Consider the following 57,671-nt stretch of genomic DNA (forward strand, 5'->3'; position numbering starts at 1 on the left):
TTCGTCATAAGATTTTCAAAAACGCGTGCGATCAAATCTCCATCACCAAAAATCGGCAAGTGGGGCTCACTATTCATCCGTGCAATCAAATGATTTTTTTCGAATACAGGGTACAATTCTTCCTTTAATTGATTAAGCAGATCTGTTAAATTGATTCTCTTTTTTTCTAGAGGCAGCATTCCATAGTTCATCCTGGTAATCTCGAATAATTCATCAATCAGCCTTTCTAATCGTTGAGATTTAGTAAAGGCAATGGTTAAGAAATGTCTGACTTGTTCTTTTGTCAGGCTTTCATCCTTAAGGATCAAATCCAAATATCCTAAAACGGATGTAAGAGGGGTCCGCAAATCATGAGCTAAATTAACAACCAATTGATCCTTGCTGCTTTCCGAAAAGTCCCCCCGCTTAATTGCTTCCTGCAATTTTTCACTTGCCAAATTAATGTCCAGCGCAATATCCCTGAATTCATCATTTGACTGGATATGCACCTTGTGTTGAAAATCACCCCGAGCAAGATAACGAATGCCGCTGGAAATCTCATTAAAATAAGCAGAATAGGGCTTCGTAAGGAAAAAGAAAAAAAGGAAAGATAGTAAAATGAATAAGATGAAAAAAAGATTAAAATCCCCGAATCTCCCCAAAAAGATGCGGAACTGAGCCATAGGATCCTCATACTGCACCATCGTGTGATAATAGTATTGCAGTCCTTTGAAGATTAGATAAGTTACGAGCCCTGAGAGGAGCATACTCAAACCGAATAACAGCACCATTTTTGAGCGAAAACTGCGCATTATCTTACCCATTGAAGGTATACCCTACTCCCCATACAGTCTTGATCCATTTGTCTTTTCGTTTGTCTTCCTCAAGCTTTTTTCGAAGCGTCCGTATATGGACCATAACGGTATTTCCGCCTTCAAAATAGGCTTCGCCCCACACCTGCTGAAAGATATTTTCCACATTAAACACCTTCTTTGGATGGCTCGCCAGTAAATACAGAATATCAAATTCTTTCGGTGTCAGGTCGATGGTTTTTCCATAAAGAGTGACTGTACGCTGATCAGGAGTAATCACTAATCCGCCATATTCCAGGCTGGTTTTAATATCTGCTTTGGGCTGATTCAGCTTCATAAAACGCCGGAGCTGGGCATTTACACGCGCAACCAATTCTATGGGGGTGAATGGTTTCGTCATATAATCATCTGCTCCAATCACCAGGCCCTGCACTTTATCAAAATCAGATGTTTTCGCACTCAAAAATATGATCGGCATATTATGCTGTTCCCGAATGCGGCGGGTTACTTCATATCCATCCATCTTCGGCATCATAATATCCAAAACCAGCAAATCAATCGACTGAGTCTCAACAATACGTACGGCCTCTTGTCCATCCGATGCTTTAATAACATGGTACCCTTCTTTTTCTAAATGAATGGCAATCAGATCAGCAATCTCCTCCTCATCGTCCGCAATCAATATCGAAATATCTCTCATCATTCCACTCCTAAATAAAGTTAACCAAAAGCAATAGATTAGGTCTTATTCATTTTCTATTATTTCCTATTCTTTTTCAAAAATTTGCTGACGCCTGTTTAGCAGCTCTACAGCATCCAGAAAAAGTCAGTCTTAATAACAATGAATAACAAAAATAAAACAAAGGCCAGGTGGAAAATCGTTACAAGATAAGCCTTGCGATTTTCTGCAAATTTCCACTCCATAAAAGCTCGGGCCGTTTCGGAAAGAACAATAAAAACAATCAGCAGAACCGCTGGCTCCAAATACCATATAAATTCCATCGGGTACCGCTTCATGTTAATAACATATCCGGTCAAGAGGGTAACTAAAAAGCCAATCCGAATGGTCCAATCCACCTTTTTATGTTTATCATTGATATGGTTATAAGAAAAAAATTTCTTCTTCTCCACTTTCAGCCATTTTCTTAAACCCAATTCGAAGAAATACATCAATGCTACAACAATAGCTATTAAAAGAATTAACTTAGGACCGGCCAATGGATCAACTGCATACATCCTTTTCCCCTCCTCCGCCTTTGCAAGAACACTGCATTCACTTACCTATTTCTACGGATACGAAGGGAAAAAGTTTCCTTTGTTAATTGACTGCTTTCTTAAAAATCCTAGTAAATGTGAGCGAATGCCAACATCGGACTCTGGATCTTTGATTTCTCCCTCATGTGTCCGAATGAGCTCCCGCTTCGGACTCGATCACTCTGATTTCTCCCTATCCTGTCCGAATGAGCCACTACTTCGGACTCAGATCTTTGATTTCTCCTTATCCTGTCCGAACGAGCTCCTACTTCAGACTCGAACACTCTGAATTCTCCCTCTCCTTTCTGAATTAATCCGTGTTCGGGCTTAATTTGAAGAATCCATTTAATGCCTCAAGCTATATACTCATTTCCAAGCTGCTAAACACGAAAAATAGCCGAAGAGTCTCTTCAGCCTTGTTTCTCCAATTCAAGCAAATGATGCTTCATTTCTATGCCCCCGCGATAGCCGGTTATCGCACCATTTTTACCAATGACACGATGGCATGGGACCGCGATTAACAGCGGATTGGCACCGATTGCTTTCCCTGCTGCCCGGACTGCCTGCGGCCTGTTTATTTTCTCTGCGATGTCCGAATAGGAGACAGTTTTACCGTAAGGAATCTGAGTTAATGCCTCCCAGACTTCCTCTTGAAACGGAGTGCCTTTCACATCCAGGTCCATTGAAAAAATTTGTCTTTTCCCGAGAAGAAATTCCTGTAATTCCATCATGTATGGCTGCAGTGCTGCTTTATTTTCTACAAGCACTGCAGCTGGAATATATTTTTTCAGTGACCTTTCAAAATCCTTAAACTCCGGGTCAGAGCCTATATAGCAGAGACCTTTTTCTGTTCTAGCGAGATACAGGCTCCACTCACCTTCCTGCATGTTCGCCCATTCAATGTTCATTCTTCCGCTCCTCCCTTGTTTTGTTTCGATATGCTGCAGGTGTTGTGCCCAGCTTCTTTTTAAATAAAGAGATAAAATAAGGGGTGCTGGGGAATCCTGCTGATGCACCGACATCGGCTATCGATTGCTCACCTGCCTCCAGCATATGAACGGCTTTTTCAAGCCGGATATCCTGAATATACTCTGTGGGCGACTTCCCGGTGACCCGTTTGAACACCCTCTGCAGATGATATGGACTACCATGAAACAGGTCCCCCAATTGATGCAATGTAATCGGGGCGCAATAATGCTGATCGATCCACACAATTATTTGCTTAATCCATTCTTCTGCAGGCAGGCTGAGCCCTTCCGGTTTGCAGCGCTTGCACGGTCTGAAATTTTCCGCCAGTGCTTGAGCGGCATTTTGAAAAATAGCGACATTGCCGATATTCGGAACTCTCGACCGGCACGATGGCCTGCAGAATATCCCTGTCGTTTTAACACCATAAAGAAAAAGATCATCAAAGGATTTGTCGCAATCCTTTATCGCGTTCCAATATTCTTCCGGAATCTGTTCATAAGCCACCTGCGCTCACCTCTGCTAAAAAGTATACACAAAAAATGTTCATCATCAGCGATTTCCTAAATATAAACGCAAGATAACGTAATCCTGAGGATTTACAATAAAGAAAAGGAGGAATCCAAATGAGCTCTCATACTGTTAATTGGAAAGAGGATGAAAATGGCCTGGTCCTTTTCACTCCGCATGAATTCAGCTTTTCCGAAAACCTGCGATACTTATCAAGATCGGCAAACGAATGCCTTTATGAGATTTCCGGCGAGACCATTAGACGTGCCCTTTCCTTTGGGAAGGATAAGCTGCTGCTTGAAATAAGTGGTGAGTCAGATCAGTTCCTATCCGTCAGTATTCATAAGCCTGTCACGCATCAATTGAAAGCAGAAATTGCGGCATATGTTCATGATTGGTTCGACCTTGGAGCAAATCTGAACCCATTTTATGAGATGGCACAAACAGATCCCTTGCTGCAAAAGCCCGCGGAGCAATTTTTCGGGCTCAGAGTGATGGGAATTCCCGACTTATTCGAGGCTCTTGCGTGGGGAATCCTGGGGCAGCAGATCAACCTTACATACGCATATACACTAAAACGGCGGCTCGTTGAAAAATATGGGGAGTGCCTGGAATACGGCGGGAGCAGATACTGGCTCTTTCCCGCAGCGAAAACGATTGCCGGGTTAACCATCGAAGATCTGGCCGACTTAAAAATGACCGTTAAAAAATGCGAATATCTCATTGATGTGGCAAGCTTAATTGCAAATGGCAAGCTTTCAAAAGAGGACTTGCTGAAAGAGGGAAATGTAAAAGCTGCAGAAAAAAAGCTAACGAGAATACGCGGGATCGGCCCATGGACCGCCCATTATGTCCTCATGCGGTGCCTGCGCTTCCCGAATGCTTTTCCAATCGATGATGTCGGCCTTCATAACGCAATCAAAGGGATCACAGGCTCTGAAAGAAAACCGGCCAAATCGGAAATCTTGATTTATTCGGCTGCATGGAAGAATTGGGAAGCGTATGCTACTTTTTATTTGTGGAGAGTATTATATTAAATTATTTTCACCATGACATCTTTGAAAAGCTAATGTGGAGCGGAGTGGCCGATATATTGAAATTCTGACTGATATCCTTTTAAAAAGTGGCCGATAAAATGAAAATCCGTCCAATATCCATAACATCTTGGCCGATAGATCTGGTAGAGGACAGGTTCCCCTGTCCTTTCTATGTCAGAAAAAAATATAGTGGTGTCATCACAAGAAATAAAGCCTGAAAAAAGCATCCGCCGGCACAGCCAAGACAGCCCTCATCCGCCAGCTGCTCCCCTGCTTCATACGTATTCTCGCCTACATCCCAGCCATTATCCTCTTCTTCATTATTCTTCTTGCTATTCTCCTTATCTTCTTGCAGCTGAATCATTGTATCCCCGCTTTCCTGTTATTAACCTGGAATAGTAGTAAATTATTTTTTTTCCATTAAAAAGAAAAGGCCTGCACGGCCCTTTCTTTTAGTAATGAATTTTATATTTCTCCGCAAGGATTTTTATATCAACCTTGTAAATAAGATCAATCATCCGCGTCCCAATCATCTGGCAGATCACCGCATAAACAATAACCTTCCAGTCCACGACAACCCCTGTAAGCAAAAGCAGACTGCCATTTATGTAAAATAACGTCCGTCCCGGCGCACTTCCCCTTGCTTTGGAAATGATTAACGCGAGGATATCCATGCCTCCTGACGAAGCGCCCATCCGGAATAAAATGCCGACTCCTGCTCCAAAGACTACCGCTCCAAGCAAAAGATCCAGGAGAACCGAATTCAGCGGTTCCGTTATGTATGGTGTCAGAGAATCAATCGTAACCGAAGTAACCGAAACACAAAACAGCGTCCAAATCACACTGCTTTTCCCGAGCCATTTGGCCGCTGCCAGCAGCAGGCCCGCATTCAAAACCCACAATGTCACCGAATAGGGCGTGTCCAATAGATAATTGAATAAAACCGCCAGACTTGCCGCACCGCCGGACGGGATAAAATGCGGAAACAAGAAAAAGGTCATCGCGATCCCCTGGATGCTGGCGGCCATTCCCAAAATCAAAGATTTATAGAGTACATGCATGACAAAAACTCCTAACGTTTTTCCTTACTCTATCTTATAATATTTTCATAGAAGAGAAAACCGCACGAGGTGAATAGAATGACCATTCCTTTTGAAACGGATCGGCTCCTGCTCCGGACCATGCAGGCCGATGACCTGGATGCAGTTTATGAGATTTGGGGCAGCCCGGAGGTAATGAAATACTGCGGCGGCGCCAGCACAAAAAGCCAAATCCAGCGCTCCATCAAATTTTACCGGCGGCTGCAGAATGAAAAAGGCTACTCTGTTTATACTGTTTTGCTAAAAGAAAACTCCTCCATCATCGGGGTTTGCGGGTTTAATCCGGCAGAAAATGAACACGAAGCCGAGCTCCTCTATCATTTTAATCAGCTTTGCTGGGGAAAGGGATATGCAGCTGAAGCTGCCGCTGCATGCGTGGCCGCTTTAAGGAAAAATGGCCCGAACGTCCGGAAAATAATCGCGGCTGTGGATCCGGCCAACCCTGCATCCGGAAAAGTGCTCAGGAAAATCGGCATGACTGCGGCCGGAATGAAATGGTTTGAAGATACACAGCAGGAAGAACTTTGTTATGAAATGGAACTTGCGTAAACAATTATCCTTCTTATTTTGCTGAGAAAAAAAAACGAGTCTGCTCTTGCTGCAGACCCGCCTCTTCTATTCTATTAAAATCCAACTGCCTTTTTTCCGCCCACAACAGGCAGGCTGATATAACTTTGCCCAAGCTTTACTTCAAACGTGGCCCCTGTTGTTGATGGAATCGTACGTCTTCGATCGCTTCCAGCGATAATGATGCCGATTCGGTGACCTTCCTTAAATACGTAGTCTTCAGGCAATACATCCCATTCAAACTTATAGCTCTTGCCTACTTTTAAAGGGTCATCCTTCTCAATCGTTTTCCAGTTCTGCGGATCAAACCATCCTCTTGTCACGACTTCATATGGTGCTGTGTGAGTGGTTTTTTCTGTTTCTTTGTAACATCCATCATCTGTTGAAATACTTTCTCCCCAACAGCTTTCTGTATTCAGAGTTCGGACTCCCTCTCCCGGGCCTTCATGATGAATGCGGGTATCCTCTCCATAATCGACAATGAGAACTGTCAAATTAGAGTCTTCTTTATTGACCTTTGCCCGAAGTGAAATTTCAGGTATGCCGCTCAAACGGACATCTTCTTCAAGCTGTGGAGATAAAAATGCCAGGCGGTCGCTTTTGACAGCCGTTTCATTGGTTACCATCTGCTGCTCGGTTTGTGTTGGGTTATCTGTAAAGGATTGCTGAAAATTCCCCTTTACAGGCCCTGTGGTCAGCATGCCATTTGTCTGATCATTCTCGCCTGGCGCTAATCGTATTTTAACATTTGCCGCATTTTGATCCGGCCATGAGGACTGGGTTTCCCAATTATCCGCACCTCTTTCAATATCAACGGCAGGCTCGTCCATAATGCCATTCTCGATATCCATCAGCCAGTAGTCGAACCAGCGATGCAGTGTATCAACCCACTCTGCTCTGCGGAAGTCAAATGGATCGACATGGCCAGTTTGGGTGAGCCAAAGTTTTCTCGGAACCTCTTCTTTGGATAGGGCTAACCACCAATCCGCGAGGTGATTCATTTTCACATTGAAATCATTTAATCCATGGACAGCAAACACACTTGCTTTTACATTTTTTACGTCCTTAACGTAATTTCTTTCATCCCAGAACTCATTATAATCTCCTGATGGATCATCCGCTTCCGCATTCAAGCGATCGAACACGGGCTTACAGACATCTTTGCGGGAGCTGCTGGCAACTCTGCTGGCCAAGCCTCCTGGTCCGTTGTTGTAATATGTAAGTCCCTCATAGCGGTAATAATTGTACCAGCTGCTAATGGCTCCAATTGGAACAATTGTCTTTAAGCCTTCTACGCCTGTAGCCGCTACCCCATTAGCCAGCGTGCCATCATAGGACTTTCCGATCATTCCGACATTCCCGGTTGTCCAGTCTGCTTTCACTTCATTATTATCTTGATCCCAAGCTTTTGCCCTGCCATTCATCCAGTCAATCACGACCCGGATGCTTTCAATTTCCTCATATCCGCCTGTTGTCGGGCAGCCATCCGAATTGTTCGTTCCAACCATCTCTGGCAAAGCGACTGCATACCCTCTTGGAACAAAATAATTATCATAAAATAGAGGAAACTTCTCATTAATGCCATCCTTGTCCCGGTCTTTCACTTCACTTTCATTTCCACGCCCCATGCTTTCATAATATGGACTCGCATCCATGATTACGGGAACCTTCAGGCCTTCTTCTGTTTCCTTCGGACGGATGATATCCACAGCAATCCTATCTGCTTTTCCGTTTTCATCCGAATCAAGTGTGGATTCGACATACACAGTCTCACGAATCGCCTCCTCATATGAATAGATTGGCTGAGACTTTACATCCTCAATTTGTGCTGTCTGTACCGGTTTTTCTTTCGCTGCTGCATTTCCGGGTGTGTAGGCAAGTGATGATAGAGTCATAGAAATGACAGCTAACACAGCTGCAGGTCTGAGAAGTTTTTTCTTTTTCATATAATCCCTCCTCTACTATTTGCCACTCATTATATTTCGAGTATGGAAATATTAATAGATTACTTTTTCCTAAAATTCAATATTTTTCAAAAAATGTTACTCGGTTACTAATAGTAGGAAAGTCTGGGGAATAGCGGGATTCCTATCAACGGAACGGTAAAAGACTAGTCGGGGATTTCCAGGTGCAGCTGGAGAGTAATCATTTATGGCAGCAGAAACTAATTACTTTGCAAAAAAAAACTGGCACTCATTGAGAGTGCCAGGCTTTCCATTAACAAACCGAATCAGTAGATTTCGGGTTCTTCAATCCAAACAGCGGACGGATGAACAGCGCCACGCCCGTTCCAAGCATGGCCATGATGGCCCATACCCAGCCGTGCAGGCTGAAAGATGCGATTCCGCCGAAGTAAGCGCCGATGTTGCAGCCGAATGCAAGGCGGGAACCATATCCCATCAGCAGTCCGCCGACAATCGCAGCACCGGCAACACCAGGCTTGATTTTCCCAGGCTTGAACGTTCCCTGTAATGCCGCTGAAATAAAGGCACCCAGGATGATGCCGAAGTTCATAACGCTTGTAGAATCAGCAAGAACGGTATTTTTTAATGCGGCTAAGTTCGGTTCAGTCGCAAAATAACCCCATGATGTTACGTCAATGCCCATTGCCTTCAATGTTTTACCGCCCCATAATGCGAATGCGGATGTGATGCCCCAAGGCGTTCCGCGCACAGTCAGAGTCAGTGCATTCAGCAATGCCAACACAATCGCTGCTGCAAACAATGGCCAGGATCCTCTCAGGATTTTTTTCCATCCGGCTGTTGTAGGCAAAGCTTTCATCATTGGTGCTTTTCGCTTTTTCGCGATTTGCAGAGTTACCCAATAGATTAATGCAAATAGAGCAAGCTGCAGAACCAATGCTCCGCCGTAGCCGAGTCCCGTAGATGTAGCCAGGGAGATTGGCGGCAATGCCGGTGTTTCTTCCATCCAGAATGAGAAGTGGTACGCCCCGATCGTGGAACCAGCGATGAAAGAAATCAGTGTCAGAGTCATCGAGGATTGTCCTCCGCCTACCGAATACAAAGTACCGGACGCACAGCCATTCCCAAGCTGCATCCCGATCCCAAAAATAAATGAACCAAACAGGACGCTAACTCCTACAGGAGACACATATCCTTTAGGCTCGATTCCTGTAAAACTAAAGCCAGTGCTTAAAATAACCGCAAATAGGGCTGAAGCAACTGCCAGCATCAGCATATGCGCCTGCAGCCCCTGCCCGTTTCCGACGCTTGCGAAGCGCCTGAATGCAGATGTGAAGCCGAAGCGGGCATGAAGCAAGGTCATGCCGAGTGCAATTCCAATAATAAATAGAACTCCCTGTGTCATGTTCGCTGCATTTATAATGGAAATGAACAAAATGATAGCTGCAAGAACGCCAGCTGCAACAAAAGGCTTTTGAATTGGATTTAAGTTTGAAACAACTGTTGTTGGTGCTGAAACCCATGATTTGCTTTTAACTTCTACTTGAGCCAACCTCATTCACTCCTTTTCTTATCTTTTTAGTCGGATTAAAGTGTTATTTTATACTATATTTTTTTAAAAGTAAATGGTGAATTTTTCACAAGACCGATGATTTTCCCTTTTTCACCTGATATAATTATATATTTGGAGAGTCATAATTTTACAGACAGGAAAGGAAAGGATATCATTGCTTAAGCGGTTAAAATGGCCATCATGGGCATTATTTTGCATCTTCATTGCAGGCATCTATTATTTCATCAGCTCTGGAGCTGACACCAGCCTGCAGGCTTTTTCCAGAACAGAAACCACTTCCCCGGCAGCTTTCCCCGGATTAAACCTTGAAACCCGGACAAAGGAAACGAAATCTTATACCCTTGCGATCAGTACTCCGATCACTGAAATTGAGAATTTGAACAAACCCATGAAAGAATGGATTCAGGCGCAGGAAATGGAATTCCTGGAACTTGTGAAGGCAAACCGGCAGGTGCTGGACAGTGAAGAATTCCGTGCCCATCTTAATATCAAGGCGGAGCCGAAAAAAGTCTCCGATACCATGTACACCCTAGTATTTGAAGCCTACCAGTACACAGGCGGCGCAAATGGGCAGGCTGCGGTCAAAACGTTCACTATCGACCTTGCGAATCAGAAAATGGTACATCTTGCCGATGTGATTCGTATGGATGAGGAGTCCCTGGCGACTCTCAGGCCGTTGATAAAAAAACAAATCGGCGAGAAAGAAGAACTCCAGGACTATCTGTTTGAGGACCTGCTTGACGAAGCGCTGGAAAATCCGTCGAGCTGGAAATGGGCACTGAGCGGCAAGAATTTCACCCTTTATTTTAACGAATATGAAATTGCGGCCGGTGCAGCCGGAGCGGTCAAAGTGAAAATTCCAATCGAACAGATCCGTCCCCTCTTAAAGGATGAAATCGCCCAGCACTTGAAGCTCCCTGACATTCAGCTTCCTGAACCGGAATTCAAGGAACCAGAAGCGGCTCCGCTGGATCCAAACGGCAAGTATATTGCCCTTACCTTTGATGATGGGCCACACCCGAAAGTCACACCGCTTATTCTGGATATTCTAAAAAAACATAACGCAAAGGCTACCTTTTATATGCTTGGCAGCCAGGCACAATTCTATCCTGCCCTCGCAAGCCAAGTGGCTGAAGAAGGTCATGAAATCGGAAATCACAGTGACAGCCATGCGGACCTTTCATCCCTCGGTGAAATCGAAATCCGCAAAGAAATGGAAGAAGCCAGCACCAAAATCAAAGAAGCAAGCGGCCAGCTTCCAGCAACCGTCCGCCCGCCTTATGGGGCCATGAATGAAGATGTGAAAAAAATTGCCGGAATGGCCCATACACCGCTTATTCTATGGTCGGTCGATTCACTGGACTGGAAAACACTTAATGCCTCGGCTATTCAAAAAATCGTGAAGGCCAATGCAGTGCCAGGCGCAATCGTTTTGATGCACGATATCCATAAGCCAACTGCTGAAGCACTTCCAGACCTGCTGACCTATCTTGAAAAAGAAGGCTACGAATTCATTACCGTCTCCCAGCTTCTCTCCTTGCAGGAGCAGGAAGTGACCGGTACGTTCTTTGGAAAACGGCAATAATCATTCAACAAGACGCTCAGGAAATTCCTGGGCGTTTAGTTTTTGTCGTTCCTGCTCGAAGATGCGCCAGTATCCTTTTCATATAACTTAATGGAATCCCCGCTCGCCCCGTACACCTCTCCGCTATGTGTCCAGCCGTATTTTTCATAATACCCTTGCAAATCCGTCTGGAGATGGAGCTTCTTAAATCCAAGCTTCGCCGCTTCTTCAATAGCATGATCAAGCAGCCGGGCGCCAAGCTTCTTTCCCCTGCTGCTGGGATCAACGTACAGACATGCCAGCCACGGATGCAAATCCTGCCGGCTATTGAGGTCATTGCGGATTAACGCATACGTGCCTATGATTTCTTCATTCTCGATCCCAACATAAAACCTCGGGATGCCGTCCCCCGATTTCCCTGAATGGATCATGCAATCCTCATAAAAGCGGAAGTTTTGCTCATTCCCCCACTGTTCCCAGAAAAATTGGACTGCGCCCTCAACTAAATGCGGATGTTCGTGAACTGCGATAATTTTCATTTAACTTCCCCCCCACATTAACTATTCCTCTCGAGTTTTGATAATTCCTGGCTGAACTCTTGTTCAAAGACGAAAGATACCTCTTTAGCCGAGGTTTAAAACGCCAGATAAAGTTTATAGGAATAAAATTTTCCAGCAAGCGAAACTTAATAATATTTATGTCTTTATAAAGGGGTAACCCGCAATGGATCGATTTGTTATTGAAATAAAAGCAGAGCTTGGAAACAATGGCGATTTTCATCTTCAAAGGGACTATCTTGCGGATGCTGCCGTGATGCTGATGGGATTTAATACACTCATTGATTTTATCAAAACGAGAACGGTGCTTCACAAGCATGCGGAGAGCATCCTTTCGCAGAATCAGCCTTCTGAGGATTTATGGCGGGCCATAGGGGAAGTGATTGAAGGCGATGTCCGGAAAGCCATTTCATCCATATATGAAGGCAAACTGATTATCCATTTTGAAAACACCTCCCGTTTTATCATTATGGAGCCTGTACCTGCTATGCTCGATCGTTCGATTGATACGCCAACAAATGAAAATGTTATTAAAGGAGCATTGGATTCGTTTACAGAAGGTATTGATGCCAATATCGGCATCGTCCGAAAACTGGTGAACTCGGAGGAAATTAGAATCGATTCTTTTTCGGCCGGACACAGCCGCAAAAACAAACTTTCCTTGCTTTATATAGACGGCCAAGCGGATATGGATCTAGTTAATAGCATACGTGATAATATTAAAAAAAATATCCAAATGGAAGCATGTGATCTTCAGGGGCTGGCTAAAATGCTGGGGTTTCCATCATGGAATGCTATATCAAAGTTTAATACGACCGAGCTGCCCCATCATGCGGTTCAGAATCTGAGAAAGGGAAAAGTGGTTCTATTCGTGGATCGCTTGCCTTTTGCGCTCATTCTTCCAAGTCTGTTCTGGGATATGTTTGCTATTGAAAATGACCGGAATTTTCCCCTGCCCCTCATGTTAGCCATTCGGTTAATTAGAATCATCGGCATTTTAATCACGCTGATAACACCAGGGCTGTATGTGGCTCTGGTTTCCGTAAACCCTGAAGTCTTGCAGCTCCAGCTTGCTTTATCAGTTGCCCAAAGCCGTGAAGGAGTTCCCTACCCGGCATTGGTGGAAATTTTCTTCATGCTGCTTATTCTGGAATTAATCCTGGAAGCCAGTGTAAGGCTGCCTAAATCCATTGGCCCCACCATTACCATGGTCGGGGGAATTATCCTGGGACAGGCTGCCGTGGAAGCGAAATTAGTCAGCAACCTGCTGATCATCATTCTAGCCGCCACTACCATTGCCAACTCAACCATCGTCGGCTTTCAAAATTCTGTTTCCATTCGGCTGTTCAAATATGCCATTGTGGTCCTGGCAGCAATTTTTGGCATTTTAGGACTGGTTGCCGGTTTGGTTTTCGTAGGCGCTTACCTGGCAAGCCTCAATACTTATGGCAAGTCCTATCTCTACTTAAATTTAAAAGGGAATGAGAGCAATGGCGGATAAAAGTTTGCATGTCATGCTGATGTACGTCATCAGTCATTTGGGCCTTATTTTCTTTATGTATCCCGGCAATGTTATTTCAAGCACAGAGCAGGGCCATTGGCTTCCTGTTCTGGTCGGTGTGGTCATTCATTTCATTTTTATTACTATTTATATGAAGGGGCTAAGCTATTTTCCGAAAAAAGACATCATTCGCATCTATGCAGGAATCGGAAAAGGGACAGCTATCCTTTTTATTGCCCCTGTTTTCTTATATTTCTGCATGATTTTATTGATAACACTCCGGGCTTATTCAGAAATTATTACGATTGTCTTTTTATCAAACACACCATTATGGGCCATCATGCTATTATTGATATCCATTTCGACCTATATAGCAGCCAAAGGAGCCGAAACCATTTTTCGCACCGGTCTTCTTCTATCCCTTTTATTTCTTCCCATCATTATCTTTATTTTCTTCACTTCTTTTCAAAACGTGGATTGGAGGTACGTGGTTCCTTTAGATGCAGATTTCGGATTTATTATAAAACGAACATATTTGGAAAGCTTTTTTGCTTTCTCCGGAGGCTTTTTGTTTCTGGGTTTTGTTCAGCCTTATTTCTCCTATAACAGAAAATATATATTATGGGCCGCTGCCTTCCTTATTCCCTTTTTCCTTTTTTCAGTCTATATTCCCGTGCTGACTTTTGGGCAGGCCACCTCAGCCACAACCTTCCTTCCATATGTTGTGGCCGTGGACGCCATCAATATTAATTGGCTGATGTTCGACAGGGTCACGATGTTTTTTCTATTGAGCCTCATCTCCTTTATCATGCTTTACCTTGCCCTTGTGTCCTGGAAGACAATCCGTATCTTAACTCATTACCTTCCTTCCATTAAACCGGTAAAATTGTTGCTAGCCCTATCTGCCGCAGTCTATCTTTCATGTTTCTTCATCCAGGACTGGAAGGATGTCGAGAAATTATTTTGGTGGAATACGTTTCTGAGGTTTTACATTTTGATTGCAGTCCCATTTTCAATCTTTTTCTTTGGACGCCGCATAAAGAGGAAGGGTAAAAATGAAACCAATTAATCTAAAATCTAAAGCCCCTATTACGGTCTGTCTGCTTCTGGCAATGATGACTTTAACCGGCTGCTGGGACATTAGGGATATCAATCACCGGACACTCCCCGTTGTCCTTGGCATTTCTACAGATGAAGATGGCAAATACAAGGTATTCTTGAAAATCGTTGAGCCCATCGAAGATAATTTGGAAGTGAAAGTCGTTACCGGAACTGGAGAAACTATCTCCCACGCCGTCGATGTGATCAGCCGAAACATGGAGACTAGCGTAGACCTGCTTCATGTAAAAGTAATCATGATTGAGCGTAAAACGGCTGAGGAAGGCATGAAGGACATTATTGCCGGTTTCATGAGATCCCGGGAAGTTTCACCCAAAGTGCTAATCGCCATTTGTGACCAGAACATGGATGAGTTTTTTTCAATACTTACAGAATCAAAGGAGCTTCACGGAACCAACATGTTCGATTACTTCGAAAAAAATGCAGGCTGGAATCCGGAAATTGCCCTTACAAGGATATGGGAAGTCTACCGAAGCATTCATTCCTATACACGCGATGTAGCCATCCCCCTGTTAATGACGGGAGAAACGACAACTTACAAGCAAGTTGGCTCTGCTGTTATCAAAAACGGAAAGATGGTAGAGCAGATCAGCAATGACGAAACCCTGCTATTCAATGCATTTAATAATGAAAGCACCCATGGACAAATCGAAGTCCTGGATCACGCAAGTGTCATGATCATCGGCAACTCCATGGACCAGCATATTGAATTGACTGATAAACAGCCGTTTTTGGAAAGCCGAATAAACCTGAAGGTTGTCGTCCTCGAAACACGGGACAAAACATCCAGTGCCATGATCAAGAAAGAATTAAGCCATCTCCTGTCAGGCCGATTCAGCAGCATGTTAGCCAAACTCCAGGAAAGCGAAGCAGATATTCTGGGCTTGGGACAATTGTATCGCACTAAAATCGATCGAAACGAGCTAAAAAACTGGAGATCCATTTACTATCCAAATTTGAAATCTGATATCCAATTTCAGATAGACATTCAAAATGAAGGGTATTTAAAAACAACCTGATGGGACAGTGAACCTGTCCCTTTTCCGGTTACGCGTTTAATAAGTGTGACAATTAATTGTGCTTGATGCCGGTTTGCTTTATTTGAGGATACCTTTCAGCTCGATTAGTTCCGTTCATTATCAATTTTTCATTGCGAAGGGAACGATTTCACCCAATTCGTGCGCTCCATTTTTCCGCACAAGGGGTATGATTCCACCTCATTCGTGCCCCTCATCAACAACTTCCCCACCCAAAGGACGATTCCCTTATTCGTCCCGCTCACAACTCTCTTCCCTAAAAAGCAGCAGCTCACCCAAACTCCCCCGGCGGCAAATCCCCAAATTTCCCTATTTCCTTCATAAAAGCCAATCTTACTGTCCCAATCGGTCCATTCCGCTGTTTGGCGAGAATGATCTCAATTGTATCCTTGCGGTCGGATTCCTTATGGTAATAATCATCTCGGTACAAAAACGCAATCACATCCGCATCCTGCTCAATCTGCCCGCTTTCCCGCAAATCTGAAAGCATCGGCCGCTTGTCCTGCCTGCTTTCCACACCCCTGCTAAGCTGAGACAAGGCAATGACTGCTACATTCAAATCCCTTGCCATTGTCTTCAGCTTCCGGCTGATCTCGCTTATTTCCGCCTGGCGGTTCTGATGCCTGGGATCACCCGCAATCAGCTGCAGATAATCAATCACCACCAGTATCCGTTTACCCTCGCTGTACTTCCTGCGAGCTTTCCGGACCTTGGACCAGATGTACTGAATATCCATTCCCACCTGATCGAAAATATGCAGATTCACCTCGCCGAACGCTCCCATCACACCGGATAAATGAGCCCAGTCTCCATCATTAAAATACCGCTTCGGGTTCCTCATTTTAATCGAACTGATCTCCCCTTTGCAGCTGATCATCCTTTTCAGGAGCTGCTTTTTGGACATTTCCAGTGAAAATATAAGGGCCGCTTCCTGATCAGCCGCGTTCAAGGCCATATTCAGAGCAAAGGCTGTTTTCCCGACACTTGGCCTCGCTCCGACAATGACCAAATCAGACTCCTGAAACCCGCCGGTCAGCCTGTCCAGGTTCCTAAAACCAGACGGAATCCCAGTCATTTCGCCAAGATCCATTTCCGCCTCCCCGTAAAGCTCAACCAAAGCAGGCATGATCTCGCCCAAGTCATCATCCCCAAGATGATCCTCAACCTGCATGAGATCATGGATGCCATCCCTCAAAGTGGAGGCAATGTCACCATTCTGTGCATGTTCCTGAATCCGCCCCGCAATTTCTACCGCCTTGCGCTTCTGGTAATATTCAAGAACCGTGTCCTGATAAAATGTAAAGTTCGCCACAGTCGGCACACTTCCGGCAAGCTGGGTGATATAGCTGCTTCCACCAATGCTCTCAAGATTGTGCTGGCCCGCTTCCTCCACAACCGAAATCACGTCAACAGGCTTCCCCTTCGCATCTAGCTGCAGAATAAGCGACATCAGCCGTTTTAGTCTGGCCAAATAAAAGTGTTCCGGCCGCAGCGTGCAATCTTTAATAAGCCCATCCTCCAAAAACAGCGCTCCCACTGCCGCCTCTTCTGCTTCCTGGCTGTAAAGCCCGTACCCCTGCATCAGACTTCCCCCCTGACTATGCCGAGAATCTCCCGCATTTTCGCCAGCTCAGCCTGAACCACTTCCTCGCTTGCCGGCTTCCAGGAAATCGGAACAATAAAGGCCGAATCCCTACAATCTGGAATCGCTCTCGAAACAGCCGCAGACTTTCGCATCAGATCCGAAATCTTCGGAGGATAAGGTGACACCTCCACATGCTGAAGCAAATTCTGCCGCAGGTCTTCAACCTCATGATGCCGCAGCACCTCATGCCAGTAATCAATTTTTTGCTGATTCACCTCAAACTGCTCGTAATAAACGGCAATCAGCGCAAGCAGCGTATACGTCTCCCGTTTAGTCATCAAGGTTAAAATCCTCCTCCCGCATCCGCTTACCAAGCGGCTTTTGATTCAAGTACGATTCAAAGCGGGTGCCAAACAGCGTCTCCGGTCTCAGGAACTTCCTCCAATACGGATCATGCAGCCATTCCTCCGACTTCAGGTCGATCACTTTTTTAAAATCCTCGAGCCTGAATCCCTCCAGCCACCGTGCCCGGATCAGCTTCTTCGTTTTCTTCGAGCCTGTCCGGTATGCTGAATGGGTTTGGCTGTTCAGGTATTCGATAACCGCAGCATAAGCAATATCTTTTTTCTCTGTTGCAGTCTCTGCAGTAGTCTCTGGTATTGGTTGTTCCGACCCGGCATCCTCCATAGGGCGTTCTGGCTGGCTCGACAGTTCCATCTGACTGGTTCCAGATGCCAGAAAGTAATCTTGGCAGCCCTCCACCTCAGCAGCAAGCTTCTCATAATCAATCGTGTACCATTTTGTCTTATCCATCTTTGAAAAATTAAAATTCCCCGATATCAAAAAGCCTTGATCTTCAAGCGAGCGAATCGTCCGCTTAATGGTCGTCTCAGACCAAAATGTCATTTGCTTTTTCCAATCTTTATATGTATTAAAAATCCAGGTTCGTTCTTCTATTACATGCTTGCTGTTCAACAGCCAATAATGGATCTGCTGAAGCATCACAGCTTCATTGAAACCAATCTTTTCTGCCAGAGAAGGCAGAATCATAATTGGATTCTCCTTCACCAAAAGTTTGCTCATCTTAACCCCTCCACCCGTTTTTTGTTTTTGCACCGTCCGCAAATTCTTTTTGGAATTACGATTAGATCACACTTATAAAATCGAAATTAACCATTAAAAAAGGCAGGGTTTATAAATATTTTTAATTAATTATGAAGATTTCGTGAACAAACAAATAAAGGCTGCCCATTTTCGGCAGCCTCAAGTATGTAATCGTTTCTCCAGCACTATCTTATGCAATCCTTTTACATCCGTATAAGTTTCAATCACATCAAATCCATGCTTAATATTTAAAATCAGCATGCTTCGCCATTTGTTCATCGTCTTCGTCCTGACCACTTTATAGCCCTTTTCTTTTAGGTATCCGTGCTGCTTTTCCATCAGCATGGAAGCAATCCCACTTTTCCTGTAATTAGGGGCCACCCCGCCAAGCCAGCTATAAAACGTATCCTCATCAATGGCATACCCCATTTTATACCCGATCACCTTTTCTCCATCCATAGCCGTCAGCACCAGTAATTGGGGTTTGCTTTTCATTTTGCTCACCAAATCATCAGAATCACCGAATATGTTTTTATGAAGTTCTAAGATTCCATTTAATATGCCAGCATCTGGCATCGTGCAAAAGATAGTTATTTTCATTTGTGCCTCCAGCTTTTATCAATGATATATATATTTTTTCAACCAAATTCTCACCAGACCTTCTTTCTATGTAAAATTTCTCAAATTCTTCCCCGCTATTTTTTTAGGTTAGCAACTCTATTAACTAAAGAATACCCCTGCTTCCAGCAGGACCTTTTCGACAAATTTCGGGAGGTGACAAGCACCAATTTTAGGACTTCTCTATCATTTTGAATATTTTAAATATTTTATATTTTTAAAAACGAAATAAAATTGTATAATTTACCAGAATGCTAGAATTAAGGGAGGCGAATTAAGTTGAGGCAATTGAAAAGGTCTTTTATCATGCTAGTTACATTTCTTTTACTGACAGTCTCTTCTGCAGCATATGCAGAAAAGCCAGGTCTCGAAGACTTCCCGGATCCTGCAGATGCGCAGTCATGGGAACTTCCTGAAAATATGACCTGGGAAGATTACCGGCCAGTTCCGGGAATTGACTGGCGCACGGCTGATATTGAACCTGAAAGAGTATTAAGGGGAGCACTTGTTATTGTCGATTTTCCTGACAGGGAGTTTATTTTAAGTCAGCCTGAAGGTTCTGAAGTAGCAGGCAACCCCATTGGCACCGGCAATATCCCACGGGATGAAATCGGCCAGTTCTGGGTGGATTTCCTGAACAAACCGCAGCCATTGAATAATTACCGGACCATAAATGAATATTGGAGAGAAAATTCGTATGGCAAATGGGCTGTAGAACTGGATTCATTTGGAACTTATCGGATGGATCACAATGAATTCCAATACGGACTTAACGAGTTTGGACAGCAAGGCAATATGCCAGGAGAGTACGAAGCAAAAAATTTAAGAACTGAAGCTATGGAGAAGGCGAAAGCTGATATTGCAGCTTCAGGAAAGAATTATGATTTTACCTTCATCCTGCATGCCGGATATGATGAGTCAGGTGTCTGGCAGGAGTTTGGGGAAATGATGTTCCAAACCGCAGAGGATGTAGCAAAGGAATTCGGCCCGCCTTTTGAAGGGTTCCCTAATTCCGCCAATACACGCTATGTTCCCTGGACTTCATGGCTTGCTGCGAAAAGCATCTGGTCAAGTGCCAGCCGCGGGGTTTCGATCCAAGGCGAAAATGATGGAATGGGCACCTTCGCTCATGAATTTGGCCATATTATGAATTTAGGGGATAACTACAACAATCCATATGGAAAGCCTGTATCCCGCTCCTATTCCGGACCTTGGGAATTAATGAGCCGCGGAAGCTTTAATGGGCCTGCAGGGCCGCATACGCGCTGGATGGTACTCCCTACTCTAGGCGGGTCAGCGCCGTCCCATCATATGCTCCGGAACAAGATCAAGCAAGGCTTCTTATCGGAAGACCAATACCTGAACATCAGCCGGGAAGAATTGGCTGAATCCGGACCTGTGTTTGCGGATATCCTTGCACGTGCCGTACCCGCTGGTGAAGAATTTGGCCGTAGTGCCCTTCACGGCATTAACATCAGCATGGAGGATCTGACTCCGAAAAACTCGCTTGAGGACGACTGGCGTGCTGATATGCAGCGCGGGGAAAAATGGTATAACAACTATACTGTTGAAGTTGTTGACCGAGTAGGATTCGACTCTTTCACTCCAGATTCCGGCGTTCTTCTTGCAAAGACAAAAAATTCTGAATCAGCACCGAACATTTGGGTCATTGACTCGCATGCGGAAGATATTAACCAGGTTGACTTTAAACGTCCTGACGGAACAGAAGCCATGTATTCCAAAGGGGATTACAGGCAGCTTTCCGATTCCCTCTTTAAGGCAGGTACTGCAGATGGTGTTGTCAGCGAATATAAGGACGAGCATAACCGGCTTCACTTTTACATTTTAGATAAAAAGCTCGATAATCAAGGGGCACTCTCCTATCGAATCGCTGTACGACATATGGATGACTCCGGCTCGTCTATGAGGGGAGTTGCTGCAGAGAACAGCAAAGTCCAATTTGCCGCTCCTGGCAGGGTTGCAGCCTATTATTTCAAGGTAACCAATACGGGCAATGCAGTGGATCTTATCCGCCTGGATGCAAAGACAGAAGCTGGATGGGAGCTCATGCTCGAGCATAATGTCATTGAAGTGCAAGCCGGCGAAACCGTGGAAGTTCCCGTTTACGTGAAAATTCCAAAAACCAAGCCTGTTCCGACAAACCTTACATTTACAAGTACATCTGAAACAGATCCCGCCAAAAAAGATACTGCTGCACGACGGGTTGGTCCAGGGGCAGGGAAATAATCTATGGGGGGACACTCTTTAGTGTCTCCATCTAAATGAAAAGGGACAGGCCCCGCCTGTCCCTTTTCATTTGCCTACTCACTATAACGCAATCTGCACTGATAAAATTTCAAAAACCCGACAAACACCATGATTGCCCCGAACGTGTTGCATGCAACCCTTATCCAATTGATCATCAGAAATTCACGCGCTGTCTGTTTCAGAAATTGAACTGAATGGACAGTCTGCCCCTCAATAAACATAATTTCGTTTCTCGGCCATTCAAACACCATGGATATGACACCTAGCAGAATCATGACAAGGATACTTCCCAGAACCCAGTTACGGGCAGCTTTCATTTTCCAAACCAGGAGTAGCGCCCCGGCTCCAGTGACCCAGCTTGCAAAACCGAGCGGCGGGAAAAAGGTATGGGGACTTGCGGCCTCCATAAAATCCATCGATACTTCAAACGATTTCGGGATGTTATGAAAGATATTCGGATAAACCATGAACACCTCCAATATAAAGGCACCCAGCATAATGAACGTGATCCATAAATACGCAGCCATAAAGAAAAATGTCAGTTTTTGTTTCATTCCTTTTCCTCCTCCATTTTGCGTCTCTTTTTTAACTGCCAAACCGGCAGAAGCACTGCGGAGCATGCAGCCAGATAGAACGGCAGAAATTTAATGCCCATTGGTTTATCGAATAAAATCAAGCCAAAAATCCCGATTAAATTGGACAAAATGACGCCCGCCGTTAATCCGCCGGCTGCACCTGCCAATGCCCAAATCAGCATCCCTTTGTTCTTTTCTTTTGAGTGGCCTGCCTCCCGATGCCCCTTCAAGACCTTCCAAACCGCTGCCGCGCCTGCCCCCAGCAGCAGAACCCCCGCAATCGGGTGAAAAGCACCCAGCCAGCCGACTCTCCAGCCCATGTTTGCCGTGAAATACATGGCAAACAGCAGCAGGAAAATGACCATGATCTCCTTATAGATCAGCGTGAAAAACCCTCCTGCCAGCGCAGTTATGATCATAAGCACTGGAATGGCATAGCCAAACATATGCACAAAAAGTTTATGGGCGGCCCACTTGGATGGATCATCAAAAATCGACATGCCCGCCAGGAAAAATTGAATCAGCAGGCACCCCAGATAAACCATGCCCAGTCCTATATAACTATTTTCAGCCAATGTTCTTTTTGGAAATTTCTTCTTCACTTTGTTCCCTCCCCGCTCTTTTCTTGAATGTTGAACTTTATGAAACACTCATGGCGACCATTTTCAGCCCTACTCTTGATTTTTGGGCTTCATGATGCACTCATGGCGACCGTTTCGGCCTTCTCCTCGATTTTTCGGCTTCATGAAGCCTTCATGGCGACATTTTCTGCCCTACTCTCGATTTTTGCGCTTTATGATGCACTCATGGCGACCGTTTTCGGCCTTCTCCTCGATTTTTCGGCTTCATGAAGCCTTCATGGCGACCGTTTTCGGCCTTCTCCTCGATTTTTCGGCTTCATGAAGCCTTCATGGCGACCCTTTTCAGCCCTACTCTCGATTTTTGGGCTTCATGATGCACTCATGGCGACCGTTTTCGGCCTTCTCATCGATTTTTCGGCTTCATGAAGCCTCCATGGCGACCATTTTCGGCCTTCTCCTCGAATTTTCGGCTTCAAGAAGCTTCATGGCGACCAGATTTCCTTTACAAAACCTATTCTAAGCGGGGGTTCTAACATCACTCTTATCAATTTCTTACAAAAATATTAAATCCGGGAATATAAAAAGAACGCATAGAAATCTATACGCTCTTACCGCTTAAATCGATAGCCCACACCCCAAACGGTTTCAATATAATCAGGATCGGACGGGTCTTTTTCAATTTTCTCCCTCAGTCTTCTGATATGAACTGTAACGGTTGTCACATCCCCATAGAAATCAAATCCCCACACCTGCTCCAGCAGATGCTCTTTGCTGAAAACCTGGTTCGGTGATGAAGCCATAAACAGCAGCAGGTCAAACTCTTTGGCCGTAAGCACTTTTTCCTGGCTGTTCACAAAAACTTTCCGGGTCACCGGCTGAATATGCAAACCCCTGATCCTCATGTCTTCTTCTTTGTTTTGTCCGCGGGAAACCAGCCGGTCAAACCTTGCTATGTGGGCCTTCACCCTGGCAATTAATTGATTGGGATTAAAGGGTTTTGCGATATAATCGTCCGCTCCGCGGCCCAATCCCCGAATCATATCAATTTCCTCATTCTTGGCCGTTACCATAATAATCGGGATCTCTGAAATCTCCCTGATTTGCCTGCAGATTTCATACCCGTCCATATCCGGAAGCATCAGATCCAATAGAACCAGCCGGTAGGAGCTCTGCTTTAATCGCTCCAGCCCTTCCTGTCCTGTTGCAGCAATGTCGGCTTCATAATGATTCAATTCGAGGTAATCCCGTTCCAGCTCGGCAATATTAAGCTCGTCTTCTATAATTAAGATTCTTTCCAATCGTTACCCCCCTTTTTTAACGTGAACCATATACTCAGTCCATGTCCGGTGCCTCCTCTTGCCCAAATGGTCCCCCCATGGCCTTCAATGATCTTTTTCACGATCGAAAGCCCCAGCCCGGTGCCTCCTGTAGCAGAGTTTCGGGATACATCTGTACGGTAAAAACGGTCAAATAAATAGGGCAGCTCGTCCTTTGAAACACCTGCTCCATTATCCCGAATTTCAACTATGACTTCCTCCGCTTTTGACGACAGCCTGAACATTAATTCTTTCTTTTCCTCATTCATGTATTTCAAGCTGTTTTGAACAATATTGGCAACGACGCGATTCAATTTCCCCCTGTCCGCATGCACCCGATAGGATTGATTCGGCTGACACTCAAGGCTTAGACTGACATTTTGTCCCGCAAGATTAAAACGCAGCTCCTCCAGATAATGATCAAAATAGGACACTAAATCCATCTCCCTCATATCATAAGGCACATTTGGCAAGTCAAGCTTAGAATATAATAAAAGCTCAGAGATTAAGGATTCCATTTCATCCGATGTTTTTTCAATCGTGCGGATATATCGATCCATTTTCTCTGGTGTATTGGCCACACCATCTGATATTCCTCTGATATAGCCTTTAATGCTCGTTAACGGCGTTTTTAAATCATGGGAGATGCTCGCAATCAATTCCTTCTGATTTTTTTCATATTGCATTTGTATGTCAGCGGCTTCCTTCAATCTCCCGCGCATGATATCAAATGCCATCGCCAATTCGTTCAGCTCATCCTTTTTCCCGGAAACCTCTATTTTTGTATCCAAATTTCCTCTGCTGATATCGTTAGCAGCTTCTTTCAGCCTGAGGAGCGGCTTAATAATGCTTTTTGAAACAAGGTATGTTAATAGCCCGTTTGTTAAGACCAGCACCCCAACTAACAAATAAATCCGTATTGACCGAAAAAAAATGAGATCCTCCTGATCCACCTCGCCTTTCACAGGATAAAACAATAGATATCCAATAAACATTTCCAGTACTAAAAATAAGACAACAGGAAGCAGAACCATCCCTATATTCGATAAAAGCAAACGTCTTTTTATGGACACTCTGTCACCCCAATTTTTATAAAAATTGACTATCGCTCCCAGCCAGGCACTCTTTATTCTTTACATCATAGTCTAGGAATAATAAGTGTAACCAAAGGTTCTAACCAAATCATTATGTAGTTATTACATTTTTCTTAACAAAAAGCTGATATAAAAAGATTGATGATCGGGCTGCTTTCAACTAAAAAAGTGTACAGATTTCTTTCTGCACACGAACATTCGGAAAGCCATTTTTCATTTAATTACCTTCTACCCATTCTTCTCTTCCATTTTCAAAAGGAGATGATCGATTTTTTCCTCCATACGCTTCAGTCTGTCGTTTCTTCTCTTGAAAATGAAAAATAAAATAACGAGAATCGCCGGAATCGTCAGTAAAAAGACAAAAGCCATCAGCTGAAATAAAATATCGCCAGCATTAAATCCAGCCTGAGCCAGTATTAAGAAATTCATGAAGATTCCCCTTTCTGAGATGCCATTGTCAAATTATATAAATGCCTGAGGGATACAACGAGAGCAAAAACAGCCAGAGCATTAGTCACGGAAAAGAATTCTATACCCGTTATCATGTTTCTAATCATCAATAATATGGCTATTACAGAAATGATGATGGCCGAGTAAAAATCAAACCTGCCGCTATTTTCTTTCAAAACTACTCCCCCTTTTATGATAGTTTACGATTTTACTGAAGGGAAAGTTTCATGACCAGTTCTAAAAATGCCCGGCAAGCTGCAAAATCTTATTTACAAAACTACTATTTCAGGATCGGGGACTCTATTTGCAGGTTCAACGTTTCTAATTGCAGGTTTCCCCATCCTATTCGCAAAAACAGTCGATCTATTTGCAGGCTGCCCCTTCCTATTTGCAAACCACTCCCCAAAAAGAAAACCCGGCTCCTCTGAAAGGAATCCGGGTTTCTCCAAACCTATTTATTTATCTTTCTTCCCATTCCCTTTCCCAGGCTTTGCCGGGCCATCAGGGGTTTCATGATTCTGGGGTGGCTGCTCGCCTTTTTTCAGCTTATACAGTTCGACTGTTTTGGTCGTTTTATTTCCTGCCAGGTCCTCAGCTTCGAAAGTAAAGACATTTAAGCCTTCTTTCAATGAGAGTTTAATGTTATTGAATTCTTTTTCAATTCCCCTCATTGCATACGGTTCCTGGAATTCCTGGTAGAATAGCTCGCTGCCGTCCTGGTAGAAGCGAAGCTGGTCAAAGTTATCTGTCACGGTGATATTGATGACAGGGTCTTTTTTGTTGTGCTTAATGTACTTGCTTGAAGGAAGTCCATCGATTTCGACAGTTGGGCCAGTCGCATCGACGATGATTGTGCGCTTGAAGGAAATCGCATTATTCGCAGTATCCACCGCTTTCACTTCCAGGCTGTGAACGCCATCTTCAAACGTCATCGTTGTTTCAAATTCATATTCCCCTTTTGCTTCATTGTAAGTAGTCTCAATAGGAGTTCCGGCAATGGTGAATTCCTTCATGCCAGACTCTTCTTTGATCGTGCCGCTGACATTCAGTTCATTTGTGTTGTACACTTCAAGCGCTTCAGGCTCTACGAGGTACACGTATGGAACTGTCTTGTCATTGCTCACTTCTCCCACTTCTACAGTTGCTTCTGAAGAGTTTCCGGCAAAGTCATAGGCTACAACCTTAACATTTGTGCCAGCTTCTAATTCTTCCGGAAGTGTAAATTCTTCTGTATCGCCGCTTAGCGCTTCATCCAAAATAGACTCTTCATCTACGAAAATATCAATATACGAAATGCCCGAACCTTCAGGGTTATCAGCAGCTTCCAGCTTTAAGGCTGTGTTTCCTTTGATAAGTTCAGCCTGAACACTTGGCGCTGCCGTGTCCACTTTCACAGGGATTTTCACGGACTGCCATTCAGCCCCTGCATAGTCGATAACAGATTTGATCTCAAAATAGTACTGTCCATCCTGTGCAAGCTGATTGCTGATTTTTCCATCCCAGCCCCAATTCGGGTTAAGCGTATAGTTCGGACCAAGTCCTCCATCGTAATAATGCTTGCGAAGACTGTTTTCCGTGCGAAGCTTTCTTAGTGTTTTTCCATCTTCATCTGTAATCGCGAATTCTATCTGTTTAGCATTTCTCAGGAATGAAAGAACCGGGATCAATTGATCCTGAACTTTGTCTCCGTTCGGAGAAATGGCAATCGCGTCACCGCTGAATGTGTCATTTACCGGATCATATCCTAAATAAGAATAGCCCTCGGCCGTTTCAGAAACAGCTCCTGCCATTCCGTAGAATGAACTGTCATCATATTTCATGCCGTCAAGGATCGGAGCTTTATCCCAATCACCCTTGAAGCCTACATAAGGAACCGTTAATTCCGGGTTCACATCAGAAGAATCTGTCAAAGTGACATACCCTTCAACAAAGTATCCGTTCGGGAATACATCGTTAATGTTGACAGGTGTTTCCCAGTTTCCTGTTTTCGAAGGATCTACCACTTTTGCATTGCTGACATCCACACTTACTTTAAAGCTTACAGATCCATTCGCAGGAACGGTTACCTCTGCTGCATCCTGGCCATCCACTTTTACAGAAGCATCTAAAATCTTCTGAGCTTCAAGCTCATCTGCTGCCCAGCCCATCTCTCCATAGGCTGCAAAATCAGTCTGCAGATTTGCTGCCACATCATAATCCACATCTTCATCACTGAAGTTTTGTGCTTTTAACGTGAATTCAAACGTATTGCCAACCTCTTTTAAAGCCACTTTCCCTTCATTCGTTGAAGCCTCCGTTACGATAACAGGAGAAGATAATGCCGAATGAAGCTGCATGATGCCGGAACCCTGGCGGCGTGGAGAATAAGGGATATTCCATTCAAATGCACTGTTTACGGTTCCTTTATCCATGACCGGCGCCGCTGTATTCATCATCAGGTTCTTCGCAACGTTAACACGGTCAAAGCCGGTTACGCCAAATTCTGTATCCACTCGCTCAAGAACAAGTGCCGCACCCCCGGAAACATGAGGAGCTGCCATGGATGTACCGCTCATCATTCCGTACTGGTTATTCTCAAGAGTTGAGTAAATTTGTCCGCCCGGAGCTGTAATTTCAGGCTTAAAGTCCAGGTTAGGCGTTAATCCCCAAGAAGTGAAGGCGCTCATTTTGCCTGCTTCAGGGTTTGCTGATTTTGTCTTTTCCCCGTTAAAAGAAAGCGTGACTGTCTGGCCACCCTGTATCGCTGCTGCCAGCTTGTCTCCGTCTGTCTTCAGCATGAACAGCTGCGGGATTGTAATGGACGGATCGCTCGCCATGTTGACATATCCGTCAGCATTATTGTAAATTATGACCCCAAGGGCTCCAGCTGCCTGGGCATTAATGGCTTTATCAACAAATGCCAATTCCCCCCGCTGAATTAATGCATATTTTCCAGCAACACCGGACAGCTCTTCAGGCTTGCCCAATCCGCCGTAGGCCACTTCAAATGTTTTCGTCTCAACATCGTTCGGGTGTACATTTCCAGCTGACAAGAATGCAGCTTTTCCAGACTCTTCACCGAATTGGTAGTTGACTGCATCCAGATCCATGAAAGTATTCTCAATGGACGCTACCTGAAGAGAATCATAGGAAACACCAGGTGATCCGGAAACACCGATATCCGGGTTTTCACTGCTTGGATTTGCAAAACCATTTCCAAAGTGAGCAGAGTTCCCTGCAGAAATAGACATTAAAATACCATTTTCCACAGCTCTGGCAATTGCTTTTTGCTCAGCTGATTCAGGGCTGACAAACCCGGCTGTAGAACCAAGGCTCATGTTCAGCACGTCTGCACCAAGGATAATCGCATCATCAATCGCCTTTACATAAATATCACTGTATGTAGAAGGCATATTCGGATCATTTCCGAATACTTTAAGCGCAAGGATCTGGGCTTCAGGAGCTACCCCTTTAATGCCTCCATTCTCCTCATCGCCATTCGCTCCGACAGTACCGGCAACGTGCATTCCATGCATAGAGGCATCCGGACCGATATCGCCGATGGTGTCATTTTCATCCATATAGTTGTATCCATATGGCACTTTTTCAGAATAATATTTCCCAAGAAGGCCATTGTCTTTCTTAAATTTGGAGATTTCAGCCTTCGTTAATTCCTTTTCCGTTTCCTCTGCTAATACCATGTCGCGATGGGAAGGATCCATACCGGTATCGATGACACCAACTACCATTCCTTCACCTTTAAAGCCGTAATCACGCCATGCTTCCTGAGCTTGTACGAGCTCTTTGCTGTAAAGCATATCCGGTTTTTCCTGTGGCTTTTCGTACTCGTTCACCACTTGTACTTCGGCCACTTCCGGCATTTCTTTTACAAGCTCAATGTCTCCATACATCATCTCAGCACTGAAACCATTTACTATTGTAGTAAAGCTTTCACGCTCAATCATCTTAACTTTATTCTTTTTAGCGCGATCCTTTACCTTCTGCTGTTCAGACAGCTTTTCAGTTTTCAGCTTCTGCTTCGTTGCTTCCGGAAGTTCTTTATACTTCTTTTTCTGCTTTTGGGCATAAAGGACAGACGGCTCTGTCTTCATCTCCACTATGACCCTGACTATATCTGTTTTGCTGTACTGCTTGTCCAATTCACTTTTCTTTATTTCCTGGATGGTCTTGCGGTTTTCTTCTCCCTTGGTGCTCGGTGACTTTTCGGGTAAAACGGCCCCTGACACCGAACTGGAGAACATTAGCATGAACATTAATAAGGCCACTGCTGATCTTTTAAACCTCATCCCCTACCTCCTAGTTATATTATTCAGAATTTTTCTAATACACTATAAAGGTATCAAATCCAAATTTTTCATATAAGGATCAAAAGACCTAATTAATACTTCGACCAACGGTGAAAAAGTCCTATTTTTAACGAAAAATGCTGTTGAAAAATTTCATATTTTAACAGAATATGAGATTTAACGGGACAGGTGAACAGGTTCTTTGTCCCACTAAAGGATCCAGTCATGAACAAAGAAAAAAAGGCATAACCAGACAGCAGCCCTGCCTGACCATACCTCAGCCAGATTGATTCTAGTTCCGATATTCCGTTTCAATATCCGGTTTCGTCTGGCGGTCTTTGTCAGCTTTCAAAGGCATACAATATAATCTCAATCCCGCTATGTGTCTTACACCAATCATAAACGACCAGTACGCTCTTATCTGTCCTGTTTTCCACTTCAGCCTTAAATCCGTTTTTAATCTCCTCGATAATGATTCTCTTATCCTCATACTTTCCTGAGATTACTTGCCTTCGATCATCATAAACAATTGCATAGTCTAATAACTTGTTAGAAATATTCATTTACTCCCTCCTTTAAATATGGATATTTATGTTAAAATATAGTTTACAGCCTTTCTTTATTCTTTAATTCATCCAGAATCTCATGATTTAATTTTGTGATATATTCCTGCTCTTTCTTCATTTCATGCTGCCTATAGGCAACGAATATGAAAAAACGCACACACAGATTTTTATAGATTTGAAGGCGGTGAAAGTTTGACTAAATCGCAGCGATTTTTATTAACCCTATTAGCCATCATTTTGAGCTTTGCCCTATTTGTTGTTGGAATACTATTTGCTGAAAAAGTGCCTTTCCTGACTGTGCTGGGGATATTGGGGCTTAGCGGGGTTTATTACTTTGTTTTCCGTATTGTCAAAAGATCACCTAAGACAAAACATTAAAGATACCTATTCCAATAGAAAAAGGTGAAATTTATGAGGTCAAAATATACAGATATTATCACTACCAAGGAAGAATTTGCATCTTTTCGGGAAGAAATCGGCCAGCCCAGTGCGCGTGCCGCCAGCAAAGTCATTACTTTCATCGATGAGCATTGCAGTGATTTTATTTCCAAATCCCCTTTTTTAACCTTGTCCACTTCAGATTCTGACGGAAAATGTGATGTTTCTCCGAGGGGGGATTCCCCCGGATTTGTGACGGTTCTTGACGAGCAGCATCTTTTTATTCCGGAACGGCCGGGCAATCGAAGAATGGATTCCGCTCATAATATCATTGGAAATCCCAATATTGGACTCCTTTTTCTCATACCCGGGCTTGGAGAAACGCTAAGAATAAATGGCAAAGCTTATATTTGCCGTGACCCTGAGCTCTTAGAGAAGAGCAAGGTTAAAGGCCGAGCTCCTTTATTTGGAATTTTAGTAGAGGCAGAGGAATGCTTTATCCATTGTGCGAAAGCATTGATCCGATCGGGATTATGGAACGGGGAATCATGGCTTGCGAAAGAAGCCCTTCCTTCTGCCCCTGCAATGCTGGCAGCTCATGCAAAATTGCCGAATGATACATCCGAACAAGTGGCGAAGGACCTCAAGGATAGCTATAAAAATAGATTATATTAAGGCAGCCTCCAGAAAAGAGCGGCTGTCCTGGCACTTGGCGCTGCTGCTGCAATGAAATGACCTTTCCTGAAACGCAATGAGCCCCTATATCTAATAAAGCTAGTTTTATAGAAAAAGGAATTATATAATAGGAGAAAAATATTTTCATTGGAGAAAACTTATATGGGGCAAGAATTATGGATGTACATCCTCATTCTCACTTTTTCAGGGACACTCAGCTTATCGCTTTGTCTCTTTGCACATTTTAAACTAAGGAATGCACCGGGTGCCGGACCTTATAAGATCTTAACACTGCTGTCCGCAATTTTTGCCTTTTCTTATGCATTCGAACTGTCGGGCTCCACTTTAGCAGAAATTCAATTCTGGCTGGGCATTGAATATTTGTTCATGCCATTCATTCCTGTTTTCACTTTATTGATGTGTCTGGAATATGCCGGACACAAGCTGGGCAAGCGCCTGTATTTTTCCCTGTTCATCATCCCGATTTTAACCATCTTTATGCATCATACCAATAAGCTCCATCATTTCTACTACTCAGCAGTCAGGCTGAGAGAGAATACGCCATTTCCCGTGTTGGATCTGGAATATGGATTCTGGTTTTACGTGCACGCCATTTTCCTGTTCGTGTGCCTGATGTTCAGTATGATCATCCTGCTTCTGCGCTTAAGAAGACCCTTCTGGCGTTTCCGAATGCAAATCCTTTTGATGACCGCCGGACTGGCTGTTCCGATTGTCGCCAATCATTATTATCTGAATGACCTGAGTCCCTACGGCATTGATTTAGGCCCTGTATCCATGAGTATTTCCTTCATCCTGCATGGCATAGCGCTCTTCTCATTCCAGATGTTCAATCTCGCTCCAATAGCAAGGGACACGGTTTTTGAAAGCATGAAGGAGGGTGTCATCGTTCTCAATCAGAACGGGGCAATCGTGGATTATAACCAGGCGATGCTGCCTGTTATGCCTGATCTGAAGCAATCTGCCATCGGCAAGCATATTCATGATGTTCTGCATGGAAACAGCACGCTTAGAAAAGTTATCTGTTCTGGAAAGAATGGGGATTATGTATGGGAAAATGAGGGGGAGCAGGTCCATTTCCAAGTACAATTTTCACCCGTCTATTCCCTGAACAAAGACCCCATTGGACGAATTATCTCATTGGCTGATGTAACTGAAAAAGTAAATATGCAGAAAACCCTTAAACGTTTGGCCAGCATTGACAGCTTAACCCAGATTTATAATCGGGCCTATTTTTTAAGTGAGATGGAAAGCTCCCTGAGCACCCTATCTCCAGGTTCGGATGTTTCACTTATTATGTTTGATATTGACCACTTTAAACATGTCAATGATACATATGGCCACGAAGCTGGCGATCTCGTGCTGGTTCAGATTGCAGGCCTCGTGAAAAACAGCCTTCGAAAAAGGGATATCATCGGGAGATATGGCGGAGAAGAATTCATGATTTATTTGCCTGACACGCCTGCACACGATGCACACCTGCTGATCGAAGCGATCCGCCTGGATATTGCCGGGAGCCCGATCATTGTGGATGATAACAGAATTTCCATCACCTCAAGCTTCGGCCTGTCACATACAAACGTCTCAGCGGATAATCTGGATAATCCATCCAAAACCCTATTGAAGCACGCCGATCTCGCACTTTATGATGCAAAAAGGAATGGCAGAAACAATGTACAGCGTTATGGCGAAATACTTCATGCATGACCCTGATATCAGGAAAGGAGCTGAATGTTTTGTTTGTTAAGAAAAAGGCATCCACGGGAGAGAAACACGGTGTTTCCTACCTGAATGGCCAAATTAAGTTTCAGGGTGTTTCCTTAAATGTCTATAGCTATTTAACGGATGGAATCTTAATTGACACTGGCGCCCAGTCCTTACATACATTTTTCCAGCCATTTATGGATGAAGGCGATTTTGACCAGGTCATGATCACCCATTTTCATGAAGATCATACAGGCTGCGCGGCATATGCTGAAAAAACAAAGAAACTGCCTATCTTTTTAAACGAAAAATCTATCATTTCCTGTGCTAAAAGGGCAGATTACCCTTTATACAGGCAGCTCTTTTGGGGAAGAAGAAAGCCATTCAATGCCCAGGCCATGCCTGACTCATTTTCATCCCGTAAAGCACAGTGGGATGTCATCGACACCCCCGGCCACGCTTCCGATCATAAAGCCTTCTTAAACAGGGAAACAGGCCAGCTGTTTACTGGCGATTTATTCGTCAGCGAAAAGACCAAGGTCGTTTTAGCGGAAGAAAGCATACCGGAAATTATCCGATCACTTGAACGCGTTCTCACTTACGACTTTGAAGATGTATTCTGCAGCCATGCAGGCTATGTAGAAGATGGACGCGCAGCACTCAAGCGAAAGCGGGATTATCTGTTATCTATCCAGGATGACGTAGCCGACGCGATTCAGCAAAAGCTTTTTCCGAAAAGATATCCGATCGTCAAGTTTTCAGGCGGGGAATGGGATTCACGGCATATTGTCACATCAATACTGGAGGAAAGCAGCACACGCACACCGTAAGTGAACTCGCCAGGGGGCGAGTTTCTTATTTGTTTGATCCACTGAGTCACACTTTTTCTTAATGAGGAACCTTTTCCACCAGTGTAATTTCTTCAACCCTCCACTTTTCCTCACTGTCATATTGTCCCGGCGCCTTGGCCATAACAAATTGGTAATCCTGTGTAACTTCTTCTGCTGTTTGATAGGTGAGGCGGATTTTATCTTGTTCGATTCTAAACTCTTTAAGATCAAGAACGGAATTGGGTATCCATTCAAACCCCTCACCATTGAATATAAACCCGCAATGGCACTTGCCGGATCTTTCTCCTGCATAGTATCCCAATCCATCTATTCTGGCTATAAACGCATTCGCCTCCTTAAATGATTGTGCTGCCTTGTAGGATTCAATCGTCTTTATCGCTGCTAAAAATTCCCTATATTCAATAGCAGACCTTAAAGATTCGATTTCCTTCTTCAATTCAGCAGTCTCCTTCCTTGCCACATCCAGCATTTTAGCATTATTTTCATATTCTTCTTCGAAACTTGCGGCTTTCTCAGCTAATCTATCTCTTTCTTTTCTCAGCTCCTCAGCCGCATTTGAATTATTTAAACCGTCCATGATAGCCAAAATGGCAATCATCAATAGAACGGCAAAAGCATAAGTTATGTAGTTTTTTTTCAATCAAATCCCTCCTATCCCAGCCAGAAATTCTGGCTTGCACCGCCATCCCGCATCATAACTATATTCCCAAATATCACCTAAAACACCATATAAATCCCCTGTTCACTTTATAAAAAAATAACTTTGACCTTTTTGTCCAAAGTTATTAGTATCTTACTCTATGAGGTACATATTGATTACTCGATATTATTTAGCCCTGCACATTCCCAAATCGCTTTGCCTTCTAGTGTGAAAAATCCGTTATCCATTGTTTTAGCGGAATGGATCATGGCTTCCGCCAATATTTCTGTCGGCAGAGGCTTTTGAGAACGAAGTATTCCAAATTTATTAAAAAACTGTATGGCTTTCAATCCGGCAACTTCCATTGTTCTATCACTATTTTTTCGTATCAATACAGGCGGCTTGAAGATTGATAGCTTTGGGAATCCTAAAGCCTTTACAGCCTCTTCTAACTGCCCCTTCATCCTTGTATAAAAAATGGGAGAATCAGGCGAGGAAGAACCTGATGATACTAATACATAATGACTCACATTATTTTCTCTGGCAGCTTCCGCAAACTGGTATTGATAATCGTAATCAATTTTCCATTGAGCTTCTTTACTTCCCGCAGCTTTTAGTGTAGTTCCCAAACAAGAAAACAAAACATCCCCCTTCACCAAATGCTTCCATTGTTCCGAGTTGTCAAAGTCAATCACATGCACCTTTAATTTTTCATGCTGGATATGAAGATCACGCCTGGCAAAAATATCAACCCGATGAAAAGAATCATCCTCCAGCAATATATCCAGCAAGTCCTTGCCAGTTGCTCCCGTTGCTCCTATTAATAATGCGTGCATTTTTTTCTCCTTATATTTTATATAGTCTATTTGAAATTATATACCACGTTCGTTCTTTATTTGTCATTATCTAAATCACGATCAAGAAATGAATCCCTTTTCTTATTAATCCCATACTTTGTTTCGATCAATTGACCCGCCACAGACTTGTTAATACCATCCCTGACTGCTGCGGAAATGACTATATACAGAATAAATATTCCAGCAATCCAAAGAATGATAGAAAATAAGAATGAACCCAAACCATTTATACCTCCTCCTGACTTTTAAGCAATTCGCTTTCAATCCGCTTTCTTTCCTTAAGTATGTAATGCTATTTATTTGACTTCCTTGTTCGATTACCCTGCCTCTATGTTCAAAAAGAAAAAAAGTTGCCAAGCAGTGGTCTGAACACGGTTTTTCGGTTTCACTTTGAATATAGTTAGGCTACACCTGAATAATAGCAGGAATGAAGGGTAATATACCTCTATATAACTTTAACGAGGTGATGGAATGTCTAATATGATAAATCAAGAAGAAATAGAAACATTAAGAGAGTTAATCAAAGACATAGACACGGCCATGCTGACAACGGTAACTGAAGAAGGGCTTGTGTCTCGGCCCATGAAAACACAAGAAGTAGAATTTGATGGTGACTTATGGTTTTTCACTAAAAAAGAGACTAATAAATATGATGAAATTTTACATGATCAAGATGTTAATGTAGCCTATGCGGGTAAATCCTATGTTTCCGTCCGTGGAAAAGCGGAAATAGTTGAAGATTTAGATAAGAAAAAAGAATTGTGGAGCAAAGCATATGAGGAAATTATGCAAACTTCTTATGATGATCCAAACGTTGTCCTGATAAAAATAAAAGCAGAAGCAGTCGAATATTGGGAAACCGGTAACTTTACGAAGAAAGTAGCCTTTCTCTTTAAACGCATGACAGGGCAAAGTTCTAAATCGACAGATGTAAATGAAACGGTTGAATTGAATAAATAACAGCAAAAATGGGTTGTCTAATTATAGGACAACTCATTTTTGTTGTGTAATTGCTGATCCATTTGTTTCTATATTAATCTCTGGGTTTTCTTTAGCTGATTTTTAATTTAGTACTTTTAAATACTGAAAAGTAGACTGCCTTTGTCATTCCTTATCAGACTAAGCCTAGCCCCATCTATTTAACAAGCACTATTTTCACTTGAAACCTTTCGCAATAGTTCATCTTGTAAAAAAGACCCCTGCTATGACGACCCAGGTTTAATTTAATAAAAGTATATAGAAGAATGAATTGGAATCAACGCCTCAGCATGTTTAATGCTTTCGTTTTAAGTTCCTAGGTGTTTACTAATTCCTCTGTAGTTAACCATAACACCTCAAAACAAGCTGCCTTGTTGGCAATTGCTCATAAATTTACTTTACATCTATTTCGCTAACCTGCCCTAATCTTGAATAAAAATGATTGGCTTAGCTGCTGAATATTTTTTCTTTTGATACTTTCGAAACCTCATTAATTATCTTACTTATTTTCCCAACTCCTTTGCAGTTTCCGGACGTAAATGATTTGTCCTATATGGTAGGCGTTATGAGTGGATAGATTCCCAAGTATTGCCCACCACTCTGCAGCTTCGGGGAAACCCTCAATTTCACTTTCCAGTTTTTCTTGGGAGAGCAGTTCCTGCCACTGCAAGAGTACCTCTAATAGCTGTTCTTTTAAGTCAGTAAACTTTGCATTTTCCGGAATTATAAAGCTTTCATTATTATCAGCTAGGGGTGGAACAGCATTTACGTGAGATTTTTGATACCTCTTTTGCCAGGTTTCATTCCAATAAAGCAGATGCTGAACAATTTCTGCGATGCTATTGCTCTCCTCATTGGGTTTCCAAAACGCATCTTCCTCTGATAAGTCTGCAACTGATTCTGAAAATGGAATGTACCAGCTAGGGTCATTTGCATTTGCTGACAATTGATCGGCCAAAACATCGATAGCATGAGACATATTCGCCACGCTCCCTTTGATTAGTTACTATTCAGCAATCTCTAAATCCAATTATTTTTTGCCTTTGCCGAATACCTTGTGTTTTTTGAATATCATTACCATAGTTTGTTTTCAGTTCCTGTTATCAATCTTTTGATATTTTGTCTATGCAAAATGATCACTAATACACTAATAAATAATGAAAGAGCAATAATGACTTTATCCTCAAATATAAGGCTGTAAATAAATATGGCTATTCCAGCTAACATTGAACTTAATGAAACATACTTAGATAGTATCAAAGTTAATAGAAATACAACAAAGCCAGTTAAAGTACCGAAGGGTGTCAAAAATAATAAGACACCGGTTGCTGTCGCAACAGCTTTCCCGCCTTTAAACCCTGCAAAAATAGGGAATACGTGGCCCAATATGGCCAATAAACCACAGATAATGGGATTAACCGCAGAATTAAGGATTTGAGGAAGTAAACAAGCAAATGTACCTTTTAATAAATCAGCAATTGCAACAATTAGTCCTGCTTTCTTTCCAAGAACCCTATAAACATTGGTTGCACCAAGGTTCCCGCTGCCGTAACCTCGAATATCGGTTTTATAGAAAAGTTTACCGATAACTAAAGCAAATGAAAATGAACCAATCAAATAACTTAAAAATAGAGTTAAAATATTGAGCATGCTATTCCTTTCTTACTTAGCTTATGTATATGGGTATTCCAGTTAATAGCCTTATTTTCCTTCCTTCATGTTCAACTATTTCTGCCCCTTTCGCACAAAAAGCTGTAACCGATCTGCTAAACCTTTATAGAGAAGCCAGCCCCCTAAAGCGTCTACTTTCATCTTAATAACTAAAACCCCTTATTCAGGAATCCCCTTATTACGAATATTCTTCCACACAAAGATTCATACTAATTTTGTACTTATTTTCATTGAAGGCAGTAACCATGACATAGTTATGATCATGCCAATAGCAATTGGCATAGCGATTCTAATTATGTTGAATGGAATCCGTATTGCCAATATTAAAGGTGAAGCAGAAATGAAAAAGCTTATACTAATATGCCTGTTCTTGCTGCTTTCGGGCTGTGTTGATAAAGAAATCATTGATGATATAAATATTGAAGTAGGTGTCGGCTACGATTTAGCAGAGGATGAGAAAGATAAGTTTAGAGGAACTGTATTATTCCAGGAATTCCAGCCAGATCAAAGTGTAATTAACAGAACATTTTCTGGAAATGGAAAACTTGGGCAGGACGTACGTCTCGATGTTTCTAAACAAACATCAGAACCAGTAGTCACAGGTGGATTAAAGCTGGCTATATTTGGACCTGAAATTTCCAAAAAAGGAATTTTCGACTTGATAGATTCTTTTCAGAGAGATGCAAGTATGGGGGCACGCGTATTTGTTGCAACCGCAGAGGGAAAATCAGAAGAATTGTTAAACGGCGATTATGGAACCAGGGGAAACGCTACGTATATCTCTAATTTGATTCAGCATAATATTGAACATCGCGATATTCCAATAACCAATTTACATATTTTTTCCCGTGATTACTATCAGGATGGTAAGGATCCCTTCTTGCCCCGACTAAAGAAAGCCGGGAATGATAAGGTGAAGATAACTGGAATTAGTCTTTTCCAAAAGGATAAAGAAGTGGCCATCCTCCCTGTGAAGGACATGTTCTTTTTTAAATTGCTGGTAGATAAATATAGCGAAGGAAACTTCGATGTTAAGTTAAAAAAAGAAGCATATGCTGCTGTAAAGAGCATTAAATCAAAGAATAAAACAAGGGTGACTAATAATCATGCCGCCATAACCATTAATCTTGAAGGTATTATTGATGAATATACGGGAGATATTTTAACCCCACAGATTGTTGGAGAGGTTGAAAAGAAACTGGAGAAAAAAATTGAAAAGGAATGCTTAAGATTATTACTGCAATTTCAGGATCTCGGAATAGATCCTTTTGGCCTCGGTCAAAAGAAAAAAAACCGGAATCGGAACTTTGACTTTAAAAAGTGGGAAGACGATTACAAAATGTTAAGCTTCGATGTTAAATGCAATGTAGTAATTGAAGAAACAGGCGTTCTTGAATAAGAGCGGACCATAAGTCTGTATTCCCAGCTTTCCAGGTTGAAAAAATGGTTTTTTAAAATAGATCGAAATAAAATTGAAATGGTCGAAAGAATGTTGTTGAAATGCAATCTAACACTCTTTTTTATCGATCTGTTATTTAATCAGTCCCTCACAACCTCTTTTAAATGACAACTTAATGGAAGGCGCTTCCTTTATTTCAGAAAAGCGCCTGATTGCTGACGTCTGTTACATGCCATACTCTTGCACCTGATTGTTTAAGTGTAATCTTTAAAACGCTGATTAACTAACGAGACAAATTTCTTTTTTCTACTTCGCTTTTTAAATTTAGACTTAGAACTAACTCTGCCAGGTTATCGTCAGTTTCAAAAATTCGTTGATTGTGCTGATAGCATTGCAGCATATTAGGATACTCTTCACCTAGTTTTTCCATTTTCGTTTGAATTTTATATTCCTTTGTCCCAAAGCCTAGTGATGAATAGAGTGTAAAAAATAAATCAATAACTAAATCAAAAATAATCAATCTTCATCAAATCCTAAATTAATCGGCTCTAATGGTAATTTATCCTGTGTAAGCATATTTGTTGATGCAACGGATACATCTGCTTCTTCAAACTTAAATCCATCAACCCAAACCTTGCCTGTTCCCGTTAATAGGATACCAAAGTGAATAGAAGCACTTTCTTTTGGAACATCTAATACAATCGAATAATAGTTCCAGTCCGTTGTACCGTGAATCGGACGATTATCCATATTATCAAACTGAATCACATCGCTTGAAGCATTATCTACTCGACACCAAACTCCACATTTTACGACTTCCTCTGTCTTTAAGAAACAAGACACTTTAATGCGTTTTCCTTTCCAGTTATTTGCTGAAAAGCTTTGCATCATTGTCCCGAAATGTTCTTCACCTGCATCCGTTTTTGAAGTCAGTAAACCTGATTTCGTACCCGTATGAAATACTTGTCCATCCGTTTTCATTTCATAAAAAGCTGGGTGATAACCACTCAAAATCCAGCCTTTGATTGCTTCAAAATCACTCATATTTTTTTCCTCCATCCCTTGAAGAGTTCGCATTTGTTTGCGATATTTTCCAGGCGGCATATTATATAGCTCTTTAAAAGAACGTGTAAAAGCTTCTTGTGATTGAAAATGTAATTTAAACGCAATTTGAATAATCGATTCATCTGAATGTAATAAATACATTGCTGCTGTGGCCAGTCTTCGTTTTCGAATATATTCGCTTATCGTCAATCCAGTTTCCTGTTTGAAAATGCGTGATAAATGGTATTTCGAATAACCAATTTGCGATGCATAATCATCTAAATGCCAATCATCTAATAAACTTTGTTCTAAAAAATAAATTACATCTTGAGTTACTTCGCTATACATATTGCTCACCTCACTTACTGATTTTAGAGGAATTATAAACGATTTTTTTGATATCATTTGCTATTTTTACTATTATTTTCATTATATATAATCTCAAAGGCAGCTATGGTGTAAAATTAAATTCCTTATTCCACTAACCTGCTTCATTTGTTAAAAAAATAAAAAGCCGCCTAGTTTGGCAGCTGATCTTGAGCATTTGGACCCGTTAGCTTAAGTACAAATCATCACAATCTGTGTTTTTCATTAAGATTTCTATTGTATTGCAGCAATCAATGGGTGAAGCTGTTTTATCTCTTGTATTGATAGGTGTAAACTATAGTTTCCATGCTCGAGAAGTTTATTAAGAAAAAGATTTAATTGTTCTTGGGATTTAACTTTTATTTTTAAATGGTAACAGCCTTCTCCAGATACTCGGTGAGCTTCAACTACCTCTATTCGACCTTGAATAAAACGGATAAACGCATCATGATTAGCTGTTTTCATATGAACAATGACAAACGCTGTATAAGAAAGCCCTAGTTTCAGTTCATCGATTATAAGGGAGTAGGCTTTAATTACACCACTTTCCTCAAGTTTTTTAATACGATTCCCTACTGCCTGGCCAGTCATATGAATTTGTTCTCCTAAGTCCTTCCATTGAATACGTGAATTTTCAGTTAGTAACCGGAGGATCTGAAAATCAATTTGATCAATATCCATAATAAAATCCTTTCACCGTGAAATTATTTGATATAAAAGTCTTTCATCAAAGTATCGATAAAAATGAAGATATTATTTATCATTTTATTATACTGAATCTTTAAATGAGGTGGAAAAAATGAGCACAGCTTTAATCATTGTCGATATTCAAAATGACTATTTTCCTAATGGAAAGATGGAATTAAGCAATCCTGAAAAAGCAGCCGCTAATGCTGCTAAAGTTCTCAATTGGTTTAGACAGAATAACAAAGATAATATTTTCCATGTGCAGCATATCGCAAGTGATCCAGGGTTAGGCTTCTTCCTTCCGAATACGGAGGGAGTTAAACTAAATGAAGCTGTTCTGCCATTAGAAAACGAAAGCATTATTATTAAAAATTTCGCTAACAGCTTTTTAAAGACACAATTAGAAAGCAAATTAAAAGAAAAAGGAATAACCAAGTTAGTGATCACAGGTATGATGACACATATGTGTATTGATGCAACAGTAAGAGCTGCTGTGGATCTAGGCTTTGAAACTACATTGATAGAAGATGCGTGTGCGACAAGAGACTTATCTTATCAAGACAAGGTCGTGCCAGCTGAACAGGTTCATTATGCGTTTGTCAGCGCACTTAACGGTATGTATGCCAATGTAATTTCGACCGAGGATTTCCTGCAGCAGAACAACTAATTAATTTGATAAGGGGGTTTGTTTAAAAAACAAATTCCCTTTTTTGCTGTTATTTATAAAGTGCAAATCTGCCCTGTTAATTGAATATTTTTTTTTCCTATTTGATAGGTCTAATTATCAATCACCATTTCTCCTTCACCATTTGGTATTTCAAAACCATTAAGGTAAGAAGTTAAAATTTCTTCTGAAATAGGGAACGCGTTTGCATCAAATCGTTTGTTGCGTAACTTAAGCCGTTCAAGTAAATCATTAGGCTGAACTTTTAAATAAATAAGTTTCCATTTACCCCCAGAATCCTCAATAAGTTTTTTATATTGGTACCTTCTTGCACGATCCCAAAAACTGAAGTCGATTACCACCTGTTGTTTATCGTGTATTAACTTTATTAAACGATTGCGTAAATTTTTTTCTGCATCTTTCTTGTATTCCTCAATTTCTTCAATTGGGAAATCAATCCCATAACGACCATTAACAGCCCATATTTCTTCATCAATAGAAAGACGAACAAAACCTTCTTTTTCCAATCTTTTTGAGAAAGTAGTTTTCCCAGAACCAGCCACGCCACACATCATCACCACTAATGGGGTTAAATTATTTCGTTCCCCATAAATCAAGTCAAAATTAAATTTTTCAAACACCTTTATATCCCCCATTCAATTAGGAATTCCTTCCTTACCTTTATGGTAAATGCCCTTTCTATATTTAATGAATCGTGTCAAGAACCAGCAGGATTATTTTTTAATCGTTCTCTTTTATCTTCAGGCGTTTCAGTACCAATAGTTTCTACAGTGAATATATTCTATATTTTATCGTCTATACCTTTTAAAGCTAACCTGCCCCTGTAGTTAAAAATAAAAAGCCGCCTAGTTTGGCAGCTGGATCTTAAATCGGTTATTATGTCTTTCTATATTGATTAAACCTACTTACAATAGTGGCTCTAGAGTTTAATCAAATAAAGTTTGTCTAGGTTCAGCCATTCCAAATTGTGCCCATTCTTCTTTTGAGGGACCATAAATCCCTGGAACACTAAGTCCTGCTTGTCTCATTAGTATAGTCATTTGTCCCCGGTGATGAGTTTGATGTTGGTTTAAAAATAACAACAGACTTCCCTTTGTCATTTTCATGCCAAAGAAATCAATTTGTTCCAACAGGGTCTCATCGGCCCATTGAGTTTCCAACGCCTCAATTAGGTTATTTGAAGCATTAGTATAGCTCTCAGCAATGATATTAGCTGAAGATGGAACAGACCAGTCTTCACTAGGAGCTGCAAACTTTAAACCTGCCTGTGAACTAATCACTTTAATAGCAGTGACGGTATGCCATGCTATACGCCCTAAAGACCATTGATTTGAAGTGACTTCCTGCTTTAATGATTCATCCGTGAGATTCTTAAGAACCCTGCTTGTAGCCCCAGCCTCAAATTCCCAGGATTTAAAAAAATCGCTTAAGCTATGATACATTTTCAGACTCCTCTCAATTTATACTCATATTAACATTCTCCCTCATACTTAAATTACCTCCTCTTTTTTCATGGCTGCCCCCAGAAGTTTTGGATTTCCAATCATTAACTGCCTCGTATTTTTAATTAACTTAAAAAGTAAAGTACATAATTTTTATACCTGCTAACCAAACTAAGAAAAAAAGTGGTGAATCCGAATGGCTAATTCAAGAACTAACCGACTGCTTATTGGAAGTACAATTTTATCTAGTGCTCTTAGTATCACAATTATTGCTTTAACAATATATCACCATTTTACAATTCAAGATAAAATCGATGAACTGAAGAAAGCTTAGGAAACTAAGCCTTCTTTAACTACTTGCCCCTTTTTAACCAGCAGCAACCATAGTTAATCGGGATGTATTACGACGAAAATAACATGGAGCGAGGAAAAATGGTAGTTAATCGGGATGTTTAACGACGAAAATAACATGGGTCCAGGGAAAATGGTAGTTAATCGGGCTGTTTAACGACCAAAATAACATGGGTCCAGGGAAAATGGTAGTTAATCGAGATGTTTAACGACGAAAATAACATGGGTCCAGGGAAAATGGTAGTTAATCGGGATGTTTAACGACGAAAATAACATGGGTCCAGGGAAAATGGTAGTTAATCGGGATCTTTAACGACCAAAAGGACGAAGGTCCAAGGAAATTGGTAGTTAATCAGGCTGTTTAACGACGAAAATAACATGGGTCGAGGGAAAATGGTTGTTAATCGGGATGTTTAACGACCAAAAGGACGAAGGCCGGAGAAAATGGTAGTTAATCGAAATGAATTACCAGATTGATTAGTGAAAGAACAATTTAAGACCCCGGATTTTTTCAATTGCTGTATTGACTCTGCAACATCGGAAAACAATTTAAAGTCTCCTGGATAAATAACACTGCCACTTCCACCGATAGTTCCATCCCTACCAATAAAAAACTGCTTGTAAAAACATAAAATACTTCCTCCGAAATACCTGTAATTTTTAATAAATTATTCTGTATTAATTAAAGGAATTCCTGTATTTTGGAAATTACTGCCTTAATTAACCTGCATCGCATGTTAAATAAGAAAAACGTCCCTGCATTTGCGCAGGAACGTTTAAACAATTACTTTTCTGCTGAGATAATTAAGAACATAGGTCTACGGAGTTCATCTTTCATTTCAGGAATACTGATTAACATTTCCTCAGAGGGAATAGGTTCCTTAATTGCCCTTATATTAAATCCAGCATTAACTAAGGCATTGATATAAGTTGAAAATGTGCGATGGTATTTTATAACGTTTTCAGTTAGAAATGTTGTTTCACGTAATCCTTCCAATTGATAATTGTCAACTGCCCAATGCAAACGATTCCCTTTGTCATCATGATGCCATCTTGTTCGTTCCGAGAAGTGAAGATTGGATGTTCAACTGAAAAGACAAAAGAACCTCCAGGCTTTAAACAATCATAGACCTTCTTACAAATTGCTTTAAAGGACTTAATATAATGAAAAGCCAATGAGCTGATGACAACATCAAATGGAGAGTCTGAAAAATCAATGTCTTCAATTGGCATTTTAATGTATGAAATGAAGGAATCATGAGTCATTTCACGAGCTTGGTCAAGCATTTTTTCAGATATATCTACTCCAATAACAGACCTTGCTTGCTGTTCACGAGCATAACGGCAATGCCAACCGAAACCGCATCCCAAATCTAGTACACTTTTATTTCGGAGCTCGGGTAAAAGTTCTTTTAATACATGCCATTCTCCAGCAGCTTCAAGTCCTTTGACTGAACGTGCCATTTTTTTATATTCAGAAAAGAAATTCACATCATCATACTTGTTTTGCTTCATTTTATGCAACTCCTAAAAATATTAGTTAGCCTCCTAAAATTAAAACAGCATCTAATTCAGGAGGCTATCTTTCTCCTTCTAATCATTTCTTTCACCTCATTAAAAATTTCACCTAATATAACACAATGCTTCTTAAACAAACCTGCCCTGTTTATTTAAGAAAACAAGCGGCCCCGTATGCTGCTGAGCCTAGCCAAAACACCCTTTTGCAAAGAAAATCAAGTGACTATGATTGGATAGTGTAGGCAGAAGACGATTTAAGCAGACCTTCTACACCGTTTGGAAAGTAGGGCATTAATTTATTTGCCCTTTGTAAATCAACCCATTTTATTTCTGTGATTTCCTCTTCATATCTAAATTCACATTCTCCCTCCAATATATTTGCTTCAAATGTAATAAATAAAGCGTGATGACCTTTCTCCTGAAAAAATGCTTCATTAACTGCTAAAACATTTCCTGCCTTAATAGTTAGTCCTGTCTCCTCTTCGACTTCACGAACAACAGCTTGTTCTAAGCTTTCATTTTTTTCAACTGCACCACCAGGAAGTGACCAACCTTGTCCTTTATTATTAACCATTAAAATTTGTTCACTATCTTTGTTGTAAATAAGGGCGTAAACGACATCAACTCTTACCATATTATCCTCTTCACCTCTATCTATTGTTTTAGCTAGCACTATTAGTAAAAACATATACCTTCTTAAACAAACCTGCCCTTTTGCCTAATAAGAAAAACAGCGATATTCTAAATTGAACAATCGCTGTCCGGACCAGGGCTTAATAATTAAATAATTCCATACTTTTTTAATGTATAGTCAATTCCATCTCCACTTGATTGTTTAGTGACAAAATCGGCAGCCTTTTTCAATTTTTCGTTTCCATTCCCCATTGCTATACCTAACCCCGCCAATTCCAACATATCAATATCGTTTTCACCGTCACCAAAACGATAGCTTCCGACTTATCGATTTCAAAGAAATCTAAAGTTTTCATAATAGCTTAAGACTTTGAAACATCCTCCTGCAAAACATTTAACACATAAGGATGCCATCTTTTAATGTTAGATGCGGAAACTTTAGTTCATACTTCTCAACTGTTTCATCATTTGCAAACAAACACAATAAGAATATATCTTCATTATGAAGTCTGGGGCATGAATAGGTAAAGTCCATAATCCTGCATCACGGAGGTGTGTCCCATTTGCCGTAACATGGTAGCTATATTGCCACGATGATAAGATCCGTGAGTAACAACATGCAGCACCGTTTCAGAAACAGAAGTTTCAAGTAATCCAGCATAGGGGTTATCAACCACTATCACCTTTTCAATATTTTCCTGGCTGTTCAAAAGTTCTTTGTAACGTTCAGATAACTCTAAAATGGTCTTTTTCATTTCTTCAATACTTTTTGTTTCTACCTGCTCTTTTAATTGTTCTGCATACGCCAATGCTTCTTTCATATTTTCTCCTGAGATAATATTGAACCATGTGTAATCTGTGGTATAAATGTGAGTCAGCACCTTTGATATTGAAGAAAAACCTGTTTGAATTTCCTTATGATAAATGTCTTGGGGAAGTTCTTTTAAACGGTCAATTATAACTCCATTTGCCCATACGTGGTAATCGTACATTTTTAATACGGGATGCGTCATTTTAAACCCCTCCTTTTTTCGATCATGCTTTATTTTCAATTGATTTTCTAAGGTAAATTGCCTGATGTTTTTTAAACACCTTTATTAGTGAACAGTTTCTGTTTTTGTATTTCAATTATCTATGCTTTTCTCCTGCTAACCTGCCCTATGCTCAACAGAAAAAAACTCCTCGATTGCCAGTTGAATCTTTAGCACTTGTTCTTTAACCGTGCTTCTCCCTAAAAGCCTTTTTTACTCTTTCAATTTGACCGATATGTCCTTGTATATGGTTCGACTCGGAGTTCCAGTAATTCTTTGAATGTAAATCGCAAAGCATCAGCATACACTCCAACTCTTTCAAGTTGTTCAGCTTTCAAATTATGGAGGATAGGAAGCATACTGGAGAGAAGCATTTTAAACAGAAGAAGGTATTGTTCACGGTCTAATTGATCATAATTCAATGAATTCACCAAAGCGTCTTGGTCAGGCGATGTTAAAAGCGGTTCAGGTTCTGACATAACTTTTTTCAGTCTATGTGTAGACACCAATTCAGAATCTGTTATATGAATAATAATTTGGTGTATACTCCATTTATCCTTTCCTGGCTTGAACCTAATCTCTTCCCCAGACAACTCTCTAATGGATCCTCTTAACATCTTATGTCCTTAACTGTACTCTTCAATTAACTCCTCCATTTTTTCCTCCTTGATATAAATGTAATATAATTCATTTACTTTGTAAGTGATCCCATTTAATTGGTATTTCACTGCTTCAATGAATTTTCTCCAACTCTTCTTTACTTGTCTTATAGACTTCATCTTGTCTACAAAACCTATTTCATTGCCATCTAAATCTAGTGTTCCATTATTGCAAACATTGCTTCTCCTTCATGCTCAAAATGTATATATTTGGATTTCCCGGGGCCAGGAGTCTCCAACAGAAAAGCCTAAAACATCTTTATACCACTCCAAAGCTCTGCTTAACTCTTTAACATTTGCTCGAACATGTAATAGTCTTGTTTTCATTTTCGCTGCCTCCCTAACCACTATCAATATTAAAATGGTTATGTAGATTTAATTCATCAAATATATAGAAAATCCTTGTTCACCTATGTTTGTCCTGTAACATAAAATTTAGTTTAATTGTCTGCTTTCCCATTGTTTAATTCCATTACTGAATAAAAAAGGACCGGCTGCAATTACAGCCGGTCTTAAAAAAAGAAAGAATTTCTCCATATTTTCTACATAGATATTATTTTTGTAGCAACTGTTTGTTGAAATGCCTGATCATGCTCAACAATAACCATTTCTTTCTTAAGATGTTTTTTAGGCGCAAGGCGATGCTGACTCGAATGAATTAAATAAATTTTTTAATAAGCGCAATTTTTCACTGTTTGATAACTATGTGAAACTGGGTATCAATATAAATTTAAAGTATGTTGTATTTTCTGGAAATTAGATTTAGTCTATTAATATATAGTAAATCTTTAAAGAGGAGCTGTCAGGATGGAAAATTGGAATAAATTAATCGAAGATATCAAAGACCAATATTCCCCAGAGGAAGTAAGAAGAATATTGTACGTATACAGTGTTTATAAAATAATTGATGAAGAATCTAAGGACGTATTTGGAAAAAGGATTATGGAAAGTGTAGAGATGAAAAACTGAAAAGAATAATATAGGATTAACATAATAAAAGCCCGCTAGCTTATAAAACTTCTTTAATTTTTTAGACTGCCTGAGAATAATAAATTCCACTTAAGAAAGTCCTTCTTATTGCTGGCAATGTTTTTTCTTATTAAAAATTCATTAGTCTCCTATTTTACTTAAACTTACTTTGATAAACAATTAATTTAACAGAAGACCTGAAACCGGTTCATTTCAGGTCTTGTAACATAACAAAATCATACAGATACACCTTTTTATTAAAAGTATTCAGCTCTGGAAAATGCTTTATCAGCATTTCTCCTGATTTCCTTCCTTCAGGAAGACTGTACTGCTCAATTTTAGCAGAGTTATCTTCATGATTAATAGAAAAAACATAAAGATTGCCGTCCCGATAAAAAGTTTCTAAGCTTCCTGCCATACTATCTTCCGATAGAGAAAAGACTTTAACGCTTTCTCCAGACCCTGTTTGAATTCGATATACATCACCAAAACCGTCTATAAAATAAAGATCTTCATTATGAAGAAAAACGCATCGTTTAAAGCTAAAAGGTGTCTGTTTATACAGGGTTTCCTCATCGTTGGAATAGGAAGCTACTTTTGTAAAGGTTTTCTCCCCTGTCTTTCGGTCAACTTTCACCATTTCAGTTATATTTCCTGTCTGTCTGATGAAATACAGATTTTTCTCATCTGCCTGTAGCTGGCCGAAAGTTGTACTATTCTCATTCTTTTTTATCTCAAAAAGTGTCTTTGGAGGCGTTTCTTCTCCAATTTTCACCTCGCTGATCTTATACGTTTTTTCATCTTCTGAAGATGAGAGTGTATAAAGAGTACCTTTATGCATAACAGATGCTTCTATAAAAAATGGAATAACACCTTTTTTAAACTCTCCATCCTCTTCCCAGTAATAATCAGAGCGGTATCCGCCTGACTCTTTATCATAACCGGAATTATAAAGAGCATAGAAACCATTCTTTTGGTCTAGATAGCCAATATGGTCTCCTGTATGCTGATATTCCTCTTTCCGAATCTTCCTAAAGCCATTAGCAATACTATAAAAATTCTCTTTGTCTTCTAGAAGGACTTTCCCATCTTTCACACCAATGCTACCCAGTTCAAGCCCCTTCATCTCAAAAGTATTTGGGGTTCCCATCTTATCGAAAAACACGGCAAAACTTTTCCCCTTGCCATCCATATCCTGATCAGCAGTAGTCGAGAAATACACAGCAGCTTTCTTATCTTCTAGAAAATCCTTCTGATCCATATCGTTTTCGCTTGTCTGCCCAAAAGAGTCAGAAAAAGCGAAGAACAAACCGATCAACAGCGTTAGTACAAAAAGGCACCCTGCAAGTACCATCCAACTTTTCCTCATAATAATCCCTTCTCACTTTATAGTAAGAACAAGAAATACACTTATGAATATCCTATCCATAAGTGTATTACGGTTCTTTAATTGATTGTAGCAATCGTACTAGTGTAGGATGAGGCAGTAATATCGCGCGGATATACTCCAAGACCACCATTGTTGTCAATATCTATGTTTGCTTTAAGTGTAAACGCGGACCAAAGCAGCTTTGAGCAGTTTTTGTCTCCATCATGGCCTGTTAACCTATTTGTAGCAAAGTTAAAAGAATAAGAGTCTCCTACCTGGCTAACCGCCCAATCCGCTGCATTGCTTTTTTGGGTGGAGGTTACATTAACTTTTTGAATAATGCTGTTTTTTTCAACATTACGTCCATTATATTTAATCTGCCGAACTCCATCACCCGGAACTGCCTCTACAATTTTATCGGAAGTAGAATACATACCAACATGCCCATGGTTATAATAAGCTGTATAGGAATCTGTATAATAGATGTTTCCTTTACTACTCATCGGCAGAGTATAAGAGCCAGCAGATCCTCCAAAAATGACAATATTCTCTTTGTCGTTGCCATTTTCCTTGGCAACTTTGTCGCCTTCTTCTTTATCTCGTATCAGCTCGGAGTGGACCATTTTTATAACCTCATCTTTTGATAGTTTTTGAGATTTGGCATACTCAGTGACAGATTCAAGAATTTCTTTTTCTGTGGTACCTGGCTGAAGTTTAACTATTTCTTTGAGGTAAGTACTGATCTCTGAGGATTTAGCAAAGCTTGAAGGTGAGAACGAAAGTGAAAGTCCTAAAGTTACTGCAAGTGCTACTAAGGCTTTTTTACTTTTTTTCATACCTTTCTTTCCTCCTTTTTAGGAATATTATGATAAAAATGGAATTTTTATCTATTTATATTGTAGTCTAGAGTAACCTTACCTGTGTATTGAGAAATAACATGTAAATAACCACACCTATACCTGTATTTTTTTTCTCTTTTTTCAATAAGATGTTGTTATTTCTTAATGCCATTTTCTATAGGAAAAGATCAAGTTCCTTAAGTTCCTTAGTTGCAATTATTAAGTTTAATTCCATATATAAATAACAGAAGGCTTCATGCCATCTGCTATTCTAGTTAATCTTTAGATTATTAATAAATCGAATTCAGTTTCAGAATCTTGAGTATTTTGAATAATAACAACGGACTCGAATTAAACTTAAAAGCCAATTGAGTAGTCTCTTCAATCCATGCTTCCGCCGTATCTTTAGGGTCTAATTGGCTACAGAAATCCAAGAGAGGGATATCAATAGGAACATTTTTTGAATGTAGTTTTTGGTAGACTCCTTTCTCTTTTTGTATATGTTGCACAATTTGAATCATTCTCTTCAATAAATTGGTGAACAGCTCTTTTTAATAAGGCAGGGTAAACTTTGGATGAAAATCTTACAGATCCAGCTAAGTTCATAAGCCCTGAACCAGGATACATTTTTTCAATAAACCAGACCCTTTTTTGAGCATTAGTTAAAGGGTAAAGTGTTTGATTAATCTTGGATTATAATCAAAAAGGAAATAAAAAGCATTAGTTGTGACTATATGGTTTCCCTTAGTTAAAAGTCACAACTCATTTAGGTGACTTTATTAAATGCAGGGAATTAAATTGTGTAAGACTAATTAAATCTTATAGGACCTTTACTGTACTTTGTATTAAAAAAATCCATACATTTAATCAGTGTTCATCAAATGGGGAATATTCCATTATTTCAACTTAAATATTTGTTTTAAGTCAATAACAAAACCCCTATACTTTTAGCAGTACAGGGGCTTTTGCATATTAGATAGATGTTTTTTCATCCTCTATATCTTCTGATACAGAGTGACTTTTCTTACTTATAGTTTTTTTAATTTTGTTAACAGCATCTTCAAACAATACGTACACAACTGGTACAAACATGAGTGTCACGAACACTGAGAAAGATAATCCAAAAATTAAAGCGATTGCCATTGGTTTCTGATATTGTCCAGCATGACCTGTTGTAATTGCAAGCGGAATGGCACCAAAGACTGTTGTAATAAAAGTGATTAAGATAGGTCGAATCCTTTCTTTACATGCTGTTTTAATACTCTCATAGCGCGGCATATCTTTTAGCCTCAGCTGCTTTATGCGGTCTATCAATAGAATGCCGTTGTTGACTACAATACCGATTAGAATTAGCATACCCATAGCCGATAGGAGGTTTAGCTCTGTCTGGGTGATAAATAGTCCGATTAAGACCCCTGTCAGAGTCATTGGTATCACAAACATTACAACTATAGGATGAATCAGGCTATTAAACTGAATAGACATTATCGCAAACACTAGTAGCAGTGCTAAAGCTAGAACCAGATACATCTCGTTAGAGCTTTCCTGTTGCTGCTGAATACCGCCACCTAATTCAATAGAGTATCCAGGGGAAAGCTGAAATTGGCTCACAACTTTTTCGATTTCGTTGCTAACGGCACCCATGTCCCTACCTTCAATGTCACCTACAACCTGAATGGTTCTTTCGCCATTTTGATGCTTAATTTCATAAGGAGAAGAAACACTTTCATAACTAACGTATTTACTTAATGGCTCATCACCATTTATTGTAGTGATGGTTACATCCTCTAGTACAGCGGGATCCTCTAAATCTGTACCAAAAGACAGATATACCGGCAACTCATTTCCTTCAGTCGTAATACTTCCAAGCTGTTTATTAACAGAGAGGAGCTCCAGCTCTTCCTTTATATCCGCTGGTGACAGTCCATCCCCCAGAAGATTAGACCTATTAACTCTTACAATTTTTTCTTCCTGGCTGTTTTCCAGTGTGCTCGTAAGCCCCTGTACCCCATCAATTTTGGAAAGCTCCGTTATAACGTTTTCGGTGATTGATTGAATCTGATTAAACTCCAAGCCTTTGATACTTATTTGTATCGGATAGGTGACAGATCCAGAAGACGTAACAGGGTACTCGTCGGACATCCTTTTTAAATTTTCATGAATACTTTGGTTTATTTCATCTTGGGACTTCGTTGCTTGTTCTTCTGGGGTCATTTTCACATAGATGTACATGCGGTTTCGGTCAAGTTTACGAACATTATAACCCTCAACATCAGGCGTATCAGTTAAAAAATCTGATATTCCCTGCGCTACTCTTTCGCGTTCTTCAGGTGTTGTATTCTGTTCAAGCCCTACATAAAACTCGGCCTGTCGGTTGTAGAAATCTGGGACGAGGGTAACTGGTACTGCAAAAGTCAGCAAAAGTGAACTGGCTGCTACAAGAATGAACAGAAACATTACGCCCAACTTTCTCTTGGCATTCTTGCTTATCCAGTCAATATACTGATTATATTTAGTAAAAAGTTTGTTTTCCTTTTCCTTTTTTTCCTTCTTTTTCACTTTCAAGAGCTTTTCAGACAGCACCGGGATAAGTGTAAAAGAAATAATTACAGAAGTTATCTGGCTAAACACAATGACGATTGATAAGATTTTAGCAAATTCCCCAATCTCTCCACTTATCAAGCCAATTGGCAGGAAGACGGTCATAGTTGTCATTGTAGAAGCGAGAACAGGTGTGAATACTTCCTTTGTTCCCTGTAGAGTAGCTGTTCTGTCATCTAGCCCCAACTCTTTTTTCTTGTATATAGACTCAAGTATTACAATGGATGAGTCTACAATCATTCCGAGCGCAATCCCCAACGCAAGAATACTTATCAAGTTCACACTGAGATCAAACAGAGCCATCAATAAGAATGTCAAAAGAACCGTAACCGGAATACTCATTCCGATAATAGCAGTTGCTCCGAAGTTGCGAAGAAGGAGCAGGAGAACCACCACAACTAACACGCCCCCGAAAATCACGTTTGTTTGGAGGCTACCAATAGAATCTTTGACAAAATCGGACTGTACAATTGTCTCTTCTATTATGAAGTCTTCCGCTTGGCCTTCTCCTTTGATCTTGTCCAATTCAGCACGGACGGCCTCAGTCATTTCTGCTTGTGTAACATCATTCGTGCGGCCAATGGATACCCAAACATAATTTGCATTTCCGTCCCGCCATAGTTCCTGGCTGTTTCTGCTCTCCTCCAATGTGACTTCTGCGATATTATCCAGATAGACGATTCCCCGTCCAGCCGGTATGATTATGTCCTCAATTTCTTCCACTGTCTTTAGCCTAGTATCCCATCTTAAAGTAGGGAGGCTACCGTTATCATCACTTTTTCCTAAAGAAACGTTGGTATTCTGCTGTGTTAATACTTTCTCGACATCATTGAAATCTAGATTGTACCTTTTCATCTGCTCATGATCTAATTTAATTTGAACTCTTGTTTCATTTTGTCCTACAATTCGCACCTTCAGGACTTCAGGCAATGCTTCTAGTCTTGGTTTTAAGGTATTTTCTGCAAATGCTGTCATCGAGCTAAGTTTCCCGCCATGTAAATCCATGAACATCTCATAGAATTGGGCAGTGGTGCTTCGAGTAGTCTCCAGTTCACTCACCTTTGGAAGATCCCTTTGAATTTCGCTCATGGCCTCTTTTAATTGGTCATATGCTTCATCCCCACTGTTTTCCTGGAAGGATACTTCTATAGTACTTAGACCTTCTGAAGATATAGACTCGTAGCTTTTAATCCCTTCAAGCCCTTCAATCTTCTCTTCAATAGCAAAAGTAATCTGTTCCTCCACATCGAGTGCCGGCATATTATCGGCATATGCAGAGATTGTGGCTGTGTCATAATTGATTTCTGGATAGAACTGGTTCTCAAGCTTATCAATAAAGACAAAGCTTAAAATAACAAGGAGCAGGAGAGAAAATCCCACAATTAATTTTCTTTCTAATAACAGCTTTAGCCAACCCATAGTGTCCCTTCTTTCATGAAATAATTTTAAAATATGTAAATAGTTTACAACACACAACTACTTAAAACAATTATATTTTTTAAAAAGATATATATTTGACTGAAGTATATAGTTTGGTTATAATGAGATCATGGATAGAATAACGATTATAAAAGGCAGCCTAGAAATTTGTGTTTTAAGTATTCTTTACAAAAAAAGGAGCTATGGTTATGAAATCATGAAAGAATTAGAACAATTCAACATCAAATTGAAAGGAGTAGGAAGTATTTATCCCATACTCACCCGTATTAAAGAAAAACAGCTTGTAAATGTTTACAAAGAATTTGGTGATGACGAAAGACCGCGTATTTATTATGAGCTTAACGACTTAGGAGTTGAGTTTCTCAGGCGGGAATTGAATGAATGGTTCGAAATCCAGCATGACATACAAGCTCTACTAGCTAAGAATGCAAGTAATCTTAAGGAGGAAAAGTAAAATAATGAAATCTGACCTAACTGTCCAGGAACAGCAATATGTAAATCAAATCCTTGATATTTTAAAATCCAGCGGAGTCAGTCCATCTTATCGAGAGGATGCCAAGATTCAATTAATCGAGCATATCCGCGAAGCCCGATTACATAATGAAGACTTCCGTAAGGATCTCGGCTCCCCCGAAGATTTTGCTCTTCATTTTATGGATACTGCAATCACAAAAGAGGAACTTCCAGGACATCGGATAGAATACCCATCTTCTTCTTACAAAAAGCCCGTCTCCTTTAAGACTCCTTTTGCTTTCATTCTGCTTGCTGGCTTCTATTATTTTGGACTTCAGTTTATAACTGTTTTGGCTTTTACACCTGTATTGGCTCCAGGAATTGGCTCTGAGTTTCATTTGTTCAAAGTCTCAGATTATCTTTGGTGGAATCTTTTGGTAATTGGTATAAATGCGCTCCTTGCTTTAGGACTTAGCGGCATGACTATGAAACTTCTAGGCAGGCGTTACCGTTTTTCCTGAGTATCACCTGAAAGGGGTGTCCGCCCCCGGCACCCCTTTCATATGCTACTAGTTTTTAATCATACTGCTTAACAAATTCTCTGTATCAATCTGGGCTCGCTGCAGCCGGTCACTGTAGTCAACATAAATGCTTTTCCATTCGCTGAATGCATCCAACGCAGCCTGCCCGGCTTCTCTTAATCCGTTCCCAGTATCTTTTGTACCGCCAAACGGCAACTGAATTTCTGCTCCCGTCGTTCCATGATTAATATAAACAATTCCAGTATCTATTCCGCGAATACCCATAAATGACTTATTTACATTTCCTGTGAATAGAGCTGCTGAAAGACCATAGCGACTGCTATTATTAATTTGGACTGCATGCTCAAAGTTATCAGCTTCAATAACACATAGTATTGGGCCAAAAATTTCCTCTCTTGCTAGCTTATGCTCAGCACTAATGGGTCCGAGAATTGTGGGCTTGAAGAAGTATCCTGTTTTGTCTTCAAATCTTTCTCCCCCATACAAAACCGGAATTCCAGATTCTTTTGCCTGATTCACATAGGACTCCATTTTCTGAACAGATGCCTCATTTATAAGAGGACCAACGTTAACATCGTTGTGACTTCCATTACCAACTTTTAAATTACTTGTCCTTAAAATAATCTTTTCCAATAGTTCATTATAAATTTCTTTTTCTACTATTACGCGGCTAGCAGATGTGCATCTTTGTCCGCTTGTTCCAAATGCAGCCCATACTACACCTTCTGCAGCCAGATCCAGGTTTGCATCTTTCAATACAATGACGGCATTCTTTCCGCCAAGTTCAAGCGAGACTCGTTTTAAGTTTCGTGCTGCCTGCTCATATACATTTCTTCCGCTTTCAGTTGAACCCGTAAAAGAAATATGAGCAACTCTCGGATCTTCAACAATTATCTCTCCGATTTCTTTGCATCCAAGAATAAGATTTACAACTCCTGGTGGTAATCCTGCTTCTTCAAAACAGCGGATAAACTCATTTGCAATAGCTCCTGTTTCAGGTGAAGGCTTCCATACTATAGTATTTCCAAGTATTATAGCCGGTAATATTTTCCACGAAGGGACAGCTACAGGAAAGTTAAATGCGCTAATTGCCCCTATGACTCCCACAGGTTCCCGAATAGTCATTGCCCATTTATTCGGCAACTCAGAAGGAATTGTATTGCCATACATTCGCCGTCCTTCTCCGGCCATATAATAAGCCATATCAATAGCTTCCTGGACCTCTCCTTCAGCCTCGATATTCGTTTTGCCAATTTCTTGAACAATGATATTAGCAAGCTCTTTTTTTCTTTTTTTGATAACATCTCCAATTTTGTAGAGAATCTCACCTCTTCTTGGAGCAGGAATCTCTTTCCACTTGTAGAAAGCGCTTTGCGCCTTTTCAATTGCCTCTAATACATCTTCCCTAGAAGAAATTTCTCCTGTAGATATTTGTTCTAATGTAGCTGGATTGCTGTTGATGAACTGACTTCCTCCAGTTCCACTTTTCCATTTCCCGCCTATATAATTCTCACACTCTTTCATTCCTACACACCTGCCATACTAAGCCTGTTTGAATAGAAATTCTCGGTAACTTCCATTACTGATTCTTCAATAATATCTAAAGCCTCTTCCAGTTCCTTTTCGGATATAACCAAAGGGACAAGAAAGCGGATTACGTTATTATAAAGACCTGCTTTAAAGAGAATGACTCCTTTTTTCAGACATTTCTGAATAATTTCCAAGGTTTCAGTATCAGCCGGCTCAAGAGTGTCGTGATCTCTTACTAGCTCAAATGCTAACATTGCCCCAGCTCCCCGAATATCCCCAATGAGAGTGGATTTATCTTTCATAGCCCTTACTTTTTCGAATATCTGATTACCTATTTGCTGAGCTTTTTCTCCTAGCTTTTCTTCTTCATAAATATCCAGAACTGCAAGCCCAGCAGCAC

59 protein-coding genes and 3 pseudogenes (2 of these 62 only partly in view) are annotated in these 57,671 nt (G+C 40.9%); 17 read left to right on the forward strand and 45 right to left on the reverse strand.

Annotated elements, in window-relative coordinates; translation table 11 throughout:
- The 5 genes from MKY20_RS27870 to MKY20_RS27890 form a co-directional block, all read right to left on the reverse strand.
- Positions 1–803 carry the 5' portion of a sensor histidine kinase gene (locus MKY20_RS27870; RefSeq protein ID WP_192908222.1) on the reverse strand. The gene continues 328 nt to the left of window position 1, outside the view, so 803 of the gene's 1,131 nt are visible here — the first part of the coding sequence; its start codon is at positions 801–803; the stop codon falls past the left edge of the window.
- The gene (gene vanR / locus MKY20_RS27875) at positions 796–1,491 is read right to left on the reverse strand and encodes a vancomycin resistance response regulator transcription factor, VanR-F/VanR-M family (protein WP_009335163.1); all 696 of its coding nucleotides are present in this window, start codon (positions 1,489–1,491) and stop codon (positions 796–798) included. The genes MKY20_RS27870 and vanR overlap by 8 nt, the downstream gene beginning before the upstream one ends.
- Positions 1,492–1,598: 107 nt before the next feature.
- On the reverse strand, positions 1,599–2,027 hold the full coding sequence (locus MKY20_RS27880) for a DUF4181 domain-containing protein (RefSeq protein ID WP_251174051.1): 429 nt from the start codon (positions 2,025–2,027) through the stop codon (positions 1,599–1,601).
- Positions 2,028–2,455: 428 nt separating this feature from the next.
- Positions 2,456–2,953 carry a methylated-DNA--[protein]-cysteine S-methyltransferase gene (locus tag MKY20_RS27885; RefSeq protein ID WP_019379412.1) on the reverse strand — a complete coding sequence of 166 codons (498 nt, stop codon included), beginning with the start codon at positions 2,951–2,953 and terminating at the stop codon, positions 2,456–2,458.
- The gene (locus tag MKY20_RS27890) at positions 2,943–3,518 is read right to left on the reverse strand and encodes a bifunctional transcriptional activator/DNA repair enzyme AdaA (protein ID WP_341004444.1); all 576 of its coding nucleotides are present in this window, start codon (positions 3,516–3,518) and stop codon (positions 2,943–2,945) included. The genes MKY20_RS27885 and MKY20_RS27890 overlap by 11 nt, the downstream gene beginning before the upstream one ends.
- A 119-nt stretch (positions 3,519–3,637) precedes the next feature.
- Here MKY20_RS27890 and MKY20_RS27895 point away from each other — a divergent pair, with 119 nt between their 5' ends.
- On the forward strand, positions 3,638–4,558 hold the full coding sequence (locus MKY20_RS27895) for a DNA-3-methyladenine glycosylase 2 (protein WP_251174053.1): 921 nt from the start codon (positions 3,638–3,640) through the stop codon (positions 4,556–4,558).
- Between the two features lie 169 nt (positions 4,559–4,727).
- Here MKY20_RS27895 and MKY20_RS27900 read toward each other — a convergent pair whose 3' ends face one another.
- Complete coding sequence (locus MKY20_RS27900) at positions 4,728–4,922, reverse strand: hypothetical protein (protein ID WP_071158045.1); 195 nt, start codon at positions 4,920–4,922, stop codon at positions 4,728–4,730.
- An 88-nt stretch (positions 4,923–5,010) separates the two neighbouring features.
- Entirely contained in the window at positions 5,011–5,619 is a 609-nt protein-coding gene (locus MKY20_RS27905; RefSeq protein ID WP_019379415.1) for a YitT family protein, read from the reverse strand.
- 78 nt (positions 5,620–5,697) lie between these two features.
- Between MKY20_RS27905 and MKY20_RS27910 the strand changes: the two genes are divergently transcribed.
- Positions 5,698–6,207 (forward strand): GNAT family N-acetyltransferase, encoded by a 510-nt coding sequence (locus MKY20_RS27910; RefSeq protein ID WP_019379416.1) that lies wholly within the window; start codon positions 5,698–5,700, stop codon positions 6,205–6,207.
- Between the two features lie 74 nt (positions 6,208–6,281).
- On the opposite strand, the gene MKY20_RS27915 is transcribed toward MKY20_RS27910, so the two are convergent.
- The gene (locus MKY20_RS27915; protein WP_009335172.1) at positions 6,282–8,171 is read right to left on the reverse strand and encodes a Xaa-Pro dipeptidyl-peptidase; all 1,890 of its coding nucleotides are present in this window, start codon (positions 8,169–8,171) and stop codon (positions 6,282–6,284) included.
- A gap of 271 nt (positions 8,172–8,442) precedes the next feature.
- Positions 8,443–9,699 carry a YeeE/YedE family protein gene (locus MKY20_RS27920; RefSeq protein WP_251174054.1) on the reverse strand — a complete coding sequence of 419 codons (1,257 nt, stop codon included), beginning with the start codon at positions 9,697–9,699 and terminating at the stop codon, positions 8,443–8,445.
- Between the two features lie 175 nt (positions 9,700–9,874).
- Between MKY20_RS27920 and MKY20_RS27925 the strand changes: the two genes are divergently transcribed.
- Positions 9,875–11,305, forward strand: a complete 1,431-nt coding sequence (locus MKY20_RS27925) for a polysaccharide deacetylase family protein (RefSeq protein ID WP_251174055.1) — start codon at positions 9,875–9,877, stop codon at positions 11,303–11,305.
- Between the two features lie 35 nt (positions 11,306–11,340).
- Here MKY20_RS27925 and MKY20_RS27930 read toward each other — a convergent pair whose 3' ends face one another.
- Positions 11,341–11,823, reverse strand: a complete 483-nt coding sequence (locus tag MKY20_RS27930; protein ID WP_009335178.1) for a GNAT family N-acetyltransferase — start codon at positions 11,821–11,823, stop codon at positions 11,341–11,343.
- Positions 11,824–12,007: 184 nt separating this feature from the next.
- On the opposite strand from MKY20_RS27930, the gene MKY20_RS27935 reads away from it, so the two are divergent.
- From MKY20_RS27935 to MKY20_RS27945, 3 genes are read left to right on the forward strand one after another with little or no spacing between them, the layout of a single operon-like run.
- On the forward strand, positions 12,008–13,342 hold the full coding sequence (locus MKY20_RS27935; protein ID WP_019379419.1) for a spore germination protein: 1,335 nt from the start codon (positions 12,008–12,010) through the stop codon (positions 13,340–13,342).
- The gene (locus MKY20_RS27940; RefSeq protein WP_019379420.1) at positions 13,332–14,411 is read left to right on the forward strand and encodes a GerAB/ArcD/ProY family transporter; all 1,080 of its coding nucleotides are present in this window, start codon (positions 13,332–13,334) and stop codon (positions 14,409–14,411) included. The genes MKY20_RS27935 and MKY20_RS27940 overlap by 11 nt, the downstream gene beginning before the upstream one ends.
- The gene (locus MKY20_RS27945) at positions 14,398–15,480 is read left to right on the forward strand and encodes a Ger(x)C family spore germination protein (RefSeq protein ID WP_341004445.1); all 1,083 of its coding nucleotides are present in this window, start codon (positions 14,398–14,400) and stop codon (positions 15,478–15,480) included. The genes MKY20_RS27940 and MKY20_RS27945 overlap by 14 nt, the downstream gene beginning before the upstream one ends.
- A 289-nt stretch (positions 15,481–15,769) precedes the next feature.
- Here MKY20_RS27945 and dnaB read toward each other — a convergent pair whose 3' ends face one another.
- The 4 genes from dnaB to MKY20_RS27965 form a co-directional block, all read right to left on the reverse strand.
- On the reverse strand, positions 15,770–17,080 hold the full coding sequence (gene dnaB / locus MKY20_RS27950) for a replicative DNA helicase (protein ID WP_341004446.1): 1,311 nt from the start codon (positions 17,078–17,080) through the stop codon (positions 15,770–15,772).
- The gene (locus MKY20_RS27955) at positions 17,080–17,421 is read right to left on the reverse strand and encodes a hypothetical protein (protein WP_341004472.1); all 342 of its coding nucleotides are present in this window, start codon (positions 17,419–17,421) and stop codon (positions 17,080–17,082) included. The genes dnaB and MKY20_RS27955 overlap by 1 nt, the downstream gene beginning before the upstream one ends.
- Positions 17,414–18,166, reverse strand: coding sequence for a conserved phage C-terminal domain-containing protein (locus tag MKY20_RS27960; protein WP_071158063.1), 753 nt, complete (start codon positions 18,164–18,166; stop codon positions 17,414–17,416). Before MKY20_RS27960 ends, MKY20_RS27955 begins: the two co-directional genes overlap by 8 nt.
- Before the next feature lie 180 nt (positions 18,167–18,346).
- Complete coding sequence (locus MKY20_RS27965) at positions 18,347–18,787, reverse strand: GNAT family N-acetyltransferase (protein ID WP_019379425.1); 441 nt, start codon at positions 18,785–18,787, stop codon at positions 18,347–18,349.
- Positions 18,788–19,084: 297 nt separating this feature from the next.
- Between MKY20_RS27965 and MKY20_RS27970 the strand changes: the two genes are divergently transcribed.
- Positions 19,085–21,052 carry a M6 family metalloprotease domain-containing protein gene (locus MKY20_RS27970; protein WP_251174057.1) on the forward strand — a complete coding sequence of 656 codons (1,968 nt, stop codon included), beginning with the start codon at positions 19,085–19,087 and terminating at the stop codon, positions 21,050–21,052.
- Positions 21,053–21,126: 74 nt separating this feature from the next.
- On the opposite strand, the gene MKY20_RS27975 is transcribed toward MKY20_RS27970, so the two are convergent.
- From MKY20_RS27975 to MKY20_RS28010, 8 genes are all read right to left on the reverse strand, one after another.
- Positions 21,127–21,627 (reverse strand): hypothetical protein, encoded by a 501-nt coding sequence (locus MKY20_RS27975; RefSeq protein WP_192908210.1) that lies wholly within the window; start codon positions 21,625–21,627, stop codon positions 21,127–21,129.
- The gene (locus MKY20_RS27980) at positions 21,624–22,250 is read right to left on the reverse strand and encodes a DUF5957 family protein (RefSeq protein ID WP_251174058.1); all 627 of its coding nucleotides are present in this window, start codon (positions 22,248–22,250) and stop codon (positions 21,624–21,626) included. The genes MKY20_RS27975 and MKY20_RS27980 overlap by 4 nt, the downstream gene beginning before the upstream one ends.
- Before the next feature lie 587 nt (positions 22,251–22,837).
- Positions 22,838–23,527 (reverse strand): response regulator transcription factor, encoded by a 690-nt coding sequence (locus MKY20_RS27985; protein WP_009335192.1) that lies wholly within the window; start codon positions 23,525–23,527, stop codon positions 22,838–22,840.
- Entirely contained in the window at positions 23,512–24,618 is a 1,107-nt protein-coding gene (locus MKY20_RS27990) for a sensor histidine kinase (RefSeq protein WP_019379429.1), read from the reverse strand. Before MKY20_RS27990 ends, MKY20_RS27985 begins: the two co-directional genes overlap by 16 nt.
- Before the next feature lie 249 nt (positions 24,619–24,867).
- Complete coding sequence (locus tag MKY20_RS27995; protein WP_019379430.1) at positions 24,868–25,068, reverse strand: hypothetical protein; 201 nt, start codon at positions 25,066–25,068, stop codon at positions 24,868–24,870.
- A complete protein-coding gene (locus MKY20_RS28000) occupies positions 25,065–25,265 on the reverse strand; it encodes a hypothetical protein (protein ID WP_019379431.1) in 201 nt (66 codons plus the stop codon). The genes MKY20_RS27995 and MKY20_RS28000 overlap by 4 nt, the downstream gene beginning before the upstream one ends.
- A 279-nt stretch (positions 25,266–25,544) precedes the next feature.
- On the reverse strand, positions 25,545–29,375 hold the full coding sequence (locus MKY20_RS28005; protein ID WP_019379433.1) for a S8 family serine peptidase: 3,831 nt from the start codon (positions 29,373–29,375) through the stop codon (positions 25,545–25,547).
- Positions 29,376–29,716: 341 nt separating this feature from the next.
- Positions 29,717–29,938: a hypothetical protein gene (locus MKY20_RS28010; protein ID WP_019379434.1), complete on the reverse strand. Its 222-nt coding sequence runs from the start codon at positions 29,936–29,938 to the stop codon at positions 29,717–29,719.
- 195 nt (positions 29,939–30,133) lie between these two features.
- On the opposite strand from MKY20_RS28010, the gene MKY20_RS28015 reads away from it, so the two are divergent.
- The 4 genes from MKY20_RS28015 (at position 30,134) to MKY20_RS28030 (ending at position 33,546) form a co-directional block, all read left to right on the forward strand.
- Positions 30,134–30,319 carry a hypothetical protein gene (locus MKY20_RS28015; protein WP_019379435.1) on the forward strand — a complete coding sequence of 62 codons (186 nt, stop codon included), beginning with the start codon at positions 30,134–30,136 and terminating at the stop codon, positions 30,317–30,319.
- A 24-nt stretch (positions 30,320–30,343) separates the two neighbouring features.
- Positions 30,344–30,994: a pyridoxamine 5'-phosphate oxidase family protein gene (locus MKY20_RS28020; RefSeq protein ID WP_420480831.1), complete on the forward strand. Its 651-nt coding sequence runs from the start codon at positions 30,344–30,346 to the stop codon at positions 30,992–30,994.
- Positions 30,995–31,156: 162 nt separating this feature from the next.
- Positions 31,157–32,719, forward strand: coding sequence for a histidine kinase N-terminal 7TM domain-containing diguanylate cyclase (locus MKY20_RS28025; protein WP_019379437.1), 1,563 nt, complete (start codon positions 31,157–31,159; stop codon positions 32,717–32,719).
- Complete coding sequence (locus MKY20_RS28030) at positions 32,716–33,546, forward strand: MBL fold metallo-hydrolase (RefSeq protein ID WP_445293112.1); 831 nt, start codon at positions 32,716–32,718, stop codon at positions 33,544–33,546. The genes MKY20_RS28025 and MKY20_RS28030 overlap by 4 nt, the downstream gene beginning before the upstream one ends.
- A gap of 58 nt (positions 33,547–33,604) precedes the next feature.
- Here the strand turns inward: MKY20_RS28030 and MKY20_RS28035 are convergent, their stop codons facing one another.
- The 3 genes from MKY20_RS28035 to MKY20_RS28045 all read right to left on the reverse strand — a co-directional run bounded on the left by MKY20_RS28035 (position 33,605) and on the right by MKY20_RS28045 (position 35,285).
- Positions 33,605–34,207 carry a hypothetical protein gene (locus MKY20_RS28035; RefSeq protein WP_019379439.1) on the reverse strand — a complete coding sequence of 201 codons (603 nt, stop codon included), beginning with the start codon at positions 34,205–34,207 and terminating at the stop codon, positions 33,605–33,607.
- A gap of 176 nt (positions 34,208–34,383) precedes the next feature.
- Positions 34,384–35,043: an NAD(P)H-binding protein gene (locus MKY20_RS28040; RefSeq protein ID WP_019379440.1), complete on the reverse strand. Its 660-nt coding sequence runs from the start codon at positions 35,041–35,043 to the stop codon at positions 34,384–34,386.
- Positions 35,044–35,099: 56 nt separating this feature from the next.
- On the reverse strand, positions 35,100–35,285 hold the full coding sequence (locus MKY20_RS28045) for a hypothetical protein (protein WP_019379441.1): 186 nt from the start codon (positions 35,283–35,285) through the stop codon (positions 35,100–35,102).
- Positions 35,286–35,535: 250 nt separating this feature from the next.
- Here MKY20_RS28045 and MKY20_RS28050 point away from each other — a divergent pair, with 250 nt between their 5' ends.
- Positions 35,536–36,024: a pyridoxamine 5'-phosphate oxidase family protein gene (locus MKY20_RS28050; protein WP_019379442.1), complete on the forward strand. Its 489-nt coding sequence runs from the start codon at positions 35,536–35,538 to the stop codon at positions 36,022–36,024.
- A gap of 517 nt (positions 36,025–36,541) precedes the next feature.
- Here MKY20_RS28050 and MKY20_RS28055 read toward each other — a convergent pair.
- On the reverse strand, positions 36,542–37,021 hold the full coding sequence (locus tag MKY20_RS28055; RefSeq protein ID WP_019379443.1) for a DinB family protein: 480 nt from the start codon (positions 37,019–37,021) through the stop codon (positions 36,542–36,544).
- A gap of 95 nt (positions 37,022–37,116) precedes the next feature.
- Positions 37,117–37,692: a glycerol-3-phosphate 1-O-acyltransferase PlsY gene (gene plsY, locus MKY20_RS28060; protein WP_019379444.1), complete on the reverse strand. Its 576-nt coding sequence runs from the start codon at positions 37,690–37,692 to the stop codon at positions 37,117–37,119.
- 277 nt (positions 37,693–37,969) lie between these two features.
- Here plsY and MKY20_RS28065 point away from each other — a divergent pair, with 277 nt between their 5' ends.
- Positions 37,970–39,112: a Ger(x)C family spore germination protein gene (locus MKY20_RS28065; protein WP_341004448.1), complete on the forward strand. Its 1,143-nt coding sequence runs from the start codon at positions 37,970–37,972 to the stop codon at positions 39,110–39,112.
- A 283-nt stretch (positions 39,113–39,395) separates the two neighbouring features.
- Here MKY20_RS28065 and MKY20_RS28070 read toward each other — a convergent pair whose 3' ends face one another.
- The 3 genes from MKY20_RS28070 to MKY20_RS28080 all read right to left on the reverse strand — a co-directional run bounded on the left by MKY20_RS28070 (position 39,396) and on the right by MKY20_RS28080 (position 41,203).
- The gene (locus MKY20_RS28070; RefSeq protein ID WP_226280680.1) at positions 39,396–39,632 is read right to left on the reverse strand and encodes a hypothetical protein; all 237 of its coding nucleotides are present in this window, start codon (positions 39,630–39,632) and stop codon (positions 39,396–39,398) included.
- On the reverse strand, positions 39,629–40,504 hold the full coding sequence (locus MKY20_RS28075; protein WP_341004449.1) for a helix-turn-helix transcriptional regulator: 876 nt from the start codon (positions 40,502–40,504) through the stop codon (positions 39,629–39,631). The genes MKY20_RS28070 and MKY20_RS28075 overlap by 4 nt, the downstream gene beginning before the upstream one ends.
- Before the next feature lie 252 nt (positions 40,505–40,756).
- Positions 40,757–41,203: an Lrp/AsnC family transcriptional regulator gene (locus MKY20_RS28080; RefSeq protein WP_217027610.1), complete on the reverse strand. Its 447-nt coding sequence runs from the start codon at positions 41,201–41,203 to the stop codon at positions 40,757–40,759.
- Between the two features lie 118 nt (positions 41,204–41,321).
- Here MKY20_RS28080 and MKY20_RS28085 point away from each other — a divergent pair, with 118 nt between their 5' ends.
- The gene (locus MKY20_RS28085) at positions 41,322–41,876 is read left to right on the forward strand and encodes a cysteine hydrolase family protein (protein ID WP_243503492.1); all 555 of its coding nucleotides are present in this window, start codon (positions 41,322–41,324) and stop codon (positions 41,874–41,876) included.
- Between the two features lie 110 nt (positions 41,877–41,986).
- On the opposite strand, the gene MKY20_RS28090 is transcribed toward MKY20_RS28085, so the two are convergent.
- The 9 genes and pseudogenes from MKY20_RS28090 to MKY20_RS28790 form a co-directional block, all read right to left on the reverse strand.
- Positions 41,987–42,514, reverse strand: coding sequence for an AAA family ATPase (locus tag MKY20_RS28090; RefSeq protein ID WP_341004450.1), 528 nt, complete (start codon positions 42,512–42,514; stop codon positions 41,987–41,989).
- 306 nt (positions 42,515–42,820) lie between these two features.
- Entirely contained in the window at positions 42,821–43,336 is a 516-nt protein-coding gene (locus tag MKY20_RS28095) for a DinB family protein (RefSeq protein ID WP_341004451.1), read from the reverse strand.
- 1,135 nt (positions 43,337–44,471) lie between these two features.
- Positions 44,472–45,202 (reverse strand): annotated as a pseudogene (locus MKY20_RS28100) (class I SAM-dependent methyltransferase).
- 226 nt (positions 45,203–45,428) lie between these two features.
- A complete protein-coding gene (locus MKY20_RS28105; protein WP_251174069.1) occupies positions 45,429–45,839 on the reverse strand; it encodes an NUDIX hydrolase in 411 nt (136 codons plus the stop codon).
- Between the two features lie 146 nt (positions 45,840–45,985).
- Positions 45,986–46,331 (reverse strand): annotated as a pseudogene (locus MKY20_RS28110) (HAD hydrolase family protein); the annotation flags it as partial.
- A gap of 7 nt (positions 46,332–46,338) precedes the next feature.
- Positions 46,339–46,851, reverse strand: coding sequence for a DinB family protein (locus tag MKY20_RS28115; RefSeq protein WP_251174070.1), 513 nt, complete (start codon positions 46,849–46,851; stop codon positions 46,339–46,341).
- A 239-nt stretch (positions 46,852–47,090) separates the two neighbouring features.
- Positions 47,091–47,486: a DinB family protein gene (locus MKY20_RS28120; RefSeq protein WP_306576524.1), complete on the reverse strand. Its 396-nt coding sequence runs from the start codon at positions 47,484–47,486 to the stop codon at positions 47,091–47,093.
- A 237-nt stretch (positions 47,487–47,723) separates the two neighbouring features.
- On the reverse strand, positions 47,724–47,855 hold the full coding sequence (locus MKY20_RS28125) for a VOC family protein (RefSeq protein ID WP_019379456.1): 132 nt from the start codon (positions 47,853–47,855) through the stop codon (positions 47,724–47,726).
- 215 nt (positions 47,856–48,070) lie between these two features.
- Positions 48,071–48,136: pseudogene (locus MKY20_RS28790) on the reverse strand (ABC transporter ATP-binding protein); the annotation flags it as partial.
- Positions 48,137–48,335: 199 nt separating this feature from the next.
- Between MKY20_RS28790 and MKY20_RS28130 the strand changes: the two are divergent.
- A complete protein-coding gene (locus tag MKY20_RS28130) occupies positions 48,336–48,497 on the forward strand; it encodes a hypothetical protein (RefSeq protein WP_019379457.1) in 162 nt (53 codons plus the stop codon).
- A gap of 208 nt (positions 48,498–48,705) precedes the next feature.
- Here MKY20_RS28130 and MKY20_RS28135 read toward each other — a convergent pair whose 3' ends face one another.
- The 4 genes from MKY20_RS28135 to MKY20_RS28145 all read right to left on the reverse strand — a co-directional run bounded on the left by MKY20_RS28135 (position 48,706) and on the right by MKY20_RS28145 (position 54,725).
- Complete coding sequence (locus tag MKY20_RS28135) at positions 48,706–49,866, reverse strand: hypothetical protein (RefSeq protein WP_019379458.1); 1,161 nt, start codon at positions 49,864–49,866, stop codon at positions 48,706–48,708.
- A 77-nt stretch (positions 49,867–49,943) separates the two neighbouring features.
- A complete protein-coding gene (locus tag MKY20_RS28140; RefSeq protein ID WP_019379459.1) occupies positions 49,944–50,702 on the reverse strand; it encodes a YiiX/YebB-like N1pC/P60 family cysteine hydrolase in 759 nt (252 codons plus the stop codon).
- Positions 50,703–51,149: 447 nt separating this feature from the next.
- Positions 51,150–51,392 carry a condensation domain-containing protein gene (locus MKY20_RS28795; RefSeq protein WP_157888569.1) on the reverse strand — a complete coding sequence of 81 codons (243 nt, stop codon included), beginning with the start codon at positions 51,390–51,392 and terminating at the stop codon, positions 51,150–51,152.
- 285 nt (positions 51,393–51,677) lie between these two features.
- A complete protein-coding gene (locus MKY20_RS28145; RefSeq protein ID WP_251174071.1) occupies positions 51,678–54,725 on the reverse strand; it encodes an efflux RND transporter permease subunit in 3,048 nt (1,015 codons plus the stop codon).
- A gap of 130 nt (positions 54,726–54,855) precedes the next feature.
- Here MKY20_RS28145 and MKY20_RS28150 point away from each other — a divergent pair, with 130 nt between their 5' ends.
- Positions 54,856–55,200 (forward strand): PadR family transcriptional regulator, encoded by a 345-nt coding sequence (locus MKY20_RS28150; protein ID WP_019379462.1) that lies wholly within the window; start codon positions 54,856–54,858, stop codon positions 55,198–55,200.
- A gap of 4 nt (positions 55,201–55,204) precedes the next feature.
- Positions 55,205–55,720 carry a hypothetical protein gene (locus MKY20_RS28155; protein WP_019379463.1) on the forward strand — a complete coding sequence of 172 codons (516 nt, stop codon included), beginning with the start codon at positions 55,205–55,207 and terminating at the stop codon, positions 55,718–55,720.
- Between the two features lie 48 nt (positions 55,721–55,768).
- On the opposite strand, the gene MKY20_RS28160 is transcribed toward MKY20_RS28155, so the two are convergent.
- Both MKY20_RS28160 and gabT read right to left on the reverse strand, forming a co-directional pair.
- Positions 55,769–57,265 (reverse strand): aldehyde dehydrogenase family protein, encoded by a 1,497-nt coding sequence (locus MKY20_RS28160; RefSeq protein ID WP_251263926.1) that lies wholly within the window; start codon positions 57,263–57,265, stop codon positions 55,769–55,771.
- Between the two features lie 2 nt (positions 57,266–57,267).
- Positions 57,268–57,671: the 3' end of a 4-aminobutyrate--2-oxoglutarate transaminase gene (gene gabT / locus MKY20_RS28165; RefSeq protein WP_341004452.1), read on the reverse strand. Its footprint extends 964 nt past the window's final position; only the last 404 of its 1,368 coding nucleotides appear in the window; its start codon lies off the right edge, out of view — the gene reads right to left on this strand; its stop codon occupies positions 57,268–57,270.

This window comes from Cytobacillus sp. FSL W8-0315, from assembly GCF_038002905.1.
Classification (GTDB): Bacteria; Bacillota; Bacilli; order Bacillales; family Cytobacillaceae; genus Cytobacillus; species Cytobacillus pseudoceanisediminis.

Coding starts and splice junctions, on each gene's coding strand:
- vanR (WP_009335163.1), bottom strand. CDS start 1,491: ATGAGAGATATTTCGATATTGATTGCGGACGATGAGGAGGAGATTGCT.
- MKY20_RS27880 (WP_251174051.1), bottom strand. CDS start 2,027: ATGTATGCAGTTGATCCATTGGCCGGTCCTAAGTTAATTCTTTTAATA.
- MKY20_RS27885 (WP_019379412.1), bottom strand. CDS start 2,953: ATGAACATTGAATGGGCGAACATGCAGGAAGGTGAGTGGAGCCTGTAT.
- MKY20_RS27895 (WP_251174053.1), top strand. CDS start 3,638: ATGAGCTCTCATACTGTTAATTGGAAAGAGGATGAAAATGGCCTGGTC.
- MKY20_RS27900 (WP_071158045.1), bottom strand. CDS start 4,922: ATGATTCAGCTGCAAGAAGATAAGGAGAATAGCAAGAAGAATAATGAA.
- MKY20_RS27905 (WP_019379415.1), bottom strand. CDS start 5,619: ATGCATGTACTCTATAAATCTTTGATTTTGGGAATGGCCGCCAGCATC.
- MKY20_RS27910 (WP_019379416.1), top strand. CDS start 5,698: ATGACCATTCCTTTTGAAACGGATCGGCTCCTGCTCCGGACCATGCAG.
- MKY20_RS27915 (WP_009335172.1), bottom strand. CDS start 8,171: ATGAAAAAGAAAAAACTTCTCAGACCTGCAGCTGTGTTAGCTGTCATT.
- MKY20_RS27930 (WP_009335178.1), bottom strand. CDS start 11,823: ATGAAAATTATCGCAGTTCACGAACATCCGCATTTAGTTGAGGGCGCA.
- MKY20_RS27935 (WP_019379419.1), top strand. CDS start 12,008: ATGGATCGATTTGTTATTGAAATAAAAGCAGAGCTTGGAAACAATGGC.
- MKY20_RS27940 (WP_019379420.1), top strand. CDS start 13,332: ATGGCGGATAAAAGTTTGCATGTCATGCTGATGTACGTCATCAGTCAT.
- MKY20_RS27945 (WP_341004445.1), top strand. CDS start 14,398: ATGAAACCAATTAATCTAAAATCTAAAGCCCCTATTACGGTCTGTCTG.
- dnaB (WP_341004446.1), bottom strand. CDS start 17,080: ATGCAGGGGTACGGGCTTTACAGCCAGGAAGCAGAAGAGGCGGCAGTG.
- MKY20_RS27955 (WP_341004472.1), bottom strand. CDS start 17,421: ATGACTAAACGGGAGACGTATACGCTGCTTGCGCTGATTGCCGTTTAT.
- MKY20_RS27960 (WP_071158063.1), bottom strand. CDS start 18,166: ATGAGCAAACTTTTGGTGAAGGAGAATCCAATTATGATTCTGCCTTCT.
- MKY20_RS27965 (WP_019379425.1), bottom strand. CDS start 18,787: ATGAAAATAACTATCTTTTGCACGATGCCAGATGCTGGCATATTAAAT.
- MKY20_RS27975 (WP_192908210.1), bottom strand. CDS start 21,627: ATGAAACAAAAACTGACATTTTTCTTTATGGCTGCGTATTTATGGATC.
- MKY20_RS27995 (WP_019379430.1), bottom strand. CDS start 25,068: ATGAATTTCTTAATACTGGCTCAGGCTGGATTTAATGCTGGCGATATT.
- MKY20_RS28005 (WP_019379433.1), bottom strand. CDS start 29,375: ATGAGGTTTAAAAGATCAGCAGTGGCCTTATTAATGTTCATGCTAATG.
- MKY20_RS28010 (WP_019379434.1), bottom strand. CDS start 29,938: ATGAATATTTCTAACAAGTTATTAGACTATGCAATTGTTTATGATGAT.
- MKY20_RS28025 (WP_019379437.1), top strand. CDS start 31,157: ATGGGGCAAGAATTATGGATGTACATCCTCATTCTCACTTTTTCAGGG.
- MKY20_RS28030 (WP_445293112.1), top strand. CDS start 32,716: ATGACCCTGATATCAGGAAAGGAGCTGAATGTTTTGTTTGTTAAGAAA.
- MKY20_RS28040 (WP_019379440.1), bottom strand. CDS start 35,043: ATGCACGCATTATTAATAGGAGCAACGGGAGCAACTGGCAAGGACTTG.
- MKY20_RS28050 (WP_019379442.1), top strand. CDS start 35,536: ATGTCTAATATGATAAATCAAGAAGAAATAGAAACATTAAGAGAGTTA.
- MKY20_RS28055 (WP_019379443.1), bottom strand. CDS start 37,021: ATGTCTCATGCTATCGATGTTTTGGCCGATCAATTGTCAGCAAATGCA.
- plsY (WP_019379444.1), bottom strand. CDS start 37,692: ATGCTCAATATTTTAACTCTATTTTTAAGTTATTTGATTGGTTCATTT.
- MKY20_RS28065 (WP_341004448.1), top strand. CDS start 37,970: ATGATCATGCCAATAGCAATTGGCATAGCGATTCTAATTATGTTGAAT.
- MKY20_RS28075 (WP_341004449.1), bottom strand. CDS start 40,504: ATGTATAGCGAAGTAACTCAAGATGTAATTTATTTTTTAGAACAAAGT.
- MKY20_RS28080 (WP_217027610.1), bottom strand. CDS start 41,203: ATGGATATTGATCAAATTGATTTTCAGATCCTCCGGTTACTAACTGAA.
- MKY20_RS28085 (WP_243503492.1), top strand. CDS start 41,322: ATGAGCACAGCTTTAATCATTGTCGATATTCAAAATGACTATTTTCCT.
- MKY20_RS28095 (WP_341004451.1), bottom strand. CDS start 43,336: ATGTATCATAGCTTAAGCGATTTTTTTAAATCCTGGGAATTTGAGGCT.
- MKY20_RS28105 (WP_251174069.1), bottom strand. CDS start 45,839: ATGGTAAGAGTTGATGTCGTTTACGCCCTTATTTACAACAAAGATAGT.
- MKY20_RS28115 (WP_251174070.1), bottom strand. CDS start 46,851: ATGACGCATCCCGTATTAAAAATGTACGATTACCACGTATGGGCAAAT.
- MKY20_RS28120 (WP_306576524.1), bottom strand. CDS start 47,486: ATGTTAAGAGGATCCATTAGAGAGTTGTCTGGGGAAGAGATTAGGTTC.
- MKY20_RS28125 (WP_019379456.1), bottom strand. CDS start 47,855: ATGAAAACAAGACTATTACATGTTCGAGCAAATGTTAAAGAGTTAAGC.
- MKY20_RS28130 (WP_019379457.1), top strand. CDS start 48,336: ATGGAAAATTGGAATAAATTAATCGAAGATATCAAAGACCAATATTCC.
- MKY20_RS28135 (WP_019379458.1), bottom strand. CDS start 49,866: ATGAGGAAAAGTTGGATGGTACTTGCAGGGTGCCTTTTTGTACTAACG.
- MKY20_RS28140 (WP_019379459.1), bottom strand. CDS start 50,702: ATGAAAAAAAGTAAAAAAGCCTTAGTAGCACTTGCAGTAACTTTAGGA.
- MKY20_RS28145 (WP_251174071.1), bottom strand. CDS start 54,725: ATGGGTTGGCTAAAGCTGTTATTAGAAAGAAAATTAATTGTGGGATTT.
- MKY20_RS28150 (WP_019379462.1), top strand. CDS start 54,856: ATGGATAGAATAACGATTATAAAAGGCAGCCTAGAAATTTGTGTTTTA.
- MKY20_RS28155 (WP_019379463.1), top strand. CDS start 55,205: ATGAAATCTGACCTAACTGTCCAGGAACAGCAATATGTAAATCAAATC.
- MKY20_RS28160 (WP_251263926.1), bottom strand. CDS start 57,265: ATGAAAGAGTGTGAGAATTATATAGGCGGGAAATGGAAAAGTGGAACT.